The sequence below is a fragment of the Cupriavidus sp. 05L310 genome, assembly GCF_056398185.1.
Window position 1 is genome coordinate 1 of sequence record NZ_JBFTOX010000009.1, and the last position, 57,671, is coordinate 57,671.

A 57,671-nucleotide genomic window follows, 5' to 3' on the forward strand; every position below is an offset into this window, starting at 1 on the left:
AACGCACGACTGGAAGGCGGCCATGAACCAGTTTGCAGTTCTCTATGAGGACCGCTTCACCCACCCACATCGTTGAGATAATGCTGGCTCACCCGTCCCGTTGACGGCGAGCCTTTACCTGCCCTGCACACAAAAAAACTGACAGCCCCTACCCAACTGCGTACGACATCCCCCTGCGGGGGACGCCGGTCACTCTTCTTTGCCTCGGCAAAGAAGACTAACGAGAAGAAAGCCGACCCTGCCGGGGGCAGAGCAATCAGGCCTATGAGGCTCGGTGGTTTCGTCGTACGGCCCTGAGTGTTGGCTGGCGTGCCTTGCCGGCTCGAAGGGCCGTGAAATCGCATGACCCATGGGTTTCGTGGTGGGGCCCCTGACCTCGTGCGCGGTGCCCGCTCCCACATCTGCCGTTCGCGACGCGAATTGCTGCAGCGTATCGTGCCTTGCTGGTTTCGTGGTTTTGTCTCTCACGGCGAATACCGTGCCATTTGACACCCTGCCGTACCGGCGCTGGCTATGGCTGGACGCCAGCTTCGTCGTTTCGTGGTGGGGACCGTGGCCCGGTCAGCGAACACGGAAGCATAGGGTGATGGTGTTGGCGGTTCGCTACCACTTCGTGAGCGGGGCCGCAGGTTGAGCGGGGGGGCCACCGCGCCCACCACGAAACCCATTATTGAAAAGTTGCGCGGCGTTCGCCACCGCGAACGGCAGGGACCGAACAATCGCCGCGCTTGCCGCCAGAGACAAACCACGAAACAGTAAGCCTCGAAGAATCGTGGCCCGTTGCCCCGCGAACGGCAGATGGGTGAATGGGCAGGGCGCCCGCCATCGGGGGCCGCACCACGAAACCCGTGTGGCCCGCAGCGCTATCGCCGTTGAAACCGGTAGGACATGCCAGCCGAAGCCACTGCCCGCACGACGGAATCACTGCCGCCAAATCGTCTGATTGCTCTGCCCCCGGCAGGGTCGGCTTTCTTCTCGTTAGTCTTCTTTGCCGAAGCAAAGAAGAGTGACCGGCGTCCCCCGCAGGGGGATGTCGTACGCTGTTGGGTAAAACAACCAACACCGCCCAAACAAAACCCCAAACACCCAACAACACGCCAACTGTTCTGCCCTTGGGTTCAAAAACCACCCTCAATTAAACCCCCCTACCCCTCCCTAACCAACTGCGGCAAAACCGGCAACTCCCCCGCCACCTCAGCAATCATCCTCCGCATCCACATAACATCCGGCGCAGCATGACACCGCTCATGCCAAAGCTGATAAAACCGCATCCGCGGAAACACCACCGGCGAAGGCACCATCTTCAACGGCAGGTACTGCGCATAGTGCGCGGCAAACTGCCGCCCCGTGGTGAACACCATATCGGTCTTCATCAGCACATACGGCACCAGCCCGAAATACGGCAACGTAACCTGGATATTGCGCTTGTACCCCTGCTCAGCCAGCGCCTGGTCAATCATGCTGCGCTGCATCGAAGCATAGGGCGCGGGCGCAAGATGAGGCATCTCCAGGTAATGCTTGAGGGTCAGCCCCTTGCGCGCCAACGGATGCTGCGCCCCCAGCATGCACACCACCTCATCGTCGAACAGCGGCGAGATATGCAGATGTTCCGGCGGCGACAGCCAGTTGCCGACCACGATGTCGAGCTGCCCTTGTTCCAGGCTGTCGAGGAAGTCGCTCGATGACGTCATCGGGTGCACGAACAGCTTGGCGCCGGGCGCAAGCCGGCGCACACGCTCGACGATATTGGGCAGGAAGAAGGCGTCCAGGTAGTCCGGCGCCCCCAGGTGGAAGGTACGGGTAGTGGTGGCGGGGTCGAAATGCTGGGGCGGCCGGGCGATGCGGTCCATGGCCGCCAGGCTCTGCTCGGCCAGTTGCAGCAGCTCACGGCCGCGCTCGGTCGGCACCATGCCGCTCTTGCCGCGCACCAGGATGGCATCCCCGGTGATTTCCCTTAGCCGCTTGAGCGTATTGCTGATAGCGGGCTGCGACTGACCGAGCCGGACTGCGGTGCGGGTCACGCTCTGCTCGGTCAGCAGCGTGTGCAGCACCCGCAGCAAATAGGTATCGAGATGGTCGCGTCCGTGCATGGCGAGGGGGCGCCAGGCGCGCATGGCAGCCGGTGGCGTGGGGGGTGGGAACGGCGCATAGTGTATGTCAGGCACCCCGTCATTGGTCAAATCCGGCTGCCGCACTCCTCGTCAGCCGTGCAACGCTCTCCCCTCTTGATGGGGCATATCACCTGGGCCGAATATTGCATCATCGGCACCAGTGCTATGTTTGCCCCCATCACAAAGAGAGAAGACACCATGGAGACGCAAACCATCCGCTTTTACCACCGCGGCCAGGTCCAGGAGGTCGCCGATGCCCCCGTGACCCGCACCGTGCTGCAGTACCTGCGCGAGGACGCGCGCTGCACGGGCACCAAGGAGGGCTGCGCCGAAGGCGATTGCGGTGCGTGCACCGTGGTGCTAGGCGAACTGGGCGAGGACGGCCAGGTCGCCTTCAAGGCGGTCAATTCCTGCATCCAGTTCCTGCCCACGCTGGACGGCCGCGCCCTGATCACCGTGGAAGACCTGCGCCAGGCCGACGGCGCGCTGCACCCGGTACAGCAAGCGATGGTGGAGTGCCACGGCTCCCAGTGTGGCTTCTGCACCCCCGGCTTCGTGATGTCGCTGTGGGCGCTGTACCAGCAAAAGGCCGAAGACGCCGGCACCGGCCGCGCGCCGGCCCGCGAGACCATCTGCGACGCCCTCACAGGCAATCTGTGCCGCTGCACCGGCTACCGTCCCATCATCGAGGCCGGCCAGCGCATGATGGCGCTGCCGGCGCCGCAGGCCAGCAAGCTGGACCCGCGGCAGATCGCCGACACGCTGCGCTCGCTGCAACGCGAAGGCACGTTCCACTACAGCGCCGGCGGCCAGCACTTCTACGCGCCCCGCACGGCATCGGCTTTCGCCGCCATCAAGGCGGCGGAGCCGGGCGCGCGCATCCTGGCCGGCAGCACCGACGTGGGCCTGTGGGTGACCAAGCAGTTCCGGGAGCTCGGCAACCTGCTGTACGTGGGCCAGGTATCCGACCTCAACAGTATCGAGCAGGTGGACGGCGCCGTGGAAATCGGCGCGGCGGTCTCGCTGGAGCGCGCCTATGCGGCGCTCAATGCCACGCACCCCGAACTGGAAGAAATGTGGAAGCGTTTTGCCTCGCTGCCGATCCGCAACGCCGGCACGCTGGGGGGCAATATTGCCAACGGCTCGCCCATTGGCGACTCCATGCCCGCGCTGATCGCCCTTGGCACCGAAGTGGTGCTGCAGCGCGGCGAAGCGCGCCGCGCGCTGCCGCTGGAAGACCTCTACCTGGCCTACCAGAAGACCGCCATGGCCGAGGGCGAGTTCGTCGCGGCCCTGCGCGTGCCGCTCGCGGGGCCGGAGCACTTCCGTACCTACAAGCTGTCAAAACGCTTTGACGAGGACATTTCCGCTGTCTGTGCGGCCTTTGCGCTGACGCTGGAAAACGGCGTGATCCATCATGCACGCGTGGCCTTCGGCGGCATGGCCGCCACGCCCAAGCGCGGCGCCCTGACGGAAGCCGCGCTGGTCGGCCAACCCTGGACCGAAACCACCGCCCGGGCCGCCATGAGCGCGCTGGCGCAGGACTTCACGCCGCTGACCGACATGCGCTCCACCGCCGCCTACCGCAGCCGTGGCGCCGCCAACCTGCTGTACCGCTTCTGGCTGGAAACGCGCGCCGACGCGCTGCCAGCCGCCGCCGTCAATGTCCGCGCCCCCGGCGCCGGCCAGATCGTCGCCACCGTCGCCACCGCATAAGGATAGATCGGCATGAACAAGCAAACCGAACCCTTCCTGCTCGACGCCGAGATCGAGGCCAAGGCCGCCGTCTCCACGCCACAAGTGGGCATTTCGCGCCCGCATGAATCGGCCCACCTGCACGTGGCCGGCACGGCCACTTATACCGACGACATTCCCGAGCTGGCCGGCACGCTGCACGCCGCGCTCGGCATGAGCACGCGCGCCCACGCCCGCATCAAGTCGATGTCGCTCGACAAGGTGCGCGCCGCGCCGGGCGTGGTGGCGGTGCTGACCGCCGAAGATATCCCCGCCGCCAACGAGTGCGGCCCGATCATCCATGACGACCCCATCCTGGCCAACGGCCTGGTGCAGTTCATCGGCCAGCCGATGTTCGTGGTGGTGGCCACCTCGCACGATGCCGCGCGCCGTGCCGCACGCCTGGGCAATGTCGAGTACGAGGACCTGGCGCCGGTGCTGTCGCCCGAGGCGGCGCACCAGGCCGGCAGCTATGTGCTGCCGCCGATGCACCTGACACGCGGCGAGCCGGCCAGCCATATCGCCGGTGCTGCGCACCGGGAGCAGGGCAGTATCCGCCTGGGCGGCCAGGAGCAGTTCTACCTGGAAGGCCAGATCGCCTACGCCGCGCCGAAGGAAAACGACGGCATGCACGTGTGGTGCTCGACCCAGCATCCCACCGAAATGCAGCATGCTGTCGCGCATATGCTGGGATGGCACGCGCACCAGGTGCTGGTGGAATGCCGGCGCATGGGCGGCGGCTTCGGTGGCAAGGAATCGCAATCGGCCATGTTCGCCTGCTGCGCCGCGCTGGCCGCGTGGAAGCTGCTGTGCCCGGTCAAGCTGCGTCCGGACCGCGACGACGACATGATGATCACCGGCAAGCGCCACGACTTCGTCTTCGATTTCGAAGTCGGCCACGATGCCGATGGCCGCATCGACGGCGTGTCGGTGGAGATGGTTTCGCGCGCCGGCTTCTCGGCCGACCTGTCCGGCCCGGTGATGACCCGCGCCATCTGCCACTTCGACAACGCCTACTGGCTGCCGAATGTGCAGATCGACGGCTACTGCGGCAAGACCAATACGCAGAGCAATACCGCCTTCCGCGGCTTCGGTGGCCCGCAAGGCGCCTTTGCCATCGAATACATCTTGGACAACGTGGCGCGCACCGTGGGCCGCGATGCGCTCGACGTGCGCCGCGCCAACCTGTACGGCAAGACCGAGCGCAATGTCACGCCTTACGGCCAGACCGTGGAAGACAACGTCATCCACGAACTGCTCGACGAACTGGAGGCCAGCAGCGCCTACCGCGAGCGCCGCGAGGCAACGCGCGCATTCAACGCCGGCAGCCCGGTACTGAAGAAGGGCATTGCCATCACCCCGGTGAAGTTCGGCATCTCCTTCAATGTGGCCCACTTCAACCAGGCCGGCGCGCTGGTGCACGTGTACAACGACGGCTCGGTACTGGTGAACCACGGCGGCACGGAAATGGGCCAGGGCCTGAACACCAAGGTGGCGATGGTGGTGGCGCACGAACTCGGCATCCGCCTGGAACGCGTGCGCGTCACCGCCACGGATACGAGCAAGGTGGCCAACACCTCGGCCACCGCCGCGTCCACCGGCACCGACCTGAACGGCAAGGCCGCCCAGGACGCGGCGCGGCAGATCCGCGAGCGGCTGGCTGCCTTTGCCGCGCGCCAGGCTGGCGTGGACGCGGACAGCGTGCAGTTCGGCGACGACCTGGTGGTGGCGGGCGAACTGCGCCTTGACTTCAGCGACCTGGCACGCCAGGCCTACGTGTCGCGCGTGCAGTTGTGGTCCGATGGTTTCTACACCACGCCCAAGCTGTACTGGGACCAGTCCAGGCTGCAGGGCCGGCCCTTCTACTACTACGCCTATGGCGCGGCCTGTTCCGAAGTGCTGGTGGACACGCTCACCGGCGAATGGCGCCTGTTGCGCGCGGACGTGCTGCACGATGCCGGCCGCTCCCTCAACCCGGCCATCGATATCGGCCAGGTCGAAGGTGGCTTTATCCAGGGCATGGGCTGGCTGACCACCGAGGAATTGTGGTGGAACAAGGATGGCAAGCTGATGACGCATGCGCCTTCGACCTACAAGATCCCGACCGTCAACGACTGCCCGGAAGCGTTCACCGTGCGGCTGTTCGAGAACGACAACGCGGAAGACAGCATCCATCGCTCGAAGGCGGTGGGCGAGCCGCCGCTGCTGCTGCCGTTCTCGGTGTTCTTCGCCATTCGCGATGCGGTGGCCAGCGTCGGGGATTACAAGGTGAACCCGCCGCTGGTGGCGCCTGCGACGAGCGAGGCGATCCTGGATGCGGTGGATGCCGTGCGGGTGGCTGCGCCGGTAGTGCAGTGAGCCGCACCCTCTGACACCGTAGCGACGTAACCAGCCTCACCAAAAGCATCAACCTAAAAAGGCATCACCATGCAGGACGCGCCCCTCAAACCCTTCCGCTTCGCCGACGCCACCCGCCTGGTGCGCGCCGGCGTGCCGGTGGCGATGGTCACCATCGCCGAAGTCAGAGGCTCGGCCCCGCGCGAGGCGGGCGTGCGCATGCTGGTGACCGCCGACGACCTGGTGGGCACCATCGGCGGCGGCCATCTGGAGTGGCGCGGCATGGAGATCGCGCGCACCATGCTGGCCGAGCGCGATGCGACGCGGCAGATCGTGCGCATCCCCCTGGGCCCGGCCCTGGGCCAATGCTGCGGCGGCGTGGTCCAGCTCGCCTTCGAGGTGCTGGGCGAGCCCGACCTGCCCTGGCTCGATGCGGTGCAGGCCGCCTTCTCCGCCAGCCGCGCGCTCACGCGCACCGTGCCGGCGGCCGGTCCGGTGCGGCACGCGGCGGCGCAGGCGGTCACGCCCTCGGTGAGCTTGCAAACCGATGGCGCCTGGACCGACGTCATGGTGCCCGATGAACTGCAGGTGGTGCTGTTCGGCGCCGGCCACGTTGGCCATGCGCTGGTCAAGGTGCTGGCCAACCTGCCGTGCCGGGTGCACTGGGTGGATGAGCGCGACACCTTGTTCCCGCCGGGCCTGCCCGACAACGTCACCCCGGAAGCCACGGATATCCCCGAAGCGGTGGTCGACCATGCCCCGGCCGGCAGCTATTTCCTGGTGATGACGCACAGCCACGCCCTGGACCAGACGCTGTGCGAGCGGATCTTGCGGCGCAATGACTTTGCCTATTTCGGCCTGATCGGTTCCAAGACCAAGCGCGCGCGCTTCGAGCATCGCATGGCGGAGCACGGGATTGACCCTGCCCGCTTTGCGGAAATGACGTGCCCGATGGGCGTCTCCGGCATCACGGACAAGGCTCCGGCTATGATTGCGGTTGCCATCGTCGCCCAGTTGCTGCAGGTTCGCGACCAGCGTCTCGCCCATCTGGGCGCGCTGAGCGCCAACCGCGGCGGCCAGGCGGCGAACACGACGCAAACCAAGACCGCAAAAGGAACCCCATGACGCTCGATGCCGCGCTCGCAGACCGTATCCGCCTGACGCCCAAGGCAGAACTGCACGTCCATATCGAAGGCACGCTCGAGCCCGAGCTGATCTTCCGGCTGGCCCAGCACAACAAGGTCAAGCTGCCGTATGCCAGCGTGGAATCCCTGCGCGAAGCCTACGCCTTCACCGACCTGCAATCCTTCCTTGACATTTACTACGCCGGCGCCAGCGTGCTGCTGACCGAGGACGATTTCTTCGACATGACGATGGCCTACGTGCAGCGCGCCGTAGCCGACAACGTGCGCCACGCCGAGATCTTCTTCGACCCGCAGACCCACACCGCGCGCGGCGTGCCCATCGGCGTGGTGATCGACGGCATCTCCGACGCGCTGGCCCAGGCCCGCACCCAGTTCGATTTCTCCAGCAGCCTGATCCTCTGCTTCCTGCGCCACCTGTCCGAGGAAGACGCCTTCGCCACGCTGGAAGCGGCGCTGCCCTACCGCGACCGTTTCGTCGGCGTGGGCCTGGATTCCTCCGAGCAGGGCAACCCGCCGGAGAAGTTCGCCCGCGTCTTCGCCCGCGCCCGCGAGCTGGGCCTGCGGCTGGTGGCGCACGCCGGCGAGGAAGGCCCGGCGCAGTATGTCACGGACGCGCTCGACATCCTCAAGGTGGAACGCATCGACCACGGCGTGCGCGCCATCGACGACCCCGCCCTGGTGGCGCGGCTGGCCCGCGAGCGCGTGGCGCTGACGGTGTGCCCGCTGTCCAACCAGAAGCTCAAGGTCTATCCCGACCTGCGCGACCACTCGCTGCACCGCCTGCTGGAAGCCGGCGTGCTGGTCACGCTGCACTCCGACGACCCCGCCTATTTCGGCGGCTATATGAACGCCAACTGGGAAGCCACCTTCGAAGCCCTGCCGCTGACCGCGGACGACGGCCACAAGCTGGCGCGCAATAGTTTCGAGGCGTCCTTCCTGCCCGCCACGCAGAAGGCCGCCTTCCTCGCCGAAGTCGACCACTTCTGGCAATCCCCCCTGCCCGCGACGGCCTCCACGGCCTGAGCGCGGTTCACACCAAGATGCCGGCGCGCCACGCGCGCGCCGGCGCATGACGAGACATCGCTATGACGACCACGCCCCCCAACCCGTCCATCACCCGCGCCATCCGTGGCCGCGTGCTGCACTTCCTGCGCGATCCGCAGTTTCATGACGACGCGTATCAGTATTGGGAAGACGGGGTGCTGGTTGTCACCGCCGGGCATGTCGCCGCGGTCGGCGACTACGCCGAGCTGGCCGCGCAGATCCCGGCCGGCGCCGAAGTGATCGACCGCCGCGGCAAGCTGATCGTGCCCGGTTTTATCGACACCCACGTGCATTACCCGCAGACCGACATCATCGCCTCGCCCTCGCCCGGCCTGCTGCACTGGCTGGAAACCTACACCTTCCCCGAGGAGCGCCGCTTCGCCGAGCCGGAGTACGCTGCGGCGGTGGCGGGCTTCTTTGCCGACGAGCTGCTGCGCAACGGCACCACCAGCGCCGTGGCCTGGAGCACCGTGCACACGGCCTCGGCCGACGCGCTGTTCGCCGAAGCGGACCGGCGCAACCTGCGCCTGGTGACCGGCAAGGTGCTGATGGACCGCAACTGCCCCGAATTCCTGCGCGACACCGCCGAGTCCGGCGCGCGCGATTCGGCTGACCTGATCTCGCGCTGGCACGGCAAGAACCGCCTGTCGTACGCGATCACGCCGCGCTTCGCGCCGACCTCCAGCGAGGCGCAACTGGCTGCCTGCGGCGAACTGGCCAAGGCCTATCCCGACGCCTATATCCAGACCCATGTGGCGGAAAACCGCGACGAAGTGAAGTGGGTTGCCGAACTGTTCCCGCAGGCGCGCAGCTATCTCGATATCTACGATCACTACGGCCTGCTGCGTCCGGGCGCGTTCTACGGCCACGCCATCTACCTCGACCAGGACGACCGCAAGCGCCTGGCCGACAGTGGCGCCGCGGTGGCGCACTGCCCCACCTCCAACCTGTTCCTGGGCAGCGGCTTCTACGACTTCCACCAGTCCGACGCCTATCGCCTCAACGTGACGCTGGCCACCGACGTGGGCGGCGGCACCTCGTTCTCGATGCTGCGCACCATGAATGCCGCGCACAAGGTGGCGCGCATGGGCGGCTATCACCTCACCGCGCTGCGCATGTTCTACCTGGCCACCCGCGCCGCCGCCGATGCGCTGGGCTGGAGCGAGCGCGTGGGCAGCTTCACGCCGGGCTGCGAGGCCGACTTCATCGTGCTCGATCCGCAGGCCACGCCGCTGATCGCCCGCCGCAGCGAGCGCTCGGAGACGCTGGAAGAGCAACTGTTCGCCTTCGCCATGCTGGGCGACGATCGTGTGATCGATGAGGTCTATGTGATGGGCGAGCCGGCAAGCGCGTCGGCCTCCGTCGCGCATTAATCATCACTTTCCACCGGGAAGCACCGGGTCCTGGCCACGCCGGCTTGACCCGGATCAACACCCCTGTCACGCAATCCTTCTAAGCTGTCACACCGTCGGCCCCCTGTGGCCGTGCATCGCCAGTCCCGGGCACAGCCAGGTGCCCGACCCCGCGTTCGACAACTGAAGGTTTTTGAATGATTGCCACGCAGCAAGCCCCCTTTCCGGAGCCGATTTCCCCTGAAGCGCCCCTGCCCTCGCGCAAGATCATCCGCGGCTGGCTGATCCCGCTGGGTCAGCGCAGCACCTCGCGCGCGCTGGCGCTGTTCGCGCTGGATACGGCGCTGTTCGTGGCCGCGCTGGCCGGGGTGGTGATGTTCTCCCACTGGCTCGCCAAGCTGGCGGCGGGCGTGCTGACCGGCATCATCATCGCCCGCCTGTTCATCATCGGCCACGATGCCTGCCACCAGAGCCTGACGCCCCGGCGCGGCCTCAACAAATGGCTGGGGCGGCTGACCTTCCTGCCGTCGCTCACGCCCTACAGCCTGTGGGAAGTCGGCCATAACGTGGTCCACCACGGCTATTCCAACCTCAAGGGCTTCGACTTCGTCTGGGCACCCTACTCGCTCGAGGAATTCCAGACGCTGCCGCGCTGGCGCCGCGCGCTGGAGCGCGTCTACCGCAACGGCTTCGGCGCGGGCCTGTACTACCTGGTCGAGATCTGGTGGTTCAAGATGTTCTTCCCCAGCCGCCGCCAGATGCCCACGCGCCGTGCTGTCTTCATGTGGGACTGCACGCTGGTGGCGATCTTCGGCGCCGCCTGGATCGGCGCGCTGGCCTGGCTGGCGGTGGCCAGCGGCCAGTCGGTCGCGCTGCTGGTGGGCCTGGGCTTCGTCGTGCCCTTCCTGGTATGGAATTTCACCGTGGGCTTCGTGCTCTATGTGCACCACACCCATACCAGCGTGGCCTGGTACGAGACCAAGACCATGTGGGCACGCGCCCAGCCTTTCGTCTCCACCACCGTGCACCTGCGCTTCCGCTACGGCATCGGCGCGGCCCTGCATCACATCATGGAGCACACCGCCCATCACGTTGACATGAGCGTGCCGCTGTACCGCCTCAAGCGCGCGCAGGCGCTGCTCGAACACGCGCTGCCGGGCCGCATCATCATCCAGAACTTCACCTGGCGCTGGTACTTCCAGACCGCGCGCCGCTGCAAGCTGTACGACTTCAAGGCGCTGTGCTGGACGGACTTCCAGGGCCGGCAGACCAGCGTCAACGCGCCCGTGCCGGCATAAGCGCCGCGCCCCGGCCAGCCGCCGGGGTTACTTCGGCTGCGCGGCCGCCTTGCCGCTGACCTCCGCCATGCGCGCCCGCATGGCATCGGCCGAACCGATCTGGTGGAACAGCGGGCCGCCCGGCGCAAAGCTGTCGGCCGTCGCCAGCCGCCCGATCACCACCGGTTCGAAGCCGGCATCCCGCACCAGTTGCTCGCCAACGCGCAGCGCGGCGGGATCGTCAGCCGCGATCGGCACGGCAATCAGCCCTTCGGCGCGGTGATGCTCGCTCGCGAATTTGGTGGCGCCCATGAAGTTGAAGGCACGAACGATGCGCGCGCCGCGCAGGTACTTTGCGGTGGTAATGCCGATGCCCTTGCGTGCCGCCTCTTCCGCGATGGCGCCATCGCGCGCCCGGATGGCATTGGTCGCATCCACCACGATCTTGCCGGCAAAGGCCTTGCCATGCTCGGCGGCGATATCGGGCAAGGCCTTGTATGGAACGGCCAGGAAAATCACCTTGGAAAAGGCCAGCGCCTCGGCGACCGTGCCCGCGCGGGCGAGCGGGCCGAGCTTGTCGACGAGCGGCTTGAGCTCTTCCGGATGACGCGAGGAGAACATCACAGGATGTCCCGCGCGCACCCACAAGCCGCCGACCGTTCCTCCGATACGGCCGGAGCCGATCACACCGATGGGAATCGGGCCGCCATCCCGGCTCGCCTGCGCACGCAAGCGCGCGGGCAACACGCCCAGCGCGAGCAGGGCAAAACCGAGACTGCGGCTTAGCAAGCGGCGGCGCCGGTCAACCGTACCGGCCTGACCGGCGCAAGCCACGGCGGCGGCCCCGGCGAAGCCGGTGCGCTCCGCACGGCCAGGCCTGAAGACGGGACGATCGGGAAACGGCATGGCGAACTCCTCGATCCGGTGAGGATCACGATGCTGCGACACAGCAAAACGGAGCGCCACGCCTTTCGGAAAGCCCGGTGGTGCGTGGCGAAGCGCTCTCGGGGGCACCTTCAAACTCTAGGCGAAAAATGCAGCGCCCGCGACAAACCGCCTGCGCGGCAGCCGGTTCGATTTGGCATGCGCCGGGCCGTGCACTACAGTAAGTATCACTTGCATCACCCTGGACGGCGTCGGCGTGCGCGATGCCTTGGTGACCGTGCGCCGGAATCCGTGCGCTTGCGTCCTTGTCCTCACGGAGAAGGTAATGCTCCCCGCCCTCCCCCGACCGCGCAGCCCAGGCCTGGCGCACGCAGCGCGGCGAACGGCGGCGAGGTGCGCACTGCTGGCGCTGGCCGCGGGCGCTCCGGTGGTTCTGGCCGCCGAAACGCCGCGGGACTTGCCCGCCGACGAGGTGCACAACCTCAAGGAAGTCACCGTGGTCGCGCCCGCGCCGCTGCCCTCGTTCTCCATCCCGCGCGAGGCGTTTCCCGGCAATGTGCAGACCGCCACGGATGCCGACATGGAGCGCGCCAAATCCGGCAACCTGTCATCGTTCCTCGGCGAGAACATGGAGAGCGTCGTGATCAACGATGTGCAAGGCAACCCGTACCTGAAGGACATCCTCTACCGCGGCTACCGGCTCTCGTCCACCCTTGGCGCGGGCCAGGGTCTGGCGCTCTACCTCGACGGCGTACGCCAGAATTCGGCGCTGGGCGACGTGGTCGACTGGACCGCGATCCCCGAGGCCGCCATCAGCACCATTACGCTGGTGCCGGGCAGCAATCCGCTGTACGGGCTCAACGCGCTCGGCGGCGCGCTGGCGCTGACCACCAAGTCCGGCGAGACACACCCCGGCGTGGAAGCCGACCTGAGCGTCGGCAGCCACGGCCGCGCGCGGCTGGATGTCAGCGCCGGGCAGATGCTGGGCGACGGCTGGCACGCCTTCGTCGCGGGCACGGGGTTCCGGGAGGACGGATGGCGCGAACTTTCCGGCAGCTGGCTGGGCAATCTCTTCGCCAAGGTAGGCCGCTCCACCACGGACACGCAATGGAGCGTGAGCCTGCTTGGCAGCACCAGCAGCCTGTCCGGCAACGGCTTGGTTCCCGACAGCATCTATGGCGTCCAGCGCAATGCCATCTACACCGCGCCGGACATCGCGCGCACACGCGCGTTCCAGGCGACGCTGAACGGCGCACACCAATTCAATGCCGAAGACCAGCTGGCACTGACCGCCTATCTGCGCGTGGGGCGCGCGCAGGCAACCACGGGCGACGTCAGCGACGCCTACCTGGACCGCCTGCTCGACTGCCAGGGCAACGCCGGCGACGACGGGTGCCAGCCCGGCAATGCGCCTGCCAACGCCGTGTTCAATACCTCGACCGTCAACACGCATGACTATGGCCTGTCCGCGCAGTGGTCGCATACCGGCGACATCCACAGCGCGGTACTGGGCGCCGCGGCCGCGCTGAGCCGCGCCGCGTACCGCCAGGACACACAGCCGGCCACATTCAACGCAGATCGCGTGGCGGTGGCGGACCCCGCTTCCTCGCCCACCACCGCGGCCTCGCTCGATGGCCGTACCACCACCTTCAGCCTGTATGCATCGGACACCATCAAGCTGTTGCCGCACAGTTATCTCACCGCGAGCGCACGCTGGAACACTTCGCGCACGCGCACCGAGATGACGTTGCCGAATGCCTCCGACGAGAGCTTCACGTTCTCGCGGCTCAACCCCGCGCTCGGCCTCTCGCACCAGTTGCTGAGCGGTCTCACCGTTTTCGCCTCGGCCTCGCAGGGCACGCGCATGCCCACCGCCATCGAGCTTGGCTGCGCCGACCCGGCCAATGCCTGCCAGTTGCCCACCGGCCTGCAGGCCGATCCTTACCTGCGGCAGGTGGTGTCGCGCACGTACGAATTCGGCGGCCGCTGGAAAGCCGCCGATGCCACCGACCTGACGCTGGCGCTGTACCGCAGCGACAACCGCGACGACATCCTGTTCGAGCGCTCGCCGGTCAGCCCGCTCGGCTTCTTCACGAACTTTCCCAAGACCCGCAGCCAGGGCCTGGAACTCGGCCTGCGCCAGCGTCTTGGCCGTCTGACGCTGCGCGCCGGCTACAGCTACCTGCAAGCCACCTACCAGGCCGACGGCCAGATCCAGACGCCGTTCGCGGCGCCCGTCAATGTGCGTCCCGGCACCCGCATGGCCGGCGTGCCGCTGCACAGTTTCAAGCTCGGCGTGGACTGGCGGGCAACGGACTCCGTCACGCTCGGCGGTTCCATGATCGTTTCGTCCTCGCGGCCCGTTGCCGGCAACGAAGACGGTGCATTGACCGCGCAGGATCCGCGTCTCGCCAGTACCGCCGGCTTCGCCCTGTTCAACCTGCGCGCGAGCTGGCAGGTCGACCCGCGCTGGCAGCTCTATGCGCGGGTGGACAATGTATTCGACCGCCGCTATGAAACCTATGGACAAGCAGGCCTCAGTGTATTTCCCGGCGGCACGCTGCTGCAGCCCGGCGCGTCGGTGCCGACCGAGCGCTTCGTCGCGCCGGGCGCGCCGCGTCTGTTCCTGGTGGGGGTGCGCTACGAATGGGATGGGCGTTAGTGGCTGCGGGCGCACCGAAAGTCCTTGGCAGCGACCACACCCTCGCCAAGAATAGAGCGACGCAGGGTTGCCATCCCGGGATGGCATGAAGCCGGCCGTCACGGCGAGCAACGCAATCGGGAGGCGCGCATGGCCACGGAAAAGGGATATCGCTGGCCGGGCCGGACCACGCTGGCGCTGTGTGCCGCGCTCGCCTGCGCCGCGTGCGCGTGGCGCGCACAGACGCCTGTCTCCCAGCCCGCCACGGCCTATGTATCCAGCGAGACCGGCGGCATCGCGGTGATTGACCTCGGCCGGCTCGAAGTCGCGCGCACCCTGGACACCGGCGGCAAGGGTCCGCGCGGCATCGGCATCAGCGCGGATGGCCGCTACCTGCTGGCCGCCAACAAGGGCACCAGCGACCTTTCCGTCATCGACACGCGCGACGGCCAACTGGTCAGGCGCATACCGATCGGCAAGAACCCGGAATTCGTGCGCGTGTCCGGCGGGCAGGCCTTCGTCACCTACGAGCCCGGCGAACGCAACGGGCCACCCGGAGCGGAACCCGCGCCGGAAGCCGGCAAGCCAGCCAAGGCCGGCGACGGCGCCCCGGTCCCGGCGGAAATCGCGGTGATCGATCTCAAGGACTGGCGCGTCACGCGCGCCATCCCCAGCGGGCTGGAAACCGAAGGCATCGAATTCTCGCCGGATGCTCGCCTGCTGCTGGTCACCAACGAGGGCGACGACACCGTCTCGGTCTACGAGCGCGCCAGCGGCCGCCGCCTCAATCTGCTCAAGACGCCGCCGGGATCGCGGCCACGCGGCATCAAGGTGAGCCCGGATGGGCGGCGCTATATCGTCACGCTCGAATCGGCGAACGCATTCCTGGTGCTCGACGCGGCCGACTACCGCATCCTGCGCACGGTGCCGACACGCGCCGGGCCCTACGGGGTCGCGTTCGACCGCGCCGGCGAACGCCTGTTCGTCGCGGCCTCGCGTGCCGACACCATCCAGGTCTTCGATGCGGGCAGCTATGAAAATATCGCCAACATCGCTACGGGCAAGCGCTGCTGGCATTTCAGCTTCACCCCCGACGACGCGCGGCTGCTGATCGCCTGCGGCCGCTCGAACGCGGTCTATGTGGTGGACGCGCGCAGCTACCAGCCGCTGCGGGAAATCGCCGGCGTCGCGCTGACCTGGGGCATCGTCACCTACCCGAAAAGCCCCGGGACGCTGGATGCGCCATGAACGCCGAGGCACACGATGTCTCATCGCGCCAGCGTCCGTGGATCGCCCGCATATAGGCCGAAAGGCCAATTGACGCACCAGGGAATCGCGGACAAAGTGAATCAGTCTGGAGCGCAATTCCATGTCGAGACTGGCTCAGGGGCCCGCATGACCCTCCTTCGGCGCGTCGTCAGAATGCTCTTGCCGGCTACGCTTCCGTGGCTCATGGCCGCCGGTTTGCCAGCGCATGCCGCGGACGGCGATACGCTTGCGCAGGCCAGGGCGCGCGGCACGCTGCGCTGCGGCGTCAGCGAAGGCATTGCAGGGTTCTCGGCGAAGGATGCCTCGGGCCGCTGGTCAGGCATCGACGCCGATTTCTGCCGCGCCGTAGCGGCCGCGGCCCTCGGCCAGGCGGACAAGGTGACATTCGTTCCGCTGAAGGCTTCAGGCAGGTTCCCGGCACTGCGCACCGGCGTGGTGGACCTGCTCAGCCGCAACACCACGTGGACCCTGGCGCGCGAGAGCACGCTGCGCGTGCAATTCGCCGGCATTCTCTATTACGACGGCCAGGCGTTCATGGTGTCCAGGCAAAACGGCATCCGGTCGATTGCGGGACTCGATCACGCCACGGTCTGCGTCGAAAAAGGTACGTCCAGCGAAGACCATCTGGCGACCTACTCCGCAGCGAATCGCCTGAGCGTGAAGCCGCTCGTCGTGGACTCCGCGACGGAGGTGGCCGACGCCTTTTTCTCGGGGCGCTGCAGCGCCTACACTGCCGACGCGTCCCAACTTGCGGCCGCGCGCCTGCGCGTCCGGGACGGATCGCAAGCCTACGCCATCCTGCCCGAGCGGATATCGAAGGAGCCGCTCGGTCCGGTCGTGCGCAACGACGACCAGCGCTGGCTGACGCTCGTCCGTTGGGTACTCTTCTCGCTCATTGCCGCGGAAGAAGCCGGGATCACGCAAGCCAGCGCGGGCGCACGCATGCGGGATCCGGCGGTGGCCCGCGCATTCGAAGCCGGCGCGGACGCCAGCCAGGCGCTCGGCGTCGAGCCCGGCTGGGCCGCGCGCGCGGTGCAGAGCGTGGGCAACTACGGAGAAATGTTCGATCGCAATCTCGGCGCGCAAAGCCCGCTCGGTCTCGAACGCGGACTTAACCGGCTCTGGACGCAGGGTGGCCTGATGTACGCGCCACCGGTGCGCTAGGTCCCATCGATGCAACGGGCAGCGGAGGCCGCCGCATGAGCGAACTGCAGATCTACATCGTCCTTGGCGTATTCGGGGCCGTGATTCTCACCATCGCCTTCAACCTGATGGACATGGCGGTGGCCGCCCTGATCGGCGTGTGCGTTCTGATCGCACTGGGGATCCTGAACGAGCAGGATCTGCTGAGCGCCACCCGCACCTCGGGTGGGCCGATCAGTCTGCTGTTCGGTGGCATGGTGGTGGCGCGCATCCTGTCCACCACCGGTCTCTTCGACCGCATCGGCGACCTGTACCTGAGCGCCACGGGCGGAAGCGGCAGGCGGTTCCTGCTGCTATTGATCGCGCTGGTCGCGCCCCTGTGCGCCTTCCTGCCGAACGCGACCACGGTCATCCTGATCGCGCCCATCATTATCCGGGTTGCCGTCGCCCTGGAAGTGGACATTGTCGGACCGATGGTGCTGACCGCCATCGTGAGCAATTCCGCCGGCCTGCTGACACTGGTGGGAGATCCGGCGACATTTCTCGTGGGCAGTTCGATCGGCATGACGTTTGGCGAGTACCTCCACCGCGTGAGCCTGGGTGGCGTCGTCGCCTTGCTCGTCATCGTCCCCCTGCTGCCGCTGCTGATGCCGGACCTTTGGCGCATGCGGCGTCCGTTGCCGCCGCGCGCGCAGCCGCGGCAGCTCGAGCGGCCCATCTACGCGGCGCTTTCGCTCGCCGTCCTGTTGACGATGGTGGGGCTGTTCGTTTTCGGCGAGCACCTGCCCACGCGGCTCGTGCCGCCCACGGTCGCGATGATCGCCAGTGCCCTCGCCCTGCTGGTCGGATATGAAGCCCGCTTCGAGCCAACCGACAGCGTGCTGCGGGACGTCGACTGGAAGACGCTGTTGTTCCTGGGGTGCATCTTCTGCCTGGTGCAAGCGGTGACCAAGACGGGGCTGATCCAGGTCATGGCGCTGAAGCTCCAGGCGTCGTTCGGCACCCAGCTGACGCTCGTTGCACTAGTGATGATTGTAGCCATCGGGCTGCTTTCCAGCCTGCTGGCCAACGTTCCCGTTGCGGCGGCGTCGATCCTGATGGTCAAGGGCTACCTGGTCGCGGCGGAAGTGGTGCCCGACGCAGCGCTTGCCGAGCAGTTCACCCAGTGGCCGGCGGCCGCGATTCCGGTGTTCGTCGGGATGATGTTCGGCGCAACGCTCGGCGGCAACGCCACCCTCATCGGCGCATCGGCCAACATCGTGGCCGCCGGCATCTGCGCGCGCGAGGGCAAGCCGGTCACGTTCGCCACATACATGCGCTATGGACTGCCAATCACCGTGGCCCAGCTTGCGGCGTCGGCGGTCTATGTCATCGTGCTAGCGCGCTTGATGCGCTGACGACGGGGTCCGGGTATTCGCAAACCCCGCGCAAACCCCGCGCAAACCCCGCGCAAACCCAGCGAAAATCCAGCCGATGCTCAGGCTGGCGTTGGCACCACGCGATAGTAGACGCCGTTGGCGCCATAGGAGGGCTTGAACCACGTGTTGCCGCACAAATAGTAAGTGCCGCCCTGCACGGTGGGCGTGATGCAGCCCGCTGGCAGCGTCGGGTAGATCGCCCCCATCGCAAACGCCGTACTGGCCGGGGCAGCGGCAGCCGTCGCCCCGGCGACCACGCCGGCGTTGTAGGCATTGGATGTGGCGGCGGCCGTATTCGCCGATGCCACGGCCGCGCCTGCCGCCACGCCGACCACCACGCCCGCCGCCGCGGCCCCTGCGGTGGACCAGCCACCGCAGTTGTAGCACCCGGACCCGTAGTTGTTCACGACGACCGGCGGATGGTACGCGGGGTACGTCGCACCGTAGTAGGGACTGTGGTACGCCGTCGCGCCCGAGGAGTTCGTATAGGTCGTATAGCCGGATCCCGTGGCGTGCGTCGCCGTGCCGCCATACGCACCGGTGGCGGTAGTGCCCTGCCCGTAGGTGTGGGTCGCGGTCCCGCCATAGCGGTTGGTGGCGGTCGTCTGCCCAGAACCTTCCGTGTGCGAGGCGGTGCCGCCGTAGCGGCCGGTTGCGGTCGTGCCCTCGCCGTAGGTGTGCGTTTCGCTGCCACCCCAGGCGTTGCTCCGGGTCGTGGAATCCGAACCGGGCGCATGCGAGGTCTCGCCTCCGCGATAGTTGGCGTGCGACCACGCCCCCGCAGGACCGGCCACGAGCGCCGGGATCAGCAACCCCATCAGATGCATGACGGCTTTCTTCATGATGCGTCTCCTCATTGCCCCTTGGCAGGCTTGAACTTCGGAGGAGGCTTCATTCCCGGCCCACCCTTTGCATCCGGCGGCTCGAACGCAATGCGCGCCGCGCCGGCCGCGCTGGCTGAAACGAAGGCGCTTGCGGGAACGGCGGCGTCCAGTTCCCAGTTGGAGAGTTCCAGCACATGGCGCAAGCGGGTACGGTCATTGAGGTAAACGGCATAGATGCGGCGCGGCAGCTTGTCCTGCGTGCCGATCCAGGCCTGCACGAACACATCCCCGGTGACATACGCCACCATGTCCGTTGTCGTATTCCCGACCACGCCTGACTGACCGATATAGAACGCGGTCTTCAGTCCGCCGGCGATGTCCTTGTAGGGATCCGTGACGATCACGTCGGTAAACGGGAAATAGATCGCCGCGGTATCGTAGGCCTTCTGCAGCGCGGCGTCGATGGTCGGCGGCGCGTCCGCGACGGCGACGAGGTTCTCTGCCGGCGCAAGTGCCATCATGCTCTTGCCGTCGTAGTAGAACTCCGAGGGGGGCCCGTCTCCGAGCGTGACGATCTTGAGCTTGTCCGGCCGCTGCATGACCACCTGCGATTTGGTGGAATAGACGAGCGGCGGACCGAGGCGGCTCGGACTTTCATAGGAAACGACGGCCGTGAACGCCATCGTCCTGGCAGCGGCCAGGCGGGCGCTCGCCTCTTTGAGGATGTCTACCGCGCGCGGTTCGATGCCGGCCTGGAACGCCGGCGCGGCAGCCTTGGGCACCGGCTTGGCGGCGGCCTTCGGCTTGTTCTGCGCCGGCTGGGACGGCTGTGCCATGCCGTTCGCGGACAGCAGCAAGCCCAGCACCACAAAGGCTGCGCGCAACAGCAATTTCTCGTTGATCATCGCGGTCTCGGTAGATCATTCAGTCTGGTGTTGCACCCGACGGCGATCACGGAATCATGCCGCACTCGAACATCTTGTTGACGATCGGCGCCGCCACCCTGTTGATGAACGCGTTGCGCATCTGCGGATCGTCGCGCAGCAACTGCACGGCTTCCTGCTCCTTCGCGGGCTTCGGCTGCCCCTGTTTCTGGGCTTTCTCCTGCCATAACTGCTCGCAGGACGCGCGCTGGTACTTTTGAACGAGCTTCTCGGCGACCTCGTTCATGATCGGGTACTGAGCCCTGGCGACACCCGCAAACAGCAGCGCCGGCACCACCGCAAACCACAGCAGACGCCTGGTCATGATCTTCCTCGCTTCGTCGTGTCGATGATGGTGACGAGGCAGCGAATGTGCAGGCACTATCGCTTCCGGACACGCTGCCTGACCCTGGATTCCCTCAGCACGGGTCCGTCACGACCTGACGCCAGGGAAGAGCCATTCCATCCATAGACTATGCAACCCGCCGGGGGGCCGATATAGGACCATGGTCCAATGCGCGCGAACGCCATCACGCGGCGAGATAATCGTGGACCACGGTACCCAGCCCGAGCGTCAGGTCGGTCAAGATATGCACGCCCGAGATCACTTCGAGCACCGGCAGCGACGCAACCGGCGCGAGCGCGTGATGAAACAGCTCGAGCCCGGCCGGCCCTTCCCAGGCCCCCTTCACGGTGATGTCTTCGCAGAAGTAGCGCACCAGTTCGCAAATACGAGCGGTGCCATCCACATGCGGAATGATCTTGAGCAGGAAGTTGGGTGCCGACAGCGACGCCAGGATCTTGTCGTGGTCAAGCGCCCTGTGCTTGTACCCCATCGTCGCCACGGCGATCGGGACCGGGCCGTAGCGCAACACGCCGCCGATCGTATCCTTTTCGATGCGTAGCTGCGGCGATGCCAGCTTCTTGGGAAAGCCCCAGATTTCACGGCCCGCCGCGATCGGCGATCCATCGTCGAGAAACATCGCGTGCACGTAGCCGCCGGTTTCGCCGCGAAAGCGCACCGGGATCACCTGGCCGCTTTCCGTATAGTCGCCGAAGCCGGTCGAATCCGGCATCCGGATAAATTCAAACTTCACGACCGGGTCGGTCATCTCCAGCGGGGCGGGAATGACGGCAGCCAGCGCGGCGGGATCGGTCCGGTAGGTAACGATCAGAAACTCGCGATTGATAAAACGATAGGGGCCCGGCGGGAACGCGGGACTCGTGAGCGGCATCGCGAAGGCGAGCCTCTTGATCTCTGCTTCGGTCATGGCGTGTGTTCCTGTTGGCGGGGCGCTACGAGGTCATGTCGTAAATGCCGATCCCGCTGGTAAGCGCCAACGCTTCCTTCCATTTCGGACTGGCGACGGCGCGGCGTGCGTCCTCAAGCCCGCCGTTCCACAGATCGGTCACCGTGGCGCGCGAGAACTCGTAGTCCTTGAAATCGGAGGATTGCGTGTTGTGCCGGTTAATGAAATGCAGCAGCGCGACGGTGCCGCGCGTGCTGATCGCCGTGAGCCGCTCCACATCCGGATCCGACTGCAGCGCCTTGGGCAATTTGTCGATGACACGGCGCAGTGCGCCGCGAAGGCCTTCGATTTCCCTGACGCGCATCGTGTTGAAGCGCGTCTTGCTTGCATACTGGATGTCCTTGACTCGTTCCTGGACCTGCCGCAGATTCTGCGGCATCTCGCCCGCCCCGCTGAATACATCGACCTGCAAGACCAGCGCCCCCAACCGGAAGTTCTCGTCGACGATGTACCACAGCGGCGAGTTCGAAACGATGCCGCCATCCCAGTACAGTTCCCCGTCCACCTCCACGGGCGGGAATCCCGGTGGCAGCGCACCGCTCGCCATCACGTGCTCGGGCCCGATCTGCATCTGCGCGTTGTCGAAATAGACCGAGTTCCCGGAGCGCAGGTTGACCGAACCCAGCGAGAGCCGCACATCCTTGCGGTTGATCACGTCGAAGTCGACCAGTTTCTCGAGTGTTGCCTTGAGCGGCCGAGTGTCATAGAAACTCAGGGCTTCGATGCTGCCGTCGGGTGCCAGGAAAGGCGGGGGAACCCGTGGCGTGAAGAAGCCAGGAACCCCGAACGTTACCGAGGATGCCGCGCTGAAGGCATTCAGCATCGGACGCCACGGGTCCAGGTAGGCAGGTGGAATAAATGGCGCATGCGCCGACATCCGGTCCCAGAATTCGCTCAGGCGCTCCACGCGGCGCTCCGGCGCATTGCCGGCGATCAGCGCGGCATTGATCGCCCCGATCGAAACGCCGGCAACCCAGTCAGGCATCAGGCCGCAGTCGGCAAGTCCAGCAAAGATGCCCGCCTGGTACGCACCCAGCGCGCCGCCGCCTTGCAGGACCAGAATCGTATGGTCGAACCTTCCCCCGAGCGCGGCTGCATCCGAAGGGGTCGCTTTTTTTGGCTGCGCCATGATCGTTCCCGGGGAATGGAGCCGGTGGTGAGACGTGATGAGATTGTGGAGCGCTTCACCCGCGACGATAGCGCCGCGCTCAGAGCCGTGCGCACAGCCAGGCTCCCTGACGTCGGCCTGGCCCGCCGTGGCGAACGCAGGCACGAGAGGCTGAAAGCGGGACCATGCGGCCAGCCAAATACACTCACCTGAAAAAATAGTCCGCGTGCAATGTGCCGGCAATTGGACCTTGGTCCCATTCGATCGCGAATTCGAGCATCCGGCCGGCCTCACCCGCTGGGTATCGCCGCTTTCGTAGTTGCGCAATCGAGACTAATGCCTTTTACAAAGGGACGACAGCGCCTAAACTTTTTTTGCCCATATGCCACTTGATAACCGGTTTGCCCTGGCCGCCAGTGATGCTTCATTCACCCCAGCGCCCTGTCGCAAGCCAGTATCCGCCAGCAGAAACGGAATTGCGTCGCGTTTCAGGGACGCGATGCAGCAACAAATCAAAGAGGGATATGGGACAGGTTCGCTTCATGGCCCTGCGGAGATGTCCGGTAACGCGCACGTTGTTGCAACTGCGCAAGCGCCTGATACGACCGCATGCGCGCTGAGTTGCTCGTCTGCTCGCCGGCTTGCCGACGGCAGCGGGTTCGCGCAGGCCGCGCGAACCACTGACAGGGGAGCACGGCGCCATGACCATCGTTCACACCGCTGCCGTCCTGGAGGCTGCGCTCATCGCACTGCTGCTGATGTTGCAGTTCCGGCGCGCGCGCCATCGCCAGGCACCCGCAGCCACGGATGCGCCGATCACCCCGGCCCTTGGCACAACAAAGCCGCCGCACCGGCCTTTTGCTTTTAACTTCCTGCGTACCCGTGTCGCCAACGCAACGTGGGAGCAGCAGGCCACAGGATCGTCCGCGGAACAGCCATGCCCTCGCGAGGCGCCAGGATCTCGCCAGTCTTGGCGGCAGAGCTGGCGCCCCATCCGCGCGCGCCTCACTGCCGCCGGCGGGTTCCGGCGCACCGCCGCTCACCATGAGCCGCATGAAGCCCTTGCGGAAGCGCGCGGCGATCTGCCAGAAAGCGCCCGCGACGCCACGCAGCGAGTGCAGCGCGACGAGACATTGCGCTGCACGCTGGAACTGCTGCCGTTTGCCATATTGATGACGAATGCGCACGGCCGGATCGTGCTGGCCAATGCCAGCGTGGCAACGCTCTTTGGCTATCGCCAGGATGAGTTGATCGGCGCTAGCGCAGACGCGCTCGTTCCCGGATTGCAGGGCGATCCCGTCCGCCGTGCCGGCGCCGTGGACGCGCCGCTGGCCGGGGCGACAGGCGGTACGCGTGACCTGTTCGCGCGGCGCAAGGATGGCACCGAATTCCCGGCGGAAATCACAGCCAATCACGCTGCGTCCGACGGCGACCCGCTTACGCTGACGGTCATCATTGACCGGACAGAGCGGTACGAACTCCAGCGCAACAGGCAGGAGCTCGTCCACCTGACTCGTGTCTCCACGCTCGGAGAACTGGCAAGTTCGCTCGCGCACGAATTGAACCAGCCGCTCACGGCCATCCTGAGCAACGCGCAGGCAGCCCAGCGATTCATGGCGAAACAACCGATCAATCTCGCCGAAGTGCGCGAGATACTGCAGGACCTGGTCGATGACAACCATCGCGCGAGTGAAGTGCTTCGCAGGATCCGCGCGCTCGTCAAGAAAGGCGAACTCGAGGCGGCGCCGCTCAGCCTTGCCCGCGTCATCGGCGATGTGGTCCTGCTGGTGCACAGCGACGCGATCGTGCGCGGCATTCGCGTGCTGCTGAACGTCGATCCCGGACTGCCGCCCGTGCAGGGCGACAGCGTCCAGGTGCAGCAGGTCGTGCTGAACTTGTTGCTTAACGCATTCCACGCGACGGAGTCCCGCTCGGCGCACGATCGCGAGATCGTGGTTGGCGCCGCGCTCGATGGCGCCGGCATGGTGCGCGTCTGGGTGCGCGATCGCGGACCCGGCCTCGCCGCCGACAAGCTGGACAAGCTCTTCAAGCCGTTTTATACGTCGAAGCGCGAGGGGCTCGGGCTAGGGCTGTCGATCAGCCGCACTATTGTTGAACTGCATGGGGGCCGCATCTGGGCGGAAAACAACAGTGGCCATGGCGCCACCTTCCATTTCACTTTGCCCATCGCCACTGAAGCCGAGTTCCTTCACTCCGGACAACGACCATGAACCACGCCACACCAACCGTCTTCGTGGTGGATGACGACGACGCCGTGCGCCGGGCGTTGACGCGCCTGATCCGCTCCGCAGGCTACCGGGCCGAAGGGTTCGGATCGGCGCTCGAGTGCCGTGCGTACCTCGAATGCGGTCCTCCCGCGGACTACAACGCCTGCCTGGTACTCGACGTGCAACTGCCTGACTTGAACGGCCTGGAGTTTCAGCGCGAATTGCGCGGAGCAGGCATGCCCCTGTCGATCATCTTCCTCACCGGACACGGCGATATCCCGATGAGCGTCAGCGCGATGAAGGCGGGCGCGACCGACTTCCTGGTGAAGCCGGTCAGCGATACCGACCTGCTCAATGCCATCGAGACCGCATTGGGGAGCGCGTCGCAAGCGCTCGCGAGCCGCATCGAAATCGAATCGATTCACAATCGCATCGAGCGGCTTACGCCGCGCGAGCGGGAAGTGCTGGCGCTGGTGGTCGAAGGCCGCCTGAACAAGCAAATGGCTTGCGAACTGGGCACGGCCGAAAAGACCATCAAGGTCCACCGCGCCCGCGTGATGAAGAAGATGGAGGCACATTCACTGGCAGAGCTGGTGCGGGTCGCCGATAAGGCTGGCATTCATCTGCCGTCCCCTCACCAACCCCGGAGCCCCGCGTCAGTCGCGGCAACATGACTGCGCCTGCGTGTGCCTGGCTCCATCCGTGGATCTTCAGTTGCAGCCCTCATGCCGGGCCGTCCTGGCGCATGTCTTCCCGCTCGGGCTTGTATATACGCCCTTGCCATTCTTGGTCTTGGCCTCTCCGCCCTTGCTCGTCTCTGTCGTCGTCACGCCATTCTGATTTTTTTCGGACATCGCAGCGTTGCCCGTGTTCCGGTTATAAGCACCAGCCGATTCTCCATTGTTGCAAACCACAACGCCGCGCGCGTTGGTGGTGCATTCGGCAAACGCGTTCGAGCAAAGCATCACACATGCCAACAAAGCTAGAATTCTCATGGCTACCCCTTGTTATGGCCGGCACAAGGACCTTGCGCCATCGCATACTCTGCTACAGAGTAGATCATTTCCGCCGGCTTCCCGTGCCTCTGGCAAAGACATGCCGATTGACTCGCGTTCCACCCAATCAAAGTCGGTTGAAGCGCGCAGATGGCGCGCGGACCGGGCAGGATTAACGACACGTGCCGTACGGCGCCTTCGGTACGCGAGCACCGGCATGATCCTCCTTTGGGCAGTCTCCGGGTCTGCGCAGGAAATGGAGCCGCGCGCCTATTCCGCCGTGCCGGTCGGAACGAACTTCCTGTTGATGAGCTATGCGCGATCGAGCGGCGAGGTCCTGCTGGATCCTTCGCTGCCGGTGACCGACCTGCAAGCCACGATCAATACCTACGCAGCGGGCTACTCCCATAGCTTCGGGATTGCGGGACGTACGGCAAGCGTCGCGTTGTTGGTTCCTTACGCCAATGCGGACCTGACCGGCAACGTCGAGGGCGCGCCCGGGCACGCCTACCGGTCAGGCATGGGCGACATCAGGATGAGATTTGCCGTGATTCTGCTGGGTGGCGAGGCACTCACACCGGAACAATTCGCGCGACGCAGCCCCACCGCTTCACTCGGCGCCAGCCTCAGCGTGGTCGCGCCGACCGGCCAGTACCTGCCATCGCGCCTGGTGAACGTGGGTTCGAACCGTTGGGCATTCAAGCCCGAGATCGGGTTATCCCAGCCTCTCGGCAACTGGTTCGTGGAGGGAATGGCGGGCGTGTGGTTCTTCACCGACAACAACGACTTCTTCGGCGGCAATCGGCGCAGCCAGGAACCGCTGCCTGTATTCCAATGGCACGGAGGCTATAACTGGCGACCCGGCCTTTGGCTCGCTGCGGACGTGACGTATTTCACTGGCGGTCAGACAAGCGTAAATGGCGCTCAGGGCCAGGATCTGCAGCGCACCGTGCGCTACGGCGCCACGCTGTCCGTTCCGCTTGCGGCGCAATGGTCCGCGAAGCTCGCGTGGTCGCGCGGGCTGACAGCACGCATCGGCGGCAACTTCCAGACCGTTTCCATCACGCTTCAATACCGGTGGTTTGACCGCTGACCTGCTGGCCCGCCGACCTACTGGCCGAGATGGGCGAGCGCGTCGCGCATAGGCGCAAGCGACACGCTGACCAGCCCGTAGAGCGGCGTGCTCATCTCCTCGATCAGGAAAATCGCCCCTGCCGTCGATAGCGCGCACATCATCAAGGCTGCAATGATGGTCCCGTTGCGGTCGGCGAACAAGCCGAAGGTGCCGAACACAATGGAGAGCCACAGCACCAGCACGATCAGCAGGGATATCGGAATCGTAGCCTTCGTCTGCAGCAACGCCAGCCAGCGCGCAGCAAACACGTTATCGATAATCTGGAGGGCTTGCGCCTTCAGTTGACGCTGCCGGTCGTCGCGGGGCGCCAGTGCCTCCAGCGCGCGCTGGAACTCTTCCAGCCGGCTGACCGCTTCGGCATTACCCAGCGTCCCCAACTGCGTCTCGTCCAAAGAACCGAGGATCTGGACCTTTTCGGCGTAGATACTCTTGAGCAAGCCCCGGACCTCGCGCGTTTCCGGCCCATACTTGGCCAGCACGCGATCGAGATGGATGACGCTGGCGGAATTCTGCACAAGCTCGGCGCTCGTGGTGTCAAACGTGCCCTTTGCCGACGACACCAGCAGCCCGAGCACCAGCGCGGCCATCGTTGCGATCAGGCCGGTCGCCATTTTGACAACACCGATTGATTGATCGCTGAGGTGGTTCTCCGGCAGCACGGCGCGCGTGTACATGCCGACCAGCGAACTGCCGAATACGCACACGAACACGATCAGGGCGATGACGATGTGATTCATGCTTCAACCCTCCGCATGTGGTCATGAGCGCAGCGCCCGTGGGTATCCAGAGAGCTACCCGAGAACACCGCGGCCCGGCGGACCTGGCCTTGCCCCCCCGATTCACTGGGGTCCCCGCCGCCTCGTGCGGCACGCACCGCGGATGGCTGGCACGACATATTGGGATGGCAGGCGCCGCGACGGAGCGGCATTGGAAAAGAGGGACCCAGCCATATCTTGCTCCCCGCTCGCCATGACGCAATTGGACCAAGGTCCCATAGTGCCGGCTCTTCAGTGGTGCTAGGTTCACTGCGCAATGCGTCGAGACTGTGCGCCGGCATGGCCCCGCCCGCTTCCGACGCGGATGGGAGCGGCTATGGCACATGCGCAATGGTGGCGTGAGCACGCGCAGCAAATACGCGCCGGGAGCATGGTAGCGCTCCTGGTCCTGCTCCTGCTGCTCGTGTTCGTCGTACCGTTTTCAGTGGCGCCGGACAGCTTCTACGCGCGGCTGATGCGGGAGTTGCTCCTGTCGCTGATTCTCCTGACCGGCGTGGCGGCGGTGTCGGACCGCCGCTTGCAGTTCCTGATGGTCGCGCTGGTCGCCGCTGCGGCCATCCTGGTGCGCTGGGCGGGATGGCTCTTTGCGCCGGCGCATTCGCAGGGGATACTTGACGAAACCGTGCTTGTTTCACTTGGCCTTCTTGGCGTGGTCATCGGGATCAAGGTGTTCAGCCCCGGCACGGTGACATTCGACCGGATCCTGGGCGCCGTGGCCCTCTATATATTGATCGGGGTTGTCTGGGCGGAAGCCGACCAGCTCGTCAGCGTTCACGTTCCCGGCGCCTACACTGGAATCCCGAACACCGACACGGCTTCGGATCGCTCGGTCTGGCTCTACTTCAGCTTTGTCACGCTGACGACGGTAGGCTATGGCGACATCACGCCGGTCGCCAACGCTGCGCGGGCGCTTGCGATTCTTGAGGCGCTGATCGGCCAGCTTTATCCGGCGATCGTGCTTGCGCGGCTGGTGTCGCTACGGGCTGCGGGCGAAGGGTCCGGCGCGAACCGATCGTGAACGATGCCGGAGAGTCTGCGGCGCCGGTACCCTATTGGACCAAGGTCCAATTGCCTTTGAGCGCCAGCGATACCAATATTGCCTACAGCCGTGGCGAACCGCGAAGCATCGTGGACGCATCGAAGCGTATGCGCGTCCTGCAACCACCAGTCACCTCTGCACGAGATGAGCGGCCCGATCCTGGCATTCCCACGGGCCGGGCGCGAGTTCCGGCCTGAGGCCGGAGAGGTTTTCTCACCGTCCCGGATCAATCGGGCGGTGACGCCGTAGCGAATGACACCCGGGACCTGGAGCCATGCAAGGAACTGCTCGAACTCTGATCGGCCTGGCAATCGCGTCGCTGGCATCGGCCGCAGCAGCGCAGCAACCCATCATCTACCCCGCAAGGGGACAGAGTCCGCAGCGCCAGCAAACCGATACCGCGGAATGCCAGTCGTGGGCGCAGCAAACCACCGGCGTCAATCCTGTCGCGCTCGCGGAGCGCATGGCCCAAAGTCCGCCACCCCAACAACAGCAAGGCCGGCTCCTTCGCGGCGCCGGGGGTGGCGCATTGTTCGGGACCCTGATCGGCGGGGCCGCGGGCGGCCACTGGGGCGAGGGAGCCGCGGTCGGTGCGCTCGTCGGCACGATGGGCTCCGGCATGCGGATGCGGCGCGAACAACAACAAATGGACATGCAGCAACAAAGCATGCAGCAGCAGGCATCGGGTCAGCTTTCGACGTACAACCGTGCGGTGGCGGCATGCATGACTGGCCGTGGCTACACGGTCGAGTAGCGATCACGTCAGCATCATCGGGGCGCCGGCCAGCCAGTCCGTTGCCCCGTCTTTCGCTGGCCGGTTCACGACAGGCAGGAGGAAGCGCCATGCTGAAGACATTGCGGGCAACCGCCCTCGCTACCCTTGTTTGTGCAACACCTGCATGGGTGCTCGCCGCGGACTTCGACGGCAGCAAGCCGCTCTTGTGCGCCACCGTCGACGCACACTTCTGCGATATCGGGGAGGTCTGCTATCGAACGCTTCCTGCGATCCTGGGCGCGCCGCAATTCATGAAAATCAATTTCGCAAAGAAGACCGTGTCGGGACCGCAGCGTTCCACCGACATCCGCTTCATGGAGCCAAGCAATGGGCAGTTGCTTCTTATCGGCACGGAGCTGGGCTACGGCTGGAGCATTGCGCTCGACACCAAGACCGGCTCCATGTCCGCGACGCTTGTGAACCGCGAAGACGTGTTCGTACTATTTGGCGCCTGCACACCGTCGTAGATCGCCCCGCGCTCCGCGTTCGCTGCCGTTACCTGCGCGAGCGGCCTTGGCGCTTGCGTAGATATGCGTAGATCATGAACAGCACCGATGTCGACCGACAGCGCGGCGGGCTGGTCGCGCTCGCCATCGCGTCCCTCATCGTGGGAGCGGCCACCGGACTGCTGGGGACGCTCTTCCGGTTGGCGCTTGAGCATGCGGACAGACTACGCGGCCTGTTCGTCTCGTGGGCACACGGGCACGTCATCGGACTGGTCCTCGTCCTGTTCGCCGCCGCGGCCTCGACCGCCCTGGCGGCATGGCTCGTCAGGCGCTTCGCGCCAGAGGCGAGCGGCAGCGGCATCCCTCACGTCGAGGCCGTGCTGAGCGCCGACCAGCCTGCCGCACCCCTCGCGCTCGTCCCGGTCAAGTTCTTTGGTGGCGTGCTCGCCATCGGCGCCGGGCTGGCCCTGGGCCGCGAAGGCCCCACCGTGCAAATGGGTGCGTCGATCGCCCACCTGTTCGGGACACTGGTTCGCCGCAACGCGGACGACTGCAGGGTTCTGCTCGCGGCTGGCGCGGGTGCTGGACTGGCGACGGCGTTCAATGCGCCGATCGCCGGCGCGGTGTTCGTCCTCGAAGAACTGATGCGCCGGTTCGAGACGCGCACGGCCATTGCTGCGCTCGGCGCGTCGGCGGGCGCCATTGCGGTAGCGCGCCTGATCCACGGCGATCTGCCGGATTTCCAGATGGCAGCACAACCGTTTCCCGGTGCCGGAACGGTGCCGGCGCACCTCGCGCTCGGTGTGGTCGTCGGCCTTGCAGGGGTCGCCTATTGCCGCACGATCCTCTGGGCGCTAGCCACAGCCGATGGGCTCGCCCGCTGGCCGGCCGAAGTGCGCGCCGCGCTTGTCGGGGCCGGGGTCGGACTACTCGCGTGGTTTGCTCCGGACCTGGTGGGTGGCGGCGACGCAATCACACAGCGCGCTCTCGCGGGAACGGGCGCGCTTTCCGGCATCGCGCTGGTGTTCCTGATCCGCTTCGGCCTCGGAGCCGTATCGTACGCCGCGGGTACGCCAGGCGGCCTGTTTGCGCCGATGCTCGTTCTGGGCGCGCAGACGGGCCTTGTCTTCGGCAGGATCTGTATTCACTGGTTCCCGGGCGTGGCCGCTTCTCCCGGCGCGTTCGCCGTGGTCGCCATGGCGGCCTTCTTTACGGCAGTGGTGCGCGCCCCGATCACCGGCATCGTCCTGGTGACGGAGATGACGGCAAGCTTCACATTGCTGTTGCCCATGCTCACAGCCTGCTTCACCGCGATGGTCGTCCCCATCATGTTGCGCTGTCCGCCAATCTATGAATCGCTGGGCGAGCGCCTTCCGCAAAAACAGCGGACCGCGGCGAAGCCCGACCCCTGATTCGCTCCATGCGGCCGGCGCCGATCCCAAGTTGTCACTCTCCACGCGTCGTGCGGATCGCCGCGGCAATATCGCGGCAGACCGCGGCCAGCGCCCGGCTGTGCGCAGCGACCAGCGCATCGTAACCCTGAGCGCCGGCAGGCTCGCTCACGATACTGCGGCCGCTCACCGGCGTCCCCTGCTTTGGCGGCCGCACCAGCCACAACACCGAGATCGACGCCGCATCGCCCGGTGCGGAATCAAAGCGCTGGATGTCGACCGCAACCTGGTACGCCGTCGCACGATCAGCCCATTGCAAATAGCTTGAAACATGCGCACCGGGAAACAGCTGGGCCAGGTCTGCAGCCATCACGTTCGCAACCTGGCTCTTCAGCGGCTCGGCCCAGCGGGCGAACTCGTCGATCCTTACCTGCGTCGCATTGACCCGCAACACCAGTTGCGGGCGGTCGACAATGTCCGGCACCGCCACCAGCCCGATCGAGATAGCAAGTGGCGCGACACTGGCCTCAACGGGCACCGTTGTCCGCTCCGGACTCAAGGTATAGAAAACCGCCTGAGGCGAACTCGCGCAACCACCGAGCACCGAAACCGCAAGTACCGCAGCTATCAGAAGAAGAGAGCGCATCACTTCTTGTCCTCCGTCTTGCCGCGAATCAACGCTTCCGGATGGCGTTCGAGATAGTCCGCGAGAGCGCGAAGCGATGCCGCCGTGCGTGACAGCTCCCGCATCGTATCGGCTGTACTCTGCGACAGTGCCGAGTCCGGCTGCATCGCGCTGTTGGCCGAATCGAGCGCCGTGCGCGCCGACACAATCGCGGCGCGCGCCTCCGGCGCCACTTCCGCATCGAGCGTCTTGAGCAGCTTGTCCACATTTTGCAAGGTCACTCGGACATCCTTCCCGATGCCCTCGAACGGCACTTTGTTGAGCTTGGCAACCAGGCTTGTAATCGAGTCCTGAAGAGACTGCAGGCCGCCCGGAACCGTAGGCAACTCAGGCGGCTTGGCGTCCCAGTCCACCGTGGCCTTGGGAGCCGCGGGGAAGAAGTCCAGCGCGAGGTAGAGCTGCCCGGTCAGCAGGTTGCCGGTTCTAAGCTGCCCGCGGAAGCCATGTTCGACCAGCCACACAGCAAGCGCGTGAGGGTTGTCCGTGAGCCTGCCCCCCTTGACTCCCGTCTCATACCGCGACGTGAAACGCTCCGGATAGATCCGCACTTCGACCGGAATGCTGAACTCCTTCTTTTCCCGGTCGAAGCGCGTGTAGATCCCTGTCACCTCGCCCACCACGATGCCGCGGAAATCGACGGGCGCACCGACCGTCAGGCCGCGTACCGATTCCCTGAAGCTGAACACGAATGTCTCGGCAATCTTGTCATGGCGCTTCATCGCCTCCGCACGGTCGCGGAACAAATCGAACTGGGCGTTGGCCTCAGCCTGCGGTCCACTCTCTGCATCATCGGGGGACTGAAACGCGACCCCGCCAATGAGGATCGCGACCATCGATTGCGTATTGACCTTCACGCCGCTTGTATCGAGCGACACATCGACACCGCTTGCGTGCCAGAAGCGCGTATCGGCGTGCACATACTTGTCGTAGGGTGCATTGATAAAGACCCGCAGCGTGACACCATTTCCGTCGGCATCCATGTTGTAGGAGGAAATCTGGCCGACCTGCAAGCGCCTGAAGAAAACGGGAGTGCCTATATCGAGCGAGCCCATATCCTCGCTCTTGAGCACGAACTCCTTCCCGGGGACATCCTTCGCGAAAACCGGCGGGGTCTCGAGGCCGACGAAGTCGCGTCGCGACTTGGTCTGGTTGCCGACGTCCGTGCCGATATACGAGCCGGACAGCAGCGTACCCAGGCCCGATACGGTGCCGCCGGAGATGCGCGGCCGCACGACCCAGAAGCGGGTGTCGTCGACCAGCAAGTCCGACGCGTCCTTGGCCAGTTCAGCGCTTGCAATGACGCCGCGATGGTCTTTTGACAGGATGACGCTCTTGACTACGCCGATGTCCACATCCTTGTACTTGATCTTGGTCTTTCCCGCCTCGAGACCTTCGCCGGTCTTGAAGCTGATGGTGATGGTCGGGCCTTTCTGGAGGATCGCCTGTGCCGCCAGCCAGCCGCCGATCAGCACTGCGATGAGCGGCACCAGCCAGACGAGTTGCAGGCGCCAGCGCGAGTGCTGCGTGGCGACCACCTCGGGAAAGTCAGGCGCGCCGGGTTCGTCGCCTTGTTCAGGAGGATTAGCCACGATCCTTCTCCACGGCATCCCAGATCAGACGCGGGTCGAACGACATAGCGGCGAACATCGTCAGCACCACCACCGCACCAAACGCGACCGAGGCCGGGCCGGCCTTGATCGTCGCCAGCGAACTGAACTGCACGAGCGCAACCAGAAGCGTGATGACGTAGATATCGAGCATCGACCAGCGCCCGACGATTTCCACCAGACGATAGATGCGCGCCCGCCTCTCACGCAACCATCGCGAGTGAAACTGTGCCGAACTGACGAGAAACAGCATGGCGATGATCTTGAGCATCGGCACCGCGATACTCGCAATGAATACCACGCATGCCAACAACCGGGAGCCCGAGGTCCAGAGGTAGACCACGCCGCTCAGGATCGTATCCTCCTCCGAGCCGAAGAGCGAACTCGTGTCCATCACGGGCAGCAGATTGGCCGGGATATACAGGATCATCGCTGCAATCAGGAACGCCCAGGTACGGGCGATGCTGGCCGGCTTGCGAAAGTGCAGGTGAGTGCCGCACCGCGGGCAGCTGCCTTCATGGGCATGAGGAGCCAGCCGCGACAACAGCCCGCAACTGTGGCAGACCAGCAAGCCCGCGCGGGCAGCCGTGGTGGCCGAGGCAGCGATCACGCCACGCCCTCTTACGTGCGATGCCGCATCTATCCGGGCCCACAGGTCGCGAACGTCGAAGGCGGAGGACGCGGCGGCGAGCAGCAGCATCACCGCCCCGAACGCCCACATGGCGACGCCGGTCACCACCGTGGCGATATGCGCGAGTTTGACCAAGGCGACCAGCATGCCGAGGATCAGGACTTCGGTCATGCCCCAGGGCGCCGCCAGTTCCAGGACGCGAAACACCGCGTCGGGCCGGCGCGGCAACCGTCGCAGCCGCAGCGGTAGCAAGAGATACGTCATCGCCAGCATTCTCAGCAGCGGCATCATGAGCGTGGTGACGAACACGAGGCCGGCGAGCGGCCACATGCCGTCGCGATAGAGTATCCGAACCGCGCCGAACAGCGTCGTCTGGACGAGATCGCCGTTCACCGACAACCCCACCACCGGAAACATGTTCGCCACCACGAACAGCACGAGCGCCGCGAGCGTCAATGCAAGCGCTCGGTCGAGGCTCTCCGGCCGGCTCCGATAGAGCTCCGCGCCGCAGCGCCGGCAGCGTGCGATGCCGGCTCTTGGCAACGCCGTCTCACGCTGCAGCAGATCGCACTCGTGGCAGGCGATCAGGCGCGCCGCGGTCATGGCAGTGATTTGCTTGTACCGGAGGGCGATGCGTCCGGTGGTACGGAATTGCCGCCGTCGCCATACACTACCGAGGTCATACGTTCCGCGTCGACCACCCAGCCGCCACCCATCGCTTTATAGAGATTCACGCTTGAGGTAAAGACCGTTCCCTGCGCTTGGGCGTAACTCAGTTGCGCGTTGAAGAGGCTGCGCTCGGCATCCAGCACCTCGATGTAGCTCGTGTATCCGCCCTCGTAGCGCAACCGTGCGAGCCTCGCGTAGGTCGCCAGCGCGTCGACCTGCCGTCCCTGCACAACGAGTTTCTCGCGCGTCTTCTGCAAGGACACCAGCGAGTCCGCGACCTCCTGGAAAGCTACCTGGATCGCCTTCTGGTACGTGAACAGCGCCTGTTGCTGCAGTGCCTCGGCCTGCTTGACCTGCCCGCTGATGTTGCCCGCGGTGAAGATCGGCACCGTCACCGCACCGGCGTATGACCACAACCTGGCCGGGCCGGTGAAGAGCTGCGAGAACTGGGTGCTCGCCGTGCCGAACACGCCAGTCAGCGAGATCGACGGGAAGTAGAGCGCGCGCGCCGCGCCAATCAGCGCGTTGGCGGCGATCAGGTCCTGCTCGGCCTGCCGCAGGTCGGGGCGGCGTTCGAGCAATTCGGATGGCAATCCGGCCGGCACCAATGGCAACACCAGGTCGTCCAGCTTGCGGTCACGCTGGATCGGTTGCGGGTTCTGCCCCAGGAGGATGGATAGCGCATCCTCCTGTTGCGCGATCTGGAGTTCGATCTGCGGAATCGTCGACAGCGAGGATTCGTATTCGGACTGGCTCTGCGCCAGTTCCATCTGTGAAACTTCCCCGCCCTTGTAGCGCAGATCGAATACGTGCACCGACTCTGCCCGGCTTGCCACGGTCGCCTTGGCGATTTCCAGTTGCCGGTCGAGCGACAGCAGATTCACATAGGACGACGCCACGGAAGCGACGAGCGTCAGGATCGTCGCGCGCCTGCCTTCCTCGCTCGCCAGCAGGCTCGCCCGGGCGGACTCGGTCTGACGGCGCAGCTTGCCGAAGACATCGATCTCCCATGCCGCCGAGAGCGTCGCCTGGTACTGGTTGAATACCTGTCCGACGCCGGACGGCAATGTCGTCGTCCCTAGCGGCACGCGCTCACGCTGTGCCCCGGCCCCTGCGCCGAGTTGCGGGAACAACTGCGAGCGCGTGCTCTGGAATTGCCCGAGAAACTGCTCGACGCGCGCCGCCGCGATCTTCACGTCCTTGTTCTCGGCCAGCGCCGTCGCGATCAGATCGTTGAGCGCCGGATCCTCGAACTGCACCCACCACGTCGTATTGACGAGATCCTGAGCATCCGCCTCGGCAAAGCGGAAGGTAGCCGGCGTGTTGACGGCCGGCCGCTGATAGTTCGGCCCGAGCAGGCAACCGCCGAGCGTCAGCAAGGCCATTAGCGAAAGAGCCGAAGTGCGCATGTCATTCGTCCTCGCGTCTGGCGGACGGCGTGGCCGTCGGGCCGCCCGCTCCCGCCCCAATGGAGCCCGGTGCCGGCTCGCCGGGCGCGCCGCCTTCCGGACCGGGAGTCTTCTTGCCTCCGCCCTTCTTCTCCGACATGGTTTCGAGCACGTAGAAGAACATCGGGATGAAAAACACCGCGATCACCGTGGCGCCGAGCATGCCGCCAATGACGCCGGTCCCGATCGAATGCCGGCTGTTCGCCGATGCGCCGAGTGCGATCGCCAGCGGCACGCAGCCCAGGATGAAGGCAAGGGAGGTCATCACGATCGGACGCAGCCGTTCGGTCGCCGCCGTGACCGCGGCGTCATAGACCGACTCACCCTGTTCCCGGTTCAGCACGGCAAACTCGAAGATCAGGATCGCGTTCTTGGCCGCCAGCGCCACCAGCATCGTGAGGCCGATCTGGAAGTAGACGTCGTTATCGAGGCCGCGCAGCAGGATGGCAAGCAACGCGCCAAAGAGCGCAAACGGCACCGCCATCAGCACGCCCACCGGCAAGCTCCACTTCTCGTACTGCGCAGCGAGAATCAGGAACACCATGATCAGGCCGAACACGAACACAAGCGCCGACGAGCTGCTGGCCTTCAGGGCTTCGTACGCCTCGCCGCTCCACCCCACCCCGTAGTCGTTGGGCATCACCTCGTCCGCCACCTCTTGCAGCGTGGAAAGGACCTGCCCCGAGCTGTATCCCGGGGCCGCATTGGCGGTAATCTTGACCGCCGGGAAATTATTGAAGCGCGTCACCAGATCCGGACCGGTGACGAACTTGGTGGTCACCACGGCCTTGAGCGGTACCATGTTGCCGGTCTTGCCGCGCACGAAGATCTGGTCGAGATCCCCGGGCTTGAGCCGGTAGGACGGCTCCGCTTGCAGGATGACCTGCCAGAGCCGGCTCGAACGATTGAACTGCGAGACGTACAGCGAGCCGAACATGGTCTGCATCGCGCTGTACACTTCCTCGACCGGCACCCCCAGGGTTTCCGCCTTTTCACGGTCCACGTTGACCAGCAGCTGCTGTGCCGCCGCATTGAAGGTCGACGTGACGCGGGCCAGTTCGGGCCGCTGCTTCGCCTTGGCCATGAAGTCGTTCACCACGCCCGCGAGTTGCGGGATGGAACCGTCCCCTTTGCTCTGGATCCACATCTCCGTGCCGCCGGTCGTACCCAACCCCGGGATCGACGGCGGATTGACCGGCAGGATGATCCCCTCTTTTACCTTCGACAGCTGCTCGTAGGCGTCGATCAGCACGGCGCGCGCATTCTGCGTTTTGATGTTGGCGAATTTATAGCGCTCGTCGAAGCTCTTGAACCCGATAAAGAACGCTCCGGCGTTATTCTTGTTCTGGCTGTCGAGCAGGCTATAGCCGTCGACCACCGTGACGCTGCCCACGGCCGGCTGCTTCATGAAATAGTCGGTCACGTGCTGTGACACCGCCCCGGTGCGATCCAGGCTCGCGGCGTCCGGCATGATCACCGCCCCGAGCAGATAGCCCTGGTCCTCGGGCGGGAGAAACGAGGTCGGGATCGACCGCATCATGACAACCGCAAGCGCGATCATGCCGACGAACAGCAACAAGGCGACCACGAAGCGCTTGATGACCATCTTCACCAGGTTCGTATAGCCAGCGGTCATGCGCCCGAAGGCATTCTCGAACCACCTGAAGAAGCCCTTCTTTTCATGGTGTCCGGGTTTCAGCAGCAATGCCGCCAGCGCAGGCGACAGCGTGAGCGCGACCAGCCCCGAGAACACCACCGAGATCGCAATGGTAATGGCGAACTGCTTGTACAGTTGTCCGGTAATACCCCCAAGGAACGCCACCGGCACGAATACGGCGCACAGCACAAGCACGATCGCGATCACCGGCCCCGTGACTTCGTCCATGGCCCGTTTGGCGGCGTCCTTCGGATTCAGCTTGTGGACGCTCATATTCCGTTCGACGTTCTCGATCACCACGATGGCATCGTCCACCACGATGCCGATCGCCAGCACCATGCCGAACAAGGTCAGCATGTTGATCGAAAACCCGAGCGCCATCATGCCCATGCAGGTACCGACAATCGACACAGGCACCGCCAGCACCGGGATCAAAGTGGCGCGCAGGCTCTGCAGGAACACGAACACGACGATCACCACCAGCACGAGCGCTTCGAAGAAGGTGTGAATGACGTCCGAGATCGACGCACGGGTGAACTCGGTCGTGTCCATCGCGATTTCGTACTCAAGCCCTTCCGGAAACGACTTCTTCATCTCCGCCAGCGTCTTGCGCACCTGGTTGGACACGTCGAGCGCGTTGGCGCCCGGCTGCTGATAAACGGCGATCACCGTCGCCGGCTTGCCCTGGAACTTGCTACGGATCGAATAGTCCTTGCTGCCGAGTTCGGCACGGCCGACGTCCTTGAGACGCACCATCGCGGCATCGCCGCTCGCCGCGCGCAGGATGATGTTCTCGAACTCGGCCGGATTGCTCAGGCGGCCGGTGGTGGTTACCGCGAATGACTGCTCGACTGCCGTGCCGGTTGGCGACTGGCCGATGCTGCCGACCGCGAACTGCTGGTTCTGGTTGGCGACCGCCTTCTGCACGTCGGAGGCCGTGATACCGAGCTGCGCCATGCGGTCAGGCTTGAGCCAGATACGCATCGCGTAATCAGGCGTGCCGAAGATGCTCGACTGATTGGCGCCGGGTATGCGCTTTAGCGCATCCAGCACGTAGATGTTGGTGTAGTTGGCAATGTAGGTTGCATCGTAGCGTTCGCTGGGCGAGTAGATGGCGAGGACCATCATGAACGCCGAGGATTTCTTCTGCACCTGGATGCCTTGGGCCTGAACCGACGAAGGCAATTGCGGCAGCGCCAGGTTCACCCGGTTCTGCACATCGACCTGGGCAAGCTCGGGGTTGGTGCCGATCTCGAAAAAGACGTTAAGGGTGAAGTTGCCGGTCGATGAACTCGAAGAGTTCATGTAGATCATGTTGTCCGCGCCATTGACCTGCTGCTCGATCGGCGCGGCGACATTGTTTGCAACCACATCCCCGGTCGCACCGGGGTACGTGGCGGAGACGGTAATCTGCGGCGGCGTAATGTCAGGATACTGCGCGATGGGCAGGTTGAGCATCGCCAGCGCGCCGCCGAGCGTGATCACGATCGAAATGACCGACGCGAAGATCGGCCGGTCAATGCAGAAATGGGAAATGTTCATTTCGCCTGCCCGGTCAGTTCGTCGCGATAGTGTCAGACTGACGCCGCGACAGGCTTCGCTCTTCGCTGCGCGGCGTATCGGCGGCGGCTTTCTGGGCCGGCGCCTGCGTGATTTTCAGCGGCGTGTCGGCGACGACGCGAATGGCGCCGTCGACGACGATCCGCTCGCCGGCTTTCAGGCCCGCGTTGATGAACCAGTCATCGCCGTTCCATTCCCCGACTTCGACAACCCGTTGATGGCCTTTCGAATCCTTATCGACGGTCCAGACGAAATGGCTCTTGGAACCCTGCAACACGGCACGTCGCGGCACGAGAATCGCATTGGGGCGCACCGCGCCGGCAACCCGTGCGCGCACGAACTGCCCGGGGCGCAGGGTGCCTTGCGGATTGGCGAACGAGGCCCGCACGAGGAAGGTTCCGGTTTGCGTGTTGAATGCCGGATTGGTGAAATTGATATGGCCGCTGCCCGGGAACAGGCTGCCATCGGCAAGCACAACCGTGACCTCGAAGTCGTTGTTGGGCGGAAACCGCAGCTGTCCCTTCTCGACCTGGTCGCGGTAGGACAGCAATTCATTTTCGGAAATGCTGAAGTTCACCCACATCGGATCAAGCTGGTAAACATAGGTCAGCAAGCCCGTCGCGGCCGCTGTCACGTAGCTGCCGTCCTGCTGCCTTGCGAAGCTCGACAGACCCATGAGCGGGGACTTGATCGTCGTGTAGCTCAGGTTGAGCTCCGCGGTCCGGACCTCGCCTTGGGCGGCGATCACCGCGGCCTCGGCCTCCTTTTCGTTGCCCGTTGCGTTGTCAAGGTCCTTCTGGCTGAGGGCGTTCTGAGCGGCTAGCGGAACCACTCGGGCCAGATTGGCCTTGGTCACGGTGAGCCTGGCCTGCTGCTGCGCGAGCTGGCCTTTTGCCGACTGGAGCGCCGCTTCGAATGGCTTGGCGTCCATCAGGAAAAGCGTCTCCCCGGCACGCACCAGCGCACCCTCGGTATAGACGCGCTTTTCCAGGAAGCCGTCGACACGTGCGCGAATCTCGACCTCGCGCGAACTTTGCGTCTGGGCGGTGAACTCGAATTCGACCGGCGTGTCACGCTGCGCGACAGTCATGACTGTCACTTCGGTTATCGCACGCGGCACTTCGTTCGCCTGCTTGTGGCAGCCGGCAAGCAGCACTAAGGTCGCCCCGGCAAACGCGAACTGCAGGCGGGCGCGGTTGAGCGCGTGCCTGCAACCGACGTTTACGATCCGCGAAGGTGAAATCACCATTTGAGTCTCCCATTGGGAACTCGGACTCTTGGAACACAACGCAAGCAAGCCGGACCCGCAGCCAGCTACGGCGGCATGCCGTAGCCAGACAGCACAAGCACGTCGTCGCGATTCACCAGCATCAACGCCATTGCGCCGGGGATCTCGCCGAGCGCGATAGTCCCCGCGTCTCTGCGCCATGCTGTCGCGGACGCGAACGCGGTTCGCCTTGGTTTCGTTGTCATCTGTGGATCCCCAACTCTCCGCCCCTGCCCTCTACTGCACTACCGCACTACAGCACTACTGCACCGTGTATCCCCGGCCCGTCATGCACGCCGCCACCGCCCGGTTGAACGTGGCCATTTGCTGGGACGCCTGTTGCTGACCCGCTTGCTGCTGTTCGGCCGCGGCCTGGTTGCCGCGTCGCTGGCGCGAGCCACCGACCACGGTCCCCGTGACCGCGCCAGCCGCCGCACCCTTGCCGGCATCGCCCGCGATCGCACCCACCGCAGCGCCTACGGCGGCGCCGCCCGCGGCGCCCCTGACCCGCCCCCCTTGCTGCGGCGGAGCACTTGGCTGGCCGGATTGCTGCGCAATGGCAACGGGATCCACCCCGGTGTTCTGCTTCGCCCACAACTGGCATTCGGCGGTGTCCGAGTTCTGCTTCTGCGTACTCTGCCCCTTGGCTGGATAGATGATGGGCTGCTGCGCGGCGGCACAGAACGCCAGCATCCACGCGATCAGGCCAATTGGGACTCGCTGCATTCGTAGCATGACCTGAGACTCCCCCATATTCCTTGGCCGGCCAGTTCGCTGGTCCTCCGTGAACCAGGCCAACAGGCAATGCCGCGCAATGCACGCCGCCCCACGCTGCTGTCGCGCTCAGGCGAACCTAACGCGCGTCGAGCGCAAGGGGCGCGACGCGCGTTAGCTGTAAGTGGAGCCCCACCGACAGGCACCGTCATCGGCTTCATTTACTGAGCTTGGTGATCTTCTGACCTTGCAAACCGAGGCCGGCCATCAAGCCCTGCTGCCCATAGATGAAGGCGTAGACGTCCGATGTCAGGTTTTGGCTGGTCATGGATTTTGCAACGCCCTCATCCACCACGACAACGCTCGGCCCAACGCCGACCGACAACCCGTCACTATCATTGAGATCGCTCAAAGCCTTGTCGTTCATGAAGAACATTGCCAGTGAGAAGGTCTGGGCGCCCGCCTGCAGGCCATACGAGACCGCCGTGGCGTTGTAGTAGCCCAGCACCCTGCCATCCGGGGCAAACATCACGCCGTTGCCGCCTTGCGCGCCCACGAGGAAGCCCGCTTTCATGATGTCGGGGAACACGAGAACCCCCTTCGCCGCGGTCAGGAGGTTCTTGGTCCTGGGATTCGTATCATTCAGCTTTGCCAGGGCCGCACGCGCGGCCGCTTCCAGTTGCGGGTCACCGCCCACGGTTGACGTCTGCTGGGTCGAACAGGCTACCGCGACCAGCAAGACCGGAATCGCGAGAATAAGCCGAAGGTACTTGATCATGATGCGTGCTCCATTCAGAAAATGACGACATGGTGTAAAGCGCATTCCCACCTGAAGTTCTTGCCGGTTCATATCAATAGTGATATCCGGGTCCCGCTAAAACAATTGGACCTTGGTCCAATAGCCGCTTGCCGGGCGCTCGAAGCCGGTTCGCGTTCCTCACCCCTCGGAAGTCGGATCGATGGCCGTGCGCACGGCCTTGATAAAGATTTCATCGTTAAACGGCTTGCGCAGATAGGCCGCCGCTCCAGCCGCCAAAGCCTGCTCGCGGACACCGGCTTCGTCATGCGCCGTGATGAAGATCACCGGGATGCCGCTGCCCGTGAGCCGCCGCTGGACCTCAAGCCCGTTCAGGCCGGACATCTGCACATCGAGCACGACGCAGCCTGGGCGATATGACGGAATGGAATCGAACATATCCAGGAACTCGTCCCCGGTTTTGAACGTTTCCGATGACAGCCCGATGGAGCGCAAAAGCCGCTTGATGGCACGACGCACCGATTCGTCGTCATCAACCACTGCGACGAACGGTTTGACTTTGCTCATGGCGAAATTCCCCATACAGGCACCGCAGGGCCCCACCTGATTCGACGCTCGATTAAGACTATGACAGTTGGAAGACCGCAGATATTGGACTTTGGTCCAACTACGCGCGAGGATGCGGGCGCCTTCCCGGCGCCGCCAGCACCGCGGCGTACGGCGGTCTGACGAGGCGGTAGCGGAATCCCGGCATGACAGGGGGCCAGGCCGGCATCGGGTGCCGGGCCTGCCGCGCCGCAAGCAAGGCGCTCAGCGCGGCGCGTCCAGCAAGCTCGCCACCTTCGACGCGTGCACCTGCTCCGCGATCTCGCGCGCGGTCAGTCCGCGATTGTCGCGCAGATCCTGCCTGGCACCTTTGGCGAGCAGCAGGCGCACCGTATCGGCCCGGTCGTAGCCGGCCGCCCACATCAGCGCGGTGAGCCCGTTGCCGTAGGTGGCGTTGACGTCCACGCCAGCATCCAGCAACTGCCGCACCACCCCGGCGTGGCCCTCGCCTGCCGCATAGACCATGGCGCTCTTGTTGACGCGATCCGTGGCTGTCAGATCAGGATGGCGCACCAGCAGCATCGCCACGATCTCCTCATAGCCGCCAAAGGCCGCGGCCATCAGCGGCGTGACGCCTTGCACGTTGGCCTGGCTGACATTGGCGCCGTGATCGACCAGCGTGCGCGCCATCTCGGTCAGGCCCCGCTTGCTGGCGGAGAGCAATGCGGTATCGCCAATGCGGTTGCGCGCGTCCACCGCCGCGCCTTGTTGCAGCGTGGCACGCACGCCCGCGGCGTCGCCCGCCCTGGCGGCCGCGAGCAAGCGGGCATTGAGGCCGATGTCGTCGTCGGCCCTTGCCGGCAGCCACAACATGCCCATGCCGCAGAGCAGCGCGGCGATCCCCGCGCGCCATCCTGTGCGTCCGTCCATGTCCGTCTCCCCCGCCACGCATAGGTGGCCAGCCTCATCGCTGCACGTTTCCGGCTAAGTGTGGTGCGTAAGGCGCGCTAATTCAAGGAGCGTCCGAGCGCGTGTTGCGGCGCGGCATGTTTTGATATTGCGGCGCGGCGGCGGCAGTGATGCAAGCGATTGCGATACAAGGTTGTTTTGCCTGCACTCTTTCCTATACTGCTTTTGACCCCGGGCCGCCTCGGTGCGCAACGCGCACATGCTTTTGTCCTGGGAAAGCCGGGGGCACAAAAGAATGCAAGAAAGGAGCTCCCCATGCTCGCAGCTCGCAGCCATTCCCGGTTGACCCTCCCCCTGCTACTCCTGGCCCTTGCCGCCTGCGCCGCGTCCGTTGCGACCGTCGCCTTCGGCGCGGACGAAGTCCAGGGCGCCGCCACGACGACCGGCGCCGCCATGACCAGGCCCCTGCCATCGGTTACGCAGGCGCAACTCGATGCCGCCGGCGGCAACGCGAACGACTGGCTGCACTCGAACGGCTCCTACCTGCAAACCCGCTATTACCCGGGCAGCCAGATCAACACCAAGAACGTCGCCAGGCTCAAGCCGGCCTTCCAGTTCCAGACCGCCGTGATCGAGTCCATGGAGACCGCGCCGATCGTGGTCAACGGCGTGATGTTCCTCACCACCTCCTACAACCACGTCTATGCGATCGATGCCGTGACCGGCAAGGAGTTCTGGCACTACAAGCACAAGATGGGTCCGATCACGACCTTCTGCTGCGGCCCGAACAATCGCGGCGTGGCTGTCAGCGGCGACCGCCTCTACATGGGCACGCTCGACGCCAAGCTGGTCGCGCTCGATGCCAAAACCGGCAAGTTGCTGTGGGAAACCCAGATCGCCAATCCCGAGCTGGGCTATTCGGAAACCATGGCACCGGTCGTGGTGGACGACAAGATCCTGATCGGCACCAACGGCGGGGAGTACGGCATCCGTGGCTTCCTCAAGGCTTACAGCGTCACCGACGGCAAGCTGCTGTGGACCTTTTACACCATCCCCGAGAAAGGGCATGAAGGCGTCTGGGCCACCACGGACGCGACGGGACGCGACATGAAGCGCGACATCGCGGCGGAGAAGAAGCAACTGGCCGACAAGGGCGGCGACTTCTACAAGTCCCTTGGTGGCGGCGTCTGGATGCCGCCGGCGATCGACCGCAAGAACAAGATGGCGATCTTCGTGGTGGGCAACCCATCGCCCGACCTGTATGGTGCCATCCGCCCCGGAGACAACCTCTATACCGACTCGATGGTGGCAGTCGACCTGGATACCGGCGCCTACAAATGGCACTCCCAATATGTCGCCCACGACGTGTGGGACCTTGACGCCGCCAGCCCGCCGATCCTGGTCGACGTGCGCGACAAGAGCGGCCAGATGATTCCCGGCGTGATCCACGGCGGCAAGACCGGCCACATCTATGTGCATGACCGCCGCGATGGCCATCTGATCCGCTTCTCCCAGGCCATGATCCCGCAGGAGAACATGTGGACGCTGCCCACCGCCTCCGGCGCGCGCATGCTGCCGGGCGCCAACGGTGGCGTGGAATGGTCGCCAATGGCGTTCGACCCGAAGACGCGGCTGGCCTATGCCGCCAACCTGCACCAGCCCATGACTTACCAGGTGGAAGCGACGCCCTACCCCGGTGGCAAGCTATGGCTGGGCGGCGCGTTCAAGACCATCCCGTCCGAGGCGCAATGGGGCAAGCTCTCCGCGGTCAATATCGATACCGGCAAGGTTGCCTGGGACTTTAAGACCGAGCAGCCGCTGATCGGCGGCGTGCTGGCCACCGCCGGCGGGCTGGTGTTCAACGGGGAAGGCAACGGCCTGTTCAGGGCCTTCGACGCGAGCACGGGTAAGAAGCTGTGGGAGTACCAATGCGGCGCCGGGGTCAACGCACCCGCGGTTTCCTACATGGTGGGCGGCAAGCAGTACATCGCGGTAGCGGCGGGCGGCAACACGCAACTGGACTTCAAGCGCGGCAACACCGTGCTGGTGTTCGCCGTGCAATAGGCATGCGCATCCCCCCCGGACGGCCCCGGCAGTTTGCGCTGTCGGGGCTGGCACTTGTTCTGTGCGTGTTGCTGGCATGCGCGGCCGGCATCGCGCGCGCCGACCCCGAGGCCGGCAAGCGCAAGGCGGAAACCTGCGTGGCTTGCCACGGGCCGACGGGAAACCCCGGCAATCCGGGCTATCCGGTGCTCGCCGGCCAGACCGCGCGCTACATCTACATGCAGCTAAAGGACTTCCAGGAAGGCCGCCGCGGCCACCCGCCGATGACGCAGATGGCCGCGCCGCTATCGCGCGAGGATATGCTGGACCTGGCGGATTATTTCGCTGCGCAGAAACCCATTCCTTCCCAGTTCAAGGCAGACGGGCAAAAAGTGGAAGCCGGCAGGAAGAAGTCCGAAGAGGTGCTCTGCACCATGTGCCATCTCGGCGGCTTCAGCGGGCAGAATGAAATTCCCCGCGTGGCCGGACAGCAGTACGCCTATATCGTCAAGCAACTGGAAGACTTCCGCTCGCGCAAGCGCACCAATGACGCCGGCAACATGACCAGCGTGGCGCGTGGCTTGTCAGACGCGGATATCCAGAACCTCGCCAACTACATAGCGAACCTGCAATAGGCCCCTGGCCCCTGGCCCGCCGCCGTGCGGAAACAAAAAAACGGGGCGTGCGCCCCGTTCAAACCCTCGCCAGTCCGGACCTCCGGCCGCAAGCTGCACGGCCACCGGACCGTCGATCACCGATGCTCGGTCAGGGGGGATCCGCGAGGATCCCCGTCAATCAGTTGGCGGATCAGTTGGTCGTCTTGGCGCCGGCCTCGAACCACTGGCCCAGCAGCGCCCGTTCGTCGTCCGTGATCTGCGTGACGTTGCCAAGCGGCATGGCCTTCTGCTGCACCGCTTGCTGATAGATCAGCTGCGCGTGCGCCTTGATCTCGTCGGCCGTGTCCAGCTTGATGCCCTTGGCGGCAGTCGGCATCATCTTCGGCGCGGCGGCATGGCACTGGACGCAGCGCGAGTTGATAACCTCCTGCACCTTGGTAAAGCTCACCTGCGCGGCAGCACCATCCTTGTTCGCCACCGTCTCGCGCGGCTGCGGCGCGATCATGACCGCGACCACGGCCAGCACCGCGACACCGGCGGCAGGCCAGGCGACATTGATCTTGCCCTTGTGCTTGAGGATGAAGAACTGGCGGATCAGCACGCCGGCCAGCATGATCAGCACCAGCACGGCCCAGTTGTACTTGTAGCTGTAGGTCATGCTGTAGTGGTTCGACAGCATGGCGAACAGCACCGGCAGCGTGAAGTAGGTGTTATGCACGCTGCGCTGCTTGGCGTTCTTGCCATGCACCGGATCCACCGGATCGCCGGCGCGCAGCGCGGCAACCACCTTGCGCTGGCCGGGAATGATCCACACCAGCACGTTGGCGCTCATGATGGTGGCGATCATCGCGCCGGTCAGCAGGAACGCCGCGCGGCCCGAGAACACGTGGCAGGCCACGTAAGCAGCCAGCGCGACGTAGATCGCCACCAGGATGCCGACGGTGCGGTCGCTCTTGCCAAACACGCGGCAGATGCAGTCGTAGACCACCCAGCCCACGGCGAGGTAAGACAGCGCAAACCCGATCGCCGCGCCCGCCGACATGTCCATGACGTTCTTGTCGACCAGGAACGTGCTGGCGTTGAACAGGTACAGCACCACCAGCAGGCCGAAACCGGTCATCCAGGTGGAATACGACTCCCAGTAGAACCAGTGCAGGTTCTCCGGCAATGTCTTGGGCGCGCTCAGGTATTTCTGCGGGTTGTAGAAGCCGCCGCCGTGCACCGCCCATAGCTCGCCGCCCACGCCTTTCTCCTGCAGGTCGGGGTCATCGGGGCGGGTCAGGCTGTTGTCCAGCCAGACGAAATAGAACGAGGAACCGATCCATGCGATCGCGGTGATCACGTGCACCCACCGCAGCAGCATATTGGCCCAGTCGAGGATATAGCCTTCCATGTCTTGTCTCCTTTGTTTCCCGTACCGCGCTCAACTGCCGCGGTAGGTCGAGTACGACCAGGGGGAAACCAGCAGCGGCACGTGGTAGTGCGCGGCGGTATCGGCAATACCGAAACGCAGCGTCACCACGTCGAGGAAAGCTGGCTCGGGCAACTTCGTGCCCTGGGCGCGGAAATAATCGCCGGCACCGAATTCGAGTTCGTACACCCCGGCGGCCATGGTGTCGCCATCCAGCAGGGGCTGGTCGCAACGGCCATCGTGGTTGGTGACGACTGTCTTCAGCGTCTCCTTGCGATTGTCGACAATTTTATGCAGGGTAATCGACATGCCGGCGCCGGGTGCGCCGGCTGCGGTGTCGAGTACATGAGTGGTCAAGCGTCCCATCCTGTTCTTCCTTAGGGCTTTGGGTTGTGAGAGGCGCCGCTGCCTTCACTAGCACCATTTGTGGGAATGGTGCCCGCTCGGTACGTATTTCTAACGCATCCCGGCGCTGGACTGGTGCAGGGCGACAATGCTTTGCACCACTCCGTATGGCAACTCGGGAATTACCCTGAGTTGTCGAAAACCTAGCTCGGTTTTGTTGACAATATTGCCGCCATAACCAAATAATTGTCAACAATTTTTGGGGCGCGCCACCCTGCTTTTACTCGCTGCCGGCGGCGCGCCGCTCCCCCTCCTCACCAATACACTGGTGCCAAGATGTCCAAGAGTCTCAAGCTGATTGGCGGTGCCGATGACACCGCCGCCCCGACCGAAATCAAGCCCGCCCGCAGGGGCTCCGTCGAGGAGCGCATGTATCACGAGATCTATGACGCGATCATGGAGCACCGGCTGCCGCCGCGCACCAAGCTGACCGAGCATTCGCTGTGCGAAATCTATGCCACCGCGCGCCACACGGTGCGCAAGGTACTGGCGCACCTGGCCGCAGACGGCATGGTCGATCTCGAGCCCAACCGCGGCGCCTTTATCGCCAGCCCCTCCACCGACGAAGCGCACGACATGTTCGAGCTGCGCCAGATGCTGGAGCGCGCCGTGCTGGAAAAGCTTGCCGCCATGCGCGACGTCAAGCGCGTGATCGCGCCGCTGCGCAAGATGGTAGAGGCCGAGCGCCAGGCTTTCCTCACCAATGAGCGCCCCAAATGGATCCGCCTGTCGGCCGAGTTCCATACCGCGCTGGCCGAGCTCTCCGGCAACGCGCTGCTGGTCACCATGATGCGTCGGCTGGTCTCGCGCACCACGCTGATGATTGCCAGCGTCGAGGCGCCAGGCAATAACGCCTGCTCCTTCGACGAGCACGAAGAGATTCTCGATGCACTGGAACAGGGCGACGCCGCCCTGGCCCAGAGCCGCATGGCGCACCACCTCGGCGCCTGCGCCGACCGCGTCCAGCCGGACGAACCGGGCAATTTCGATCTTCGCAGCGTGCTGGGTCACTCCACCTAGCAAGCTGTTCCCGCTGCCAACCCGCGGCCAAGGCCCGATTCCTGCTCATGACAACGCGTCCCCGATGAGGCGCGCTGCCGGAATCACATACCGAGAGCCCCCCCGCCCGGCAGCGTTCCCATCAAATCCAAAGGAGAGGAGACACACCCATGACTAGCGCTAGCACCACGGTGCCCACGGATCTAACCAACGAGCGGCTGCCTTCGGGCCGGCTGCTCGCGCTCGGCCTGCAGCACGTGCTGGTGATGTACGCCGGTACCGTGGCGGTGCCGCTGATCATTGGCGGCGCGCTCAAGCTGCCCAAGGACCAGCTCGCCTTCCTGATCAACGCCGACCTGTTCGCGGCGGGCCTGGCCACGCTGATCCAGGCCTTCGGCTTCTGGAAGTTCGGCATCCGCATGCCGGTGATGATGGGCGTGACCTTCGCTTCGGTGGCGCCGATGATCGCCATCGGTTCCGATCCCAATGTCGGCCTGCTCGGCATCTACGGCGCGGTGATCGCCGCGGGGGTGTTCGGTATCCTGGTGGCGCCGCTGATGGGGCGGATGCTCGGCCTGTTCCCGCCGGTGGTGACCGGCACGGTGATCACGCTGATCGGCGTATCGCTCATGCGGGTGGGCATCAACTGGGCGGCCGGCGGCCAGCCCACCACGCGTGCCGTGATCGACGGCGTGGTCAAGGACGTGCCGAACCTGGCGTACGGCGACCTGGGCAACCTCGGCATCGCGGCGCTGGTGCTGGTGGCGATCCTGCTGCTGAGCAAGTACGGGCGCGGCCTGATCTCCAACTGCGCGGTGCTGCTCGGCATCGTGATCGGCACGCTGGCGGCCATGGCGCTGGGCAAGGTCTCCTTCGAAGGCCTCGACGAAGCCAGCCTGATCGCGGTCATCACCCCGCTGCACTTCGGCATTCCCAAGTTCGACGTTGCCGCCACCCTGTCGATGTGCGTGGTGATGCTGATCACCCTGGTGGAATCCACCGGCATGTTCCTCGCGCTGGCCGATATCACCGGCAAGCGCCTGTCCAATGAAGACCTGACCCGCGGCCTGCGCGCCGACGGCCTGGGCACCGTGATCGGCGGCGTGTTCAACACCTTCCCCTACACTTCGTTCTCGCAGAACGTGGGCCTGGTGACCGTGACCGGCGTGCGCTCGCGCTATGTGGCGGCGGCCGGCGGCGTCATCCTGATCGCGCTGGGCCTGTTCCCGAAGATGGCGCACATCGTGGCCTCGGTACCGCAGTTCGTGCTCGGCGGCGCCGGCATCGTGATGTTCGGCATGGTGGCCGCGACCGGCATCCGCATCCTTGGCTCCTGCGATTTCAACCGCAACCGCTTCAACCTGTTCATCGTCGCCATCTCGATCGGCTTCGGCATGATCCCGACACTGGCGCCGACCTTCTTCCAGTACCTGCCCAAGTGGACCGACCCGTTCACCCATAGCGGCATCGTGCTGGGGACCATCGTGGCGGTGGTGCTCAACGTCTTCTTCAACGGCATCCAGTCGCGCGAAGAGGCGATGCGCAACGCCGCTGCCAATACGCACGGCACGGAATAAGTCCTGCCGGCGGCGGCCGGCACAGTCTTCCTGAAGAATCATGACCCTGATGACAAGCAACAACTATCCACGCGATCTGATCGGTTACGGCAGCCAGCCGCCGCACGCCCGCTGGCCGGGCGGCGCACGCCTTGCGCTGCAGTTCGTCCTGAACTACGAAGAGGGCGGCGAGAACAACGTGCTGCACGGCGATGCCGGCTCCGAGCAGTTCCTGTCGGAGATCATCGGCGCGGCGGCCTACCCCGACCGCCACATGAGCATGGAGGGCGTGTACGAGTACGGGTCGCGCGCCGGGGTCTGGCGCATCCTGCGCGAGTTCGAGCAGCGCGGGCTGCCGCTGACCATCTTCGGCGTGTCGATGGCGCTGCAGCGCCATCCCGAACTGACCCGGGCGTTCGTCGAACTCGGCCATGAGATCGCCTGCCACGGCTGGCGCTGGATCCATTACCAGGGCATGGACGAAGCCACCGAGCGCGAGCACATGCGCATCGGCATGCAGATCATCGAGGAACTGACCGGCTCGCTGCCGCTGGGCTGGTACACCGGCCGCGACAGCCCCAACACGCGCCGCCTGGTGGTGGAACACGGCGGCCTGCTGTACGACTCGGACTACTACGGGGACGACCTGCCCTTCTGGACCGAGGTGGAAGTCACCGGCGGCGAGAAGAAGCCCCACCTGGTGGTGCCCTATACGCTCGACTCCAACGACATGCGCTTCGCCACGCCGCAAGGCTTCAACACCGGCGAGCAGTTCTACCAGTACCTGAAGGACGCCTTCGACGTGCTCTACGCCGAAGGCGACCCGCAGGGGCTGGACCGGCCCAAGATGCTTTCGGTCGGCATGCACTGCCGCCTGCTGGGCCGGCCGGGGCGCATGCGCGGGCTGCAGCGCTTCCTCGACTACGTGCAGGGCCACGACAAGGTCTGGATCTGCCGGCGCGTGGACATCGCGCGCCACTGGGCCGAGACCCATCCCTACTCCGCAAAGAACCGCGCCTGAGCCAATCGACCAGGCGACCAAGCGACAAGCCAATCCATGAGCAATACCTACTCCCTAGATCAACTCAATGCCCTGCCGGCCGCCGACTTTGTCCAGGTGCTCGGCGGCATCTATGAACACTCTCCGTGGGTGGCCGAAGCCGCCGCCACGCAGCGCCCCTTCACCAACGCCGCCACCCTGGCCGATGCCATGCGCGCCATCGTGGACGGCGCCGGCGACGCCGCCCAGATCAGGCTGGTGCGCGCCCACCCGGAGCTCGCCGGCAAGGCCGCCGTGCGCGGCGAGCTGACCGCCGAGTCGACCCGCGAGCAAAGCGGTGCCGGCCTCGATCAATGCTCCGCCGAGGAATTCGAGCAGCTGCAAGCGTTCAACCGCCGCTATAACGAGAAATTCGGTTTTCCTTTCATCCTGGCCGTACGCGGCTATAACCGCGCCGGCATCATCGGCGAGTTCGCAAGGCGCGTGGAAAACGATCCGGCCGCGGAGTTGCAAACTTGCATCAACCAGATCCATCGGATTGCACAGTTCCGCCTGAACGACTTAGTATCCGGCTGAGCCAAAAAAAGGCAGTTTGCGTTACCCCTTACCGATGTAGCAGGCAGTGCCCGGGCCGAGCCGGCAACACCCTAGCCCAGGGCATGCCAGTAGCAAACAAAACGAATAGAACCCGTCAGGGACCCAGTACACAAAGAACGCAACGGATCAACCACGGAGAACTCACCAATGCAGAAGCAGATCACGCCGGCCCTCAAGCTGGCAGCGACGGCCGCCGCCCTTTTCAGCGGCGCGGCCATGGCGCAATCCAGTGTCACGCTGTACGGCCAGGCCGACATGTTCGTTGGCGGCGTCAAGAACGTCGGCGCGGCCGACCGCGCCTATGTCGCCAATTCGGGCGGCATGCAAACCTCGTACTGGGGTATCAAGGGCACCGAAGACCTCGGTAGCGGCACCAAGGCCATCTTCGACCTGAACGGTTTCTTCCGCACCGACACCGGCAGGCAGGGCCGCTTCGACGGCGACTCGATGTTCAGCCGCAATGCCTTCGTGGGCCTGCAAAACGACAAGCTGGGCGCGCTCAAGCTGGGCCGCAACACCACGCCCTACTTCGTGTCGACCATCCTGTTCAACCCGCTGATCGACTCCTACGTGTTCTCGCCGATGGTGTTCCACACCTACTTCGGCGCCGCCACCGCCAACGTGGCCGACCCGGGCATCATCGGCGATTCGGGCTGGAACAACTCGCTGCTGTACAGCACGCCGAACTTCGGCGGCCTGACCGCCAACGTGATCTACTCCTTCGGCGAGAAAGCAGGTTCGACCGGCCAGAACAAGTGGGGCGGCAACCTGATGTACTTCAACGGCCCGTTCGCTGCCACGCTGGCCTTCCAGCAAGTCAAGTTCGACAGCACGCCGGGTGACGTCACCGCTTCGGCCAATCCGATGCTGGTTGGCTTCAGCAAGCAGAACGCGGTGCAGGGCGGCTTGAGCTACGACTTCAAGGTCGTCAAGCTGTTCGCGCAAGGCCAGTACATCAAGACCGAGCTCAACAACAACCCCAACGGCGACATCAAGCACGCCAACGGCCAGGTCGGCCTTTCGGTGCCCATCGGCGCCGGCAACGTCCTGGCGTCTTACGCCTATGACAAGACCGAGAACTCGGTCGCGAACTTCAAGCGCAACACGGTGGCGGTCGCTTACGACTACAACCTGTCCAAGCGCACCGACGTCTACGCCGCCTACTTCTACGACAAGATCACCAGCCTGTCGCACGGCGACACCTTCGGTGTAGGCGTGCGTCACAAGTTCTGACGCTTGCCTTGACTTGTCAACGGGAATTGAAGACCCGCCCTGGTGGCGGGTTTTTTATTGCCTGCCGAATATGGTGCCGGACTCCCCCGATCCGGCCTGCGAGCGCCTTGCCCCTGGTCCAGGGCCCGTGAAGTTCATGAGTCACCCCAAGGGATATCAATCCCCCGGCCCCGAAAGCATCTGGCGGCTCCGCCTCTTTGCCGCAGACCGCCCAGGCCAGTAAAGGTCATCGATATTTCGCGCTGCAGCATGGATATGCTGCAGCGCGATAGGGACAGGCTACCGGCGATTGAGGATCGAAAGTCGCTGCTTAATAGTCCGATTCAATTGGCGGGGCTGCCGATGCCTGCCTAGATTTAGGTTCCAGGCAACAAGACGGCAACGGACGAGGTGACACATGCGTCGTGATGCAAAGACCCGGTCGGAGTTGATGGCCATCCTGAACCAGTTCCTGAACAACAATCCGGAGTGCGGCGAATGCGAGCTCCACGCCATGCGTGGGCACCAACCCGACCACACCGGTTGCAACTGGAGCGCGGAAGTCGATTTTCCGCGCGAGCCCGATGATCACCTGCCCACCCGGCTGGCAGCGGCGAAGTCCATCATCGTCGTGATGCGGGAGCAGTACAACCTGCTGCAGTAGCTAAGAAAGCACAGCTTTTCCGGGCCGGCGGAACTGCAGGACAAGCCGGTCACAAAAAACGGGGCTCCCAAGGAGCCCCGTTTTCATTGCGCGATGCCTGGCGGCATGTGCGCTCCCGGCGGCGGCATTGCTGCGCCGCCGCACCGCGGATCAACGCGCCGCGTTGGCTTCCGCCACCGCTACCGCCGTCATATTGACGATGCGGCGCGTGGTGGCTTGCGGGTTGAGGATGTGCACCGGCTTGGCCGCGCCCAGCAGGATCGGACCAATGGTGACACCCTGTCCGCCCGTGATCTTGAGCAGGTTGAAGGCGATATTGGCCGCGTCCAGCGTCGGCATCACCAGCAGGTTGGCGCTGCCAGCCAGCTTGGTGCCAGGCAGGAAGTGGCGGCGTACATCCTCGACCAGGGCGGCGTCGCCCTGCATCTCGCCTTCCACTTCTAGGTGCGGCGCCTCGCGGGCCAGGATCTCCTGGGCCGCGCGCATCTTCCGGGCCGACGGCCGGTTCGACGAGCCGAACATCGAGTGCGACATCAGCGCCACCTTCGGATGCTGGCCGAAACGCGCGATTTCCTCGGCAGCCAGCTGCGTGATGGCGGCCAGTTCCTCGGCGGTGGGGTCGTCATTGACGAAGGTGTCGGTGATGAACAGCGTGTACTTCTCAAGCATCAGCGCGTTCATCGCGGCGAACACCTTGGCGCCCGGCGCCAGGCCGATCACGTCCCGCACGTGCTCCAGGTGGGCTTCGAAGCGGCCCACGGTGCCGCACAGCAGCGCGTCGGCGTCACCCATATGCATCAGCATGGTGCCGATCAGCGTATTGGAGCGGCGCAGCGCCACCTTGGCCATGTCGGGCGTCACGCCGTCGCGGCCGCGCAGCGCGTGGTAGGCCTCGTGGTAGGCGCGGTAGCGCGGATCGTCTTCCGGGTTGATCAGCTCGAAGTCCACGCCGGCCTTCAGGCGCAAGCCCGCTTTCTCGATGCGCATCTGGATCACGTGCGGGCGGCCGATCAGGATCGGGCGCGCCAGGCCTTCGTCCACCACGGTCTGCACCGCGCGCAGCACGCGCTCTTCCTCGCCCTCGGCGTAGACCACGCGCTTGGGCGCGGCCTTGGCGGCCGTGAACACCGGCTTCATGATCAGGCCGGTATGGTAGACGTACTGGGTGAGCTGCTGGCGGTAGGCCTCCAGGTCCTTGATGGGACGCGTGGCCACGCCGGATTCTTCAGCGGCCTTGGCCACCGCCGGCGCGATCTTCTCGATCAGGCGCTGGTCGAACGGCGTCGGGATAATGTAGTCGGGGCCAAACTTCAGTTCCTGGCCGCCATAGGCGGCGGCAACGGCGTCGTTCAGCTCGGCTTCGGCCAGCTCGGCAATGGCCTTGACGCAGGCCAGCTTCATTTCCTCCGTGATCTTGGTGGCGCCGCAATCGAGCGCGCCGCGGAAGATGTACGGGAAGCACAGCACGTTGTTGACCTGGTTCGGATAGTCCGAACGGCCGGTGGCGATGATGCAGTCCGGGCGGGCGGCCTTGGCCACTTCCGGGCGGATTTCCGGTTCCGGGTTGGCCAGCGCCAGGATGATCGGCTTGTCGGCCATGGTCTTGACCATCTCGGCGGTCAGCACGCCGGCAGCCGAGCAACCCAGGAACACGTCGGCGCCGTCGACCACGTCGGCCAGGGTGCGGGCCGAGGTTTCCTGTGCGTAGCGGGCCTTGTTGGGCTCCATGTTGGCGTCGCGGCCGACATAGATCACGCCCTTGGAATCCACCACGGAGACATTGGTGCGGGTCACGCCCAGGCTCACCATGGTGTCCAGGCAGGCGATGGCCGCCGCGCCGGCGCCCGATACCGCCAGCCTGACCTTGGCGATATCCTTGCCCACCACCTTCAGGCCATTGAGCAGTGCCGCCGCCGAGATGATGGCGGTACCGTGCTGGTCGTCGTGGAAGACGGGAATATTCATGCGCTCGCGCAGCTTCTTCTCGATGTAGAAGCACTCGGGCGCCTTGATGTCCTCGAGGTTGACGCCGCCCAGGGTCGGCTCCAGCGCCGCCACGATCTCGACGATCTTGTCCGGGTCGCGCGCATCGAGTTCGATGTCGAACACGTCGATGCCGGCGAATTTCTTGAACAGGCAGCCCTTGCCTTCCATCACCGGCTTGCCGGCCAGGGGACCGATATCGCCCATGCCAAGCACGGCGGTACCGTTGGTGATCACCGCCACCAGGTTGCCGCGCGAGGTGTACTCGGCGGCCATCGCCGGATCCTTGGCGATTTCCTCGCAGGCGTAAGCCACGCCGGGCGAGTAGGCCAGGGACAGGTCGCGCTGGTTGGACAGTGCCTTGGTCGCGGTTACCTGGATCTTGCCCTTGGTCGGGCTGCGGTGGTATTCCAGCGCGGCCAGGCGCAATTGCGCTTCAGGACTATTGGGGGCATGTTGCGGTGCATCACCGCCGGTCTTGCTGGTCATTATGCTCGTCCAGGAAGTGGCCCAGCCAGTGCCCGCCGGGGCCGCGCCGGTCGTATCCGGCGTGCTTGCCGGAATCTTCCATTGCAGCTTTCAAAAACGGGCGCCGGCGGCTCGGGCCGAAAAATCGAGCCGTCATTCTAGCTCACGCAAGCCCGGCGCGAAGCCCCTCCCAGAGGTGCATCCAGGGTTTTAGGGCCTTTCGCCGGGCAATTCAGTTTTTACCCGCGCGCGGGCAATGCCCAGCCTCCTCCATTTGCCTCATGTCTACTTGTCATTCGGATCCAGCGGCAATGTCACCCGCCGGGAGCGGCCGCTCTCGCCCGGAAACTGCACGAAGGCGCTGCGGATCAGGTACGGCATCGCCGCCTGCAGGGACGCGTTCTCGTCGCGGTGTTGCGCGGTAACCTGGTACACACGGCGCCCCGTAGCCGCATCCTTGAAGAACACGCGCAGCGTGGACTGCGTCACCGGCACATCGCGCACGACGGTTTGCGGCGGCCAGTAGCCCGGACCGCCCCAGCCCCAGGGTCCCCAAGGGCGGTAGTAAGGCCCCCAGTACGGGCCGCCATACCAGGGATCAGGGTACACGGTCTCCTGCACCCGCATCAGCCCCGAGTTGCTGTCGTATTCCATATTGACGAGGTAGTGCGCCTGCGGGCGCGCCACCTGTTCGAAGCCGACCCCCGTCAACGCCTGCGCCAGCCATTGCTCGTAGGTCTGGTCCTCGAACCGGGCCTCCTTGCCTGCCCCGTGATCAAAGGCATAGGTGCGCGGCGGATCGTTCTGCCAGTTGCCCTGGCTGAAGGCCGTCACCTCCGTGGTGACGGTGCTGGCGCAGCCGGACAGCAGCGCCACGCCAAGCAGGGCCATGCCCGCCACCAGCCTGCTGCCGCGCAAGCCCCTGCCGGCCAGCCGGCTCCATTCCCTGCAAAACCATAG

48 protein-coding genes are annotated in these 57,671 nt (G+C 65.1%); 25 read left to right on the top strand and 23 right to left on the bottom strand.

The window, feature by feature from the left end; translation table 11 throughout:
- Nucleotides 1-1,145 precede the first annotated feature (1,145 nt).
- Entirely contained in the window at nt 1,146-2,090 is a 945-nt protein-coding gene (locus AC1DS6_RS08180; protein ID WP_045238672.1) for a LysR substrate-binding domain-containing protein, read from the bottom strand.
- Nucleotides 2,091-2,309: 219 nt separating this feature from the next.
- Between AC1DS6_RS08180 and xdhA the strand changes: the two genes are divergently transcribed.
- The 6 genes from xdhA (at nt 2,310) to AC1DS6_RS08210 (ending at nt 11,021) form a co-directional block, all read left to right on the top strand.
- Nucleotides 2,310-3,827: a xanthine dehydrogenase small subunit gene (gene xdhA, locus AC1DS6_RS08185; protein ID WP_441628068.1), complete on the top strand. Its 1,518-nt coding sequence runs from the start codon at nt 2,310-2,312 to the stop codon at nt 3,825-3,827.
- Nucleotides 3,828-3,839: 12 nt separating this feature from the next.
- Entirely contained in the window at nt 3,840-6,203 is a 2,364-nt protein-coding gene (gene xdhB, locus AC1DS6_RS08190) for a xanthine dehydrogenase molybdopterin binding subunit (RefSeq protein ID WP_441628070.1), read from the top strand.
- 69 nt (nt 6,204-6,272) lie between these two features.
- A complete protein-coding gene (gene xdhC / locus AC1DS6_RS08195; protein ID WP_441628072.1) occupies nt 6,273-7,307 on the top strand; it encodes a xanthine dehydrogenase accessory protein XdhC in 1,035 nt (344 codons plus the stop codon).
- Nucleotides 7,304-8,350: an adenosine deaminase gene (locus AC1DS6_RS08200; RefSeq protein WP_441628074.1), complete on the top strand. Its 1,047-nt coding sequence runs from the start codon at nt 7,304-7,306 to the stop codon at nt 8,348-8,350. The genes xdhC and AC1DS6_RS08200 overlap by 4 nt, the downstream gene beginning before the upstream one ends.
- Nucleotides 8,351-8,412: 62 nt before the next feature.
- On the top strand, nt 8,413-9,744 hold the full coding sequence (guaD, locus tag AC1DS6_RS08205; RefSeq protein WP_477102385.1) for a guanine deaminase: 1,332 nt from the start codon (nt 8,413-8,415) through the stop codon (nt 9,742-9,744).
- Nucleotides 9,745-9,920: 176 nt separating this feature from the next.
- Nucleotides 9,921-11,021: a fatty acid desaturase gene (locus AC1DS6_RS08210; RefSeq protein ID WP_477102386.1), complete on the top strand. Its 1,101-nt coding sequence runs from the start codon at nt 9,921-9,923 to the stop codon at nt 11,019-11,021.
- 27 nt (nt 11,022-11,048) lie between these two features.
- Here the strand turns inward: AC1DS6_RS08210 and AC1DS6_RS08215 are convergent, their stop codons facing one another.
- Entirely contained in the window at nt 11,049-11,906 is an 858-nt protein-coding gene (locus tag AC1DS6_RS08215; RefSeq protein WP_477102387.1) for an NADPH-dependent F420 reductase, read from the bottom strand.
- Nucleotides 11,907-12,210: 304 nt separating this feature from the next.
- Here AC1DS6_RS08215 and AC1DS6_RS08220 point away from each other — a divergent pair, with 304 nt between their 5' ends.
- The 4 genes from AC1DS6_RS08220 (at nt 12,211) to AC1DS6_RS08235 (ending at nt 18,335) form a co-directional block, all read left to right on the top strand.
- Complete coding sequence (locus tag AC1DS6_RS08220; RefSeq protein WP_441628082.1) at nt 12,211-14,547, top strand: TonB-dependent receptor; 2,337 nt, start codon at nt 12,211-12,213, stop codon at nt 14,545-14,547.
- A gap of 129 nt (nt 14,548-14,676) precedes the next feature.
- Nucleotides 14,677-15,774 (top strand): beta-propeller fold lactonase family protein, encoded by a 1,098-nt coding sequence (locus tag AC1DS6_RS08225; RefSeq protein WP_477102388.1) that lies wholly within the window; start codon nt 14,677-14,679, stop codon nt 15,772-15,774.
- Between the two features lie 147 nt (nt 15,775-15,921).
- Nucleotides 15,922-16,959 carry an amino acid ABC transporter substrate-binding protein gene (locus AC1DS6_RS08230; RefSeq protein ID WP_477102389.1) on the top strand — a complete coding sequence of 346 codons (1,038 nt, stop codon included), beginning with the start codon at nt 15,922-15,924 and terminating at the stop codon, nt 16,957-16,959.
- A gap of 35 nt (nt 16,960-16,994) precedes the next feature.
- Nucleotides 16,995-18,335 (top strand): ArsB/NhaD family transporter, encoded by a 1,341-nt coding sequence (locus AC1DS6_RS08235; protein ID WP_477102390.1) that lies wholly within the window; start codon nt 16,995-16,997, stop codon nt 18,333-18,335.
- Between the two features lie 80 nt (nt 18,336-18,415).
- Here AC1DS6_RS08235 and AC1DS6_RS08240 read toward each other — a convergent pair whose 3' ends face one another.
- The 5 genes from AC1DS6_RS08240 to AC1DS6_RS08260 all read right to left on the bottom strand — a co-directional run bounded on the left by AC1DS6_RS08240 (nt 18,416) and on the right by AC1DS6_RS08260 (nt 22,848).
- On the bottom strand, nt 18,416-19,198 hold the full coding sequence (locus tag AC1DS6_RS08240; RefSeq protein ID WP_477102391.1) for a hypothetical protein: 783 nt from the start codon (nt 19,196-19,198) through the stop codon (nt 18,416-18,418).
- A gap of 11 nt (nt 19,199-19,209) precedes the next feature.
- Entirely contained in the window at nt 19,210-20,085 is an 876-nt protein-coding gene (locus AC1DS6_RS08245) for a DUF2092 domain-containing protein (protein WP_477102392.1), read from the bottom strand.
- A 46-nt stretch (nt 20,086-20,131) separates the two neighbouring features.
- Nucleotides 20,132-20,428: a hypothetical protein gene (locus AC1DS6_RS08250; protein ID WP_045238578.1), complete on the bottom strand. Its 297-nt coding sequence runs from the start codon at nt 20,426-20,428 to the stop codon at nt 20,132-20,134.
- Between the two features lie 205 nt (nt 20,429-20,633).
- On the bottom strand, nt 20,634-21,374 hold the full coding sequence (locus AC1DS6_RS08255) for an acetoacetate decarboxylase (protein ID WP_441628094.1): 741 nt from the start codon (nt 21,372-21,374) through the stop codon (nt 20,634-20,636).
- Nucleotides 21,375-21,399: 25 nt separating this feature from the next.
- Nucleotides 21,400-22,848, bottom strand: a complete 1,449-nt coding sequence (locus AC1DS6_RS08260; protein WP_441628096.1) for a patatin-like phospholipase family protein — start codon at nt 22,846-22,848, stop codon at nt 21,400-21,402.
- Between the two features lie 374 nt (nt 22,849-23,222).
- Here AC1DS6_RS08260 and AC1DS6_RS08265 point away from each other — a divergent pair, with 374 nt between their 5' ends.
- The 3 genes from AC1DS6_RS08265 (at nt 23,223) to AC1DS6_RS08275 (ending at nt 26,837) form a co-directional block, all read left to right on the top strand.
- Nucleotides 23,223-24,752, top strand: coding sequence for a sensor histidine kinase (locus AC1DS6_RS08265; RefSeq protein WP_477102393.1), 1,530 nt, complete (start codon nt 23,223-23,225; stop codon nt 24,750-24,752).
- The gene (locus AC1DS6_RS08270) at nt 24,749-25,423 is read left to right on the top strand and encodes a response regulator transcription factor (RefSeq protein ID WP_441628102.1); all 675 of its coding nucleotides are present in this window, start codon (nt 24,749-24,751) and stop codon (nt 25,421-25,423) included. The genes AC1DS6_RS08265 and AC1DS6_RS08270 overlap by 4 nt, the downstream gene beginning before the upstream one ends.
- A gap of 538 nt (nt 25,424-25,961) precedes the next feature.
- Nucleotides 25,962-26,837, top strand: coding sequence for a transporter (locus AC1DS6_RS08275; protein ID WP_441628106.1), 876 nt, complete (start codon nt 25,962-25,964; stop codon nt 26,835-26,837).
- 17 nt (nt 26,838-26,854) lie between these two features.
- Here the strand turns inward: AC1DS6_RS08275 and AC1DS6_RS08280 are convergent, their stop codons facing one another.
- On the bottom strand, nt 26,855-27,616 hold the full coding sequence (locus AC1DS6_RS08280; protein ID WP_441628108.1) for a bestrophin-like domain: 762 nt from the start codon (nt 27,614-27,616) through the stop codon (nt 26,855-26,857).
- A 409-nt stretch (nt 27,617-28,025) separates the two neighbouring features.
- Here AC1DS6_RS08280 and AC1DS6_RS08285 point away from each other — a divergent pair, with 409 nt between their 5' ends.
- The 4 genes from AC1DS6_RS08285 to clcA all read left to right on the top strand — a co-directional run bounded on the left by AC1DS6_RS08285 (nt 28,026) and on the right by clcA (nt 31,327).
- The gene (locus AC1DS6_RS08285) at nt 28,026-28,673 is read left to right on the top strand and encodes a potassium channel family protein (RefSeq protein ID WP_441628110.1); all 648 of its coding nucleotides are present in this window, start codon (nt 28,026-28,028) and stop codon (nt 28,671-28,673) included.
- A 295-nt stretch (nt 28,674-28,968) separates the two neighbouring features.
- On the top strand, nt 28,969-29,448 hold the full coding sequence (locus tag AC1DS6_RS08290) for a glycine zipper family protein (protein ID WP_441628112.1): 480 nt from the start codon (nt 28,969-28,971) through the stop codon (nt 29,446-29,448).
- Nucleotides 29,449-29,537: 89 nt separating this feature from the next.
- Complete coding sequence (locus AC1DS6_RS08295; protein ID WP_477102394.1) at nt 29,538-29,936, top strand: hypothetical protein; 399 nt, start codon at nt 29,538-29,540, stop codon at nt 29,934-29,936.
- 74 nt (nt 29,937-30,010) lie between these two features.
- Nucleotides 30,011-31,327, top strand: a complete 1,317-nt coding sequence (gene clcA / locus AC1DS6_RS08300; RefSeq protein ID WP_477102395.1) for a H(+)/Cl(-) exchange transporter ClcA — start codon at nt 30,011-30,013, stop codon at nt 31,325-31,327.
- A 34-nt stretch (nt 31,328-31,361) separates the two neighbouring features.
- Here clcA and AC1DS6_RS08305 read toward each other — a convergent pair whose 3' ends face one another.
- The 11 genes from AC1DS6_RS08305 to AC1DS6_RS08355 form a co-directional block, all read right to left on the bottom strand.
- Complete coding sequence (locus AC1DS6_RS08305) at nt 31,362-31,952, bottom strand: PqiC family protein (protein ID WP_441628118.1); 591 nt, start codon at nt 31,950-31,952, stop codon at nt 31,362-31,364.
- Entirely contained in the window at nt 31,952-33,598 is a 1,647-nt protein-coding gene (locus AC1DS6_RS08310) for a PqiB family protein (protein ID WP_441628120.1), read from the bottom strand. The genes AC1DS6_RS08305 and AC1DS6_RS08310 overlap by 1 nt, the downstream gene beginning before the upstream one ends.
- Entirely contained in the window at nt 33,573-34,832 is a 1,260-nt protein-coding gene (locus AC1DS6_RS08315; protein ID WP_477102396.1) for a paraquat-inducible protein A, read from the bottom strand. Before AC1DS6_RS08315 ends, AC1DS6_RS08310 begins: the two co-directional genes overlap by 26 nt.
- Nucleotides 34,829-36,307, bottom strand: coding sequence for an efflux transporter outer membrane subunit (locus AC1DS6_RS08320; RefSeq protein WP_477102397.1), 1,479 nt, complete (start codon nt 36,305-36,307; stop codon nt 34,829-34,831). The genes AC1DS6_RS08315 and AC1DS6_RS08320 overlap by 4 nt, the downstream gene beginning before the upstream one ends.
- A 1-nt stretch (nt 36,308) precedes the next feature.
- Nucleotides 36,309-39,545: an efflux RND transporter permease subunit gene (locus AC1DS6_RS08325; protein ID WP_441628126.1), complete on the bottom strand. Its 3,237-nt coding sequence runs from the start codon at nt 39,543-39,545 to the stop codon at nt 36,309-36,311.
- Nucleotides 39,546-39,558: 13 nt separating this feature from the next.
- Nucleotides 39,559-40,812 carry an efflux RND transporter periplasmic adaptor subunit gene (locus AC1DS6_RS08330; RefSeq protein WP_441628128.1) on the bottom strand — a complete coding sequence of 418 codons (1,254 nt, stop codon included), beginning with the start codon at nt 40,810-40,812 and terminating at the stop codon, nt 39,559-39,561.
- Nucleotides 40,813-40,877: 65 nt separating this feature from the next.
- Nucleotides 40,878-41,036, bottom strand: coding sequence for a hypothetical protein (locus AC1DS6_RS08335; RefSeq protein WP_441628130.1), 159 nt, complete (start codon nt 41,034-41,036; stop codon nt 40,878-40,880).
- Nucleotides 41,037-41,091: 55 nt separating this feature from the next.
- Nucleotides 41,092-41,565, bottom strand: coding sequence for a YMGG-like glycine zipper-containing protein (locus tag AC1DS6_RS08340; protein WP_477102398.1), 474 nt, complete (start codon nt 41,563-41,565; stop codon nt 41,092-41,094).
- A gap of 196 nt (nt 41,566-41,761) precedes the next feature.
- Nucleotides 41,762-42,322 carry a lipid-binding SYLF domain-containing protein gene (locus AC1DS6_RS08345; RefSeq protein WP_477102399.1) on the bottom strand — a complete coding sequence of 187 codons (561 nt, stop codon included), beginning with the start codon at nt 42,320-42,322 and terminating at the stop codon, nt 41,762-41,764.
- 159 nt (nt 42,323-42,481) lie between these two features.
- Complete coding sequence (locus AC1DS6_RS08350) at nt 42,482-42,868, bottom strand: response regulator transcription factor (RefSeq protein WP_441628136.1); 387 nt, start codon at nt 42,866-42,868, stop codon at nt 42,482-42,484.
- A 243-nt stretch (nt 42,869-43,111) separates the two neighbouring features.
- Nucleotides 43,112-43,777, bottom strand: a complete 666-nt coding sequence (locus tag AC1DS6_RS08355; RefSeq protein WP_477102400.1) for an ankyrin repeat domain-containing protein — start codon at nt 43,775-43,777, stop codon at nt 43,112-43,114.
- Between the two features lie 294 nt (nt 43,778-44,071).
- Between AC1DS6_RS08355 and AC1DS6_RS08360 the strand changes: the two genes are divergently transcribed.
- Together AC1DS6_RS08360 and AC1DS6_RS08365 are read left to right on the top strand one after the other, a co-directional pair.
- Nucleotides 44,072-45,820 carry an outer membrane protein assembly factor BamB family protein gene (locus tag AC1DS6_RS08360; protein ID WP_477102401.1) on the top strand — a complete coding sequence of 583 codons (1,749 nt, stop codon included), beginning with the start codon at nt 44,072-44,074 and terminating at the stop codon, nt 45,818-45,820.
- Nucleotides 45,821-45,822: 2 nt separating this feature from the next.
- A complete protein-coding gene (locus AC1DS6_RS08365) occupies nt 45,823-46,434 on the top strand; it encodes a c-type cytochrome (protein ID WP_477102402.1) in 612 nt (203 codons plus the stop codon).
- Nucleotides 46,435-46,606: 172 nt separating this feature from the next.
- Here the strand turns inward: AC1DS6_RS08365 and AC1DS6_RS08370 are convergent, their stop codons facing one another.
- Both AC1DS6_RS08370 and uraH read right to left on the bottom strand, forming a co-directional pair.
- The gene (locus AC1DS6_RS08370) at nt 46,607-47,809 is read right to left on the bottom strand and encodes a urate hydroxylase PuuD (RefSeq protein ID WP_477102403.1); all 1,203 of its coding nucleotides are present in this window, start codon (nt 47,807-47,809) and stop codon (nt 46,607-46,609) included.
- 30 nt (nt 47,810-47,839) lie between these two features.
- Nucleotides 47,840-48,193: a hydroxyisourate hydrolase gene (gene uraH / locus AC1DS6_RS08375; RefSeq protein WP_441628146.1), complete on the bottom strand. Its 354-nt coding sequence runs from the start codon at nt 48,191-48,193 to the stop codon at nt 47,840-47,842.
- A 315-nt stretch (nt 48,194-48,508) separates the two neighbouring features.
- On the opposite strand from uraH, the gene AC1DS6_RS08380 reads away from it, so the two are divergent.
- The 6 genes from AC1DS6_RS08380 (at nt 48,509) to AC1DS6_RS08405 (ending at nt 54,260) form a co-directional block, all read left to right on the top strand.
- A complete protein-coding gene (locus tag AC1DS6_RS08380; RefSeq protein ID WP_441628148.1) occupies nt 48,509-49,252 on the top strand; it encodes a GntR family transcriptional regulator in 744 nt (247 codons plus the stop codon).
- Nucleotides 49,253-49,401: 149 nt separating this feature from the next.
- Nucleotides 49,402-50,808: a nucleobase:cation symporter-2 family protein gene (locus tag AC1DS6_RS08385; protein ID WP_477102404.1), complete on the top strand. Its 1,407-nt coding sequence runs from the start codon at nt 49,402-49,404 to the stop codon at nt 50,806-50,808.
- 49 nt (nt 50,809-50,857) lie between these two features.
- Nucleotides 50,858-51,808 (top strand): allantoinase PuuE, encoded by a 951-nt coding sequence (gene puuE / locus AC1DS6_RS08390; protein WP_441628180.1) that lies wholly within the window; start codon nt 50,858-50,860, stop codon nt 51,806-51,808.
- A 36-nt stretch (nt 51,809-51,844) separates the two neighbouring features.
- Nucleotides 51,845-52,363, top strand: a complete 519-nt coding sequence (gene uraD, locus AC1DS6_RS08395; RefSeq protein ID WP_441628152.1) for a 2-oxo-4-hydroxy-4-carboxy-5-ureidoimidazoline decarboxylase — start codon at nt 51,845-51,847, stop codon at nt 52,361-52,363.
- A 168-nt stretch (nt 52,364-52,531) separates the two neighbouring features.
- Nucleotides 52,532-53,617 (top strand): porin, encoded by a 1,086-nt coding sequence (locus AC1DS6_RS08400; RefSeq protein WP_441628154.1) that lies wholly within the window; start codon nt 52,532-52,534, stop codon nt 53,615-53,617.
- A gap of 397 nt (nt 53,618-54,014) precedes the next feature.
- The gene (locus tag AC1DS6_RS08405; RefSeq protein ID WP_035859483.1) at nt 54,015-54,260 is read left to right on the top strand and encodes a hypothetical protein; all 246 of its coding nucleotides are present in this window, start codon (nt 54,015-54,017) and stop codon (nt 54,258-54,260) included.
- Between the two features lie 150 nt (nt 54,261-54,410).
- Here AC1DS6_RS08405 and AC1DS6_RS08410 read toward each other — a convergent pair whose 3' ends face one another.
- Together AC1DS6_RS08410 and AC1DS6_RS08415 are read right to left on the bottom strand one after the other, a co-directional pair.
- Nucleotides 54,411-56,732 (bottom strand): NADP-dependent malic enzyme, encoded by a 2,322-nt coding sequence (locus AC1DS6_RS08410; protein WP_441628156.1) that lies wholly within the window; start codon nt 56,730-56,732, stop codon nt 54,411-54,413.
- Between the two features lie 264 nt (nt 56,733-56,996).
- Complete coding sequence (locus AC1DS6_RS08415) at nt 56,997-57,602, bottom strand: DUF4136 domain-containing protein (RefSeq protein WP_477102458.1); 606 nt, start codon at nt 57,600-57,602, stop codon at nt 56,997-56,999.
- Nucleotides 57,603-57,671: the final 69 nt, after the last annotated feature.

Bases quoted from the DNA above. Each gene is read 5' to 3' on its own strand.
- AC1DS6_RS08180 (WP_045238672.1), bottom strand. From the start codon at position 2,090: ATGCACGGACGCGACCATCTCGATACCTATTTGCTGCGGGTGCTGCAC.
- xdhA (WP_441628068.1), top strand. From the start codon at position 2,310: ATGGAGACGCAAACCATCCGCTTTTACCACCGCGGCCAGGTCCAGGAG.
- xdhB (WP_441628070.1), top strand. From the start codon at position 3,840: ATGAACAAGCAAACCGAACCCTTCCTGCTCGACGCCGAGATCGAGGCC.
- xdhC (WP_441628072.1), top strand. From the start codon at position 6,273: ATGCAGGACGCGCCCCTCAAACCCTTCCGCTTCGCCGACGCCACCCGC.
- AC1DS6_RS08200 (WP_441628074.1), top strand. From the start codon at position 7,304: ATGACGCTCGATGCCGCGCTCGCAGACCGTATCCGCCTGACGCCCAAG.
- guaD (WP_477102385.1), top strand. From the start codon at position 8,413: ATGACGACCACGCCCCCCAACCCGTCCATCACCCGCGCCATCCGTGGC.
- AC1DS6_RS08210 (WP_477102386.1), top strand. From the start codon at position 9,921: ATGATTGCCACGCAGCAAGCCCCCTTTCCGGAGCCGATTTCCCCTGAA.
- AC1DS6_RS08215 (WP_477102387.1), bottom strand. From the start codon at position 11,906: ATGCCGTTTCCCGATCGTCCCGTCTTCAGGCCTGGCCGTGCGGAGCGC.
- AC1DS6_RS08220 (WP_441628082.1), top strand. From the start codon at position 12,211: ATGCTCCCCGCCCTCCCCCGACCGCGCAGCCCAGGCCTGGCGCACGCA.
- AC1DS6_RS08225 (WP_477102388.1), top strand. From the start codon at position 14,677: ATGGCCACGGAAAAGGGATATCGCTGGCCGGGCCGGACCACGCTGGCG.
- AC1DS6_RS08230 (WP_477102389.1), top strand. From the start codon at position 15,922: ATGACCCTCCTTCGGCGCGTCGTCAGAATGCTCTTGCCGGCTACGCTT.
- AC1DS6_RS08235 (WP_477102390.1), top strand. From the start codon at position 16,995: ATGAGCGAACTGCAGATCTACATCGTCCTTGGCGTATTCGGGGCCGTG.
- AC1DS6_RS08240 (WP_477102391.1), bottom strand. From the start codon at position 19,198: ATGAAGAAAGCCGTCATGCATCTGATGGGGTTGCTGATCCCGGCGCTC.
- AC1DS6_RS08245 (WP_477102392.1), bottom strand. From the start codon at position 20,085: ATGATCAACGAGAAATTGCTGTTGCGCGCAGCCTTTGTGGTGCTGGGC.
- AC1DS6_RS08250 (WP_045238578.1), bottom strand. From the start codon at position 20,428: ATGACCAGGCGTCTGCTGTGGTTTGCGGTGGTGCCGGCGCTGCTGTTT.
- AC1DS6_RS08255 (WP_441628094.1), bottom strand. From the start codon at position 21,374: ATGACCGAAGCAGAGATCAAGAGGCTCGCCTTCGCGATGCCGCTCACG.
- AC1DS6_RS08265 (WP_477102393.1), top strand. From the start codon at position 23,223: ATGACCATCGTTCACACCGCTGCCGTCCTGGAGGCTGCGCTCATCGCA.
- AC1DS6_RS08270 (WP_441628102.1), top strand. From the start codon at position 24,749: ATGAACCACGCCACACCAACCGTCTTCGTGGTGGATGACGACGACGCC.
- AC1DS6_RS08275 (WP_441628106.1), top strand. From the start codon at position 25,962: ATGATCCTCCTTTGGGCAGTCTCCGGGTCTGCGCAGGAAATGGAGCCG.
- AC1DS6_RS08280 (WP_441628108.1), bottom strand. From the start codon at position 27,616: ATGAATCACATCGTCATCGCCCTGATCGTGTTCGTGTGCGTATTCGGC.
- AC1DS6_RS08285 (WP_441628110.1), top strand. From the start codon at position 28,026: ATGGTAGCGCTCCTGGTCCTGCTCCTGCTGCTCGTGTTCGTCGTACCG.
- AC1DS6_RS08290 (WP_441628112.1), top strand. From the start codon at position 28,969: ATGCAAGGAACTGCTCGAACTCTGATCGGCCTGGCAATCGCGTCGCTG.
- AC1DS6_RS08295 (WP_477102394.1), top strand. From the start codon at position 29,538: ATGCTGAAGACATTGCGGGCAACCGCCCTCGCTACCCTTGTTTGTGCA.
- clcA (WP_477102395.1), top strand. From the start codon at position 30,011: ATGAACAGCACCGATGTCGACCGACAGCGCGGCGGGCTGGTCGCGCTC.
- AC1DS6_RS08305 (WP_441628118.1), bottom strand. From the start codon at position 31,952: ATGCGCTCTCTTCTTCTGATAGCTGCGGTACTTGCGGTTTCGGTGCTC.
- AC1DS6_RS08310 (WP_441628120.1), bottom strand. From the start codon at position 33,598: ATGCCGTGGAGAAGGATCGTGGCTAATCCTCCTGAACAAGGCGACGAA.
- AC1DS6_RS08315 (WP_477102396.1), bottom strand. From the start codon at position 34,832: ATGACCGCGGCGCGCCTGATCGCCTGCCACGAGTGCGATCTGCTGCAG.
- AC1DS6_RS08320 (WP_477102397.1), bottom strand. From the start codon at position 36,307: ATGCGCACTTCGGCTCTTTCGCTAATGGCCTTGCTGACGCTCGGCGGT.
- AC1DS6_RS08325 (WP_441628126.1), bottom strand. From the start codon at position 39,545: ATGAACATTTCCCATTTCTGCATTGACCGGCCGATCTTCGCGTCGGTC.
- AC1DS6_RS08330 (WP_441628128.1), bottom strand. From the start codon at position 40,812: ATGGTGATTTCACCTTCGCGGATCGTAAACGTCGGTTGCAGGCACGCG.
- AC1DS6_RS08335 (WP_441628130.1), bottom strand. From the start codon at position 41,036: ATGACAACGAAACCAAGGCGAACCGCGTTCGCGTCCGCGACAGCATGG.
- AC1DS6_RS08340 (WP_477102398.1), bottom strand. From the start codon at position 41,565: ATGCTACGAATGCAGCGAGTCCCAATTGGCCTGATCGCGTGGATGCTG.
- AC1DS6_RS08345 (WP_477102399.1), bottom strand. From the start codon at position 42,322: ATGATCAAGTACCTTCGGCTTATTCTCGCGATTCCGGTCTTGCTGGTC.
- AC1DS6_RS08350 (WP_441628136.1), bottom strand. From the start codon at position 42,868: ATGAGCAAAGTCAAACCGTTCGTCGCAGTGGTTGATGACGACGAATCG.
- AC1DS6_RS08355 (WP_477102400.1), bottom strand. From the start codon at position 43,777: ATGGACGGACGCACAGGATGGCGCGCGGGGATCGCCGCGCTGCTCTGC.
- AC1DS6_RS08360 (WP_477102401.1), top strand. From the start codon at position 44,072: ATGCTCGCAGCTCGCAGCCATTCCCGGTTGACCCTCCCCCTGCTACTC.
- AC1DS6_RS08365 (WP_477102402.1), top strand. From the start codon at position 45,823: ATGCGCATCCCCCCCGGACGGCCCCGGCAGTTTGCGCTGTCGGGGCTG.
- AC1DS6_RS08370 (WP_477102403.1), bottom strand. From the start codon at position 47,809: ATGGAAGGCTATATCCTCGACTGGGCCAATATGCTGCTGCGGTGGGTG.
- uraH (WP_441628146.1), bottom strand. From the start codon at position 48,193: ATGGGACGCTTGACCACTCATGTACTCGACACCGCAGCCGGCGCACCC.
- AC1DS6_RS08380 (WP_441628148.1), top strand. From the start codon at position 48,509: ATGTCCAAGAGTCTCAAGCTGATTGGCGGTGCCGATGACACCGCCGCC.
- AC1DS6_RS08385 (WP_477102404.1), top strand. From the start codon at position 49,402: ATGACTAGCGCTAGCACCACGGTGCCCACGGATCTAACCAACGAGCGG.
- puuE (WP_441628180.1), top strand. From the start codon at position 50,858: ATGACAAGCAACAACTATCCACGCGATCTGATCGGTTACGGCAGCCAG.
- uraD (WP_441628152.1), top strand. From the start codon at position 51,845: ATGAGCAATACCTACTCCCTAGATCAACTCAATGCCCTGCCGGCCGCC.
- AC1DS6_RS08400 (WP_441628154.1), top strand. From the start codon at position 52,532: ATGCAGAAGCAGATCACGCCGGCCCTCAAGCTGGCAGCGACGGCCGCC.
- AC1DS6_RS08405 (WP_035859483.1), top strand. From the start codon at position 54,015: ATGCGTCGTGATGCAAAGACCCGGTCGGAGTTGATGGCCATCCTGAAC.
- AC1DS6_RS08410 (WP_441628156.1), bottom strand. From the start codon at position 56,732: ATGACCAGCAAGACCGGCGGTGATGCACCGCAACATGCCCCCAATAGT.
- AC1DS6_RS08415 (WP_477102458.1), bottom strand. From the start codon at position 57,602: ATGGCCCTGCTTGGCGTGGCGCTGCTGTCCGGCTGCGCCAGCACCGTC.